The organism is Catellatospora sichuanensis, assembly GCF_007483665.1.
Classification (GTDB): Bacteria; Actinomycetota; Actinomycetes; order Mycobacteriales; family Micromonosporaceae; genus Catellatospora; species Catellatospora sichuanensis.
The window spans coordinates 115,344-172,341 of the sequence record NZ_VIQO01000013.1; the positions used below are offsets into that span (position 1 = coordinate 115,344).

General features: G+C 70.9%; 53 protein-coding genes, 1 pseudogene and 1 riboswitch (2 of these 55 only partly in view). Of the genes and pseudogenes, 14 read left to right on the forward strand and 40 right to left on the reverse strand.

The genetic code is table 11. The features are described from left to right. Positions 1-1,064, reverse strand: the 5' portion of a protein-coding gene (eccB, locus tag FLL47_RS25505) for a type VII secretion protein EccB (protein WP_186315907.1). Its footprint begins 313 nt before the window's first position; only the first 1,064 of its 1,377 coding nucleotides appear in the window; its start codon is at positions 1,062-1,064; its stop codon lies off the left edge, out of view. A 141-nt stretch (positions 1,065-1,205) separates the two neighbouring features. On the opposite strand from eccB, the gene eccE reads away from it, so the two are divergent. From eccE to FLL47_RS25530, 5 genes are all read left to right on the forward strand, one after another. Next, entirely contained in the window at positions 1,206-3,050 is a 1,845-nt protein-coding gene (gene eccE / locus FLL47_RS25510) for a type VII secretion protein EccE (RefSeq protein ID WP_186315908.1), read from the forward strand. 52 nt (positions 3,051-3,102) lie between these two features. Continuing rightward, on the forward strand, positions 3,103-3,474 hold the full coding sequence (locus tag FLL47_RS25515; RefSeq protein WP_144123108.1) for a phage holin family protein: 372 nt from the start codon (positions 3,103-3,105) through the stop codon (positions 3,472-3,474). Positions 3,475-3,546: 72 nt separating this feature from the next. Next, on the forward strand, positions 3,547-4,482 hold the full coding sequence (gene rarD / locus FLL47_RS25520) for an EamA family transporter RarD (RefSeq protein ID WP_144123109.1): 936 nt from the start codon (positions 3,547-3,549) through the stop codon (positions 4,480-4,482). 253 nt (positions 4,483-4,735) lie between these two features. After that, positions 4,736-6,871 (forward strand): PhoX family protein, encoded by a 2,136-nt coding sequence (locus tag FLL47_RS25525; protein WP_144123110.1) that lies wholly within the window; start codon positions 4,736-4,738, stop codon positions 6,869-6,871. Positions 6,872-6,938: 67 nt separating this feature from the next. After that, positions 6,939-7,322: a VOC family protein gene (locus FLL47_RS25530; protein WP_144123111.1), complete on the forward strand. Its 384-nt coding sequence runs from the start codon at positions 6,939-6,941 to the stop codon at positions 7,320-7,322. Between the two features lie 107 nt (positions 7,323-7,429). Here the strand turns inward: FLL47_RS25530 and FLL47_RS25535 are convergent, their stop codons facing one another. From FLL47_RS25535 to paaA, 26 genes and pseudogenes are all read right to left on the reverse strand, one after another. Further along, complete coding sequence (locus tag FLL47_RS25535; RefSeq protein WP_407924710.1) at positions 7,430-8,239, reverse strand: IclR family transcriptional regulator; 810 nt, start codon at positions 8,237-8,239, stop codon at positions 7,430-7,432. A 313-nt stretch (positions 8,240-8,552) separates the two neighbouring features. After that, the gene (locus tag FLL47_RS25540) at positions 8,553-9,593 is read right to left on the reverse strand and encodes a polyprenyl synthetase family protein (RefSeq protein WP_144123113.1); all 1,041 of its coding nucleotides are present in this window, start codon (positions 9,591-9,593) and stop codon (positions 8,553-8,555) included. 72 nt (positions 9,594-9,665) lie between these two features. After that, positions 9,666-11,219 (reverse strand): NADH-quinone oxidoreductase subunit NuoN, encoded by a 1,554-nt coding sequence (nuoN, locus tag FLL47_RS25545; protein WP_144123114.1) that lies wholly within the window; start codon positions 11,217-11,219, stop codon positions 9,666-9,668. 2 nt (positions 11,220-11,221) lie between these two features. After that, the gene (locus tag FLL47_RS25550; protein WP_144123115.1) at positions 11,222-12,763 is read right to left on the reverse strand and encodes an NADH-quinone oxidoreductase subunit M; all 1,542 of its coding nucleotides are present in this window, start codon (positions 12,761-12,763) and stop codon (positions 11,222-11,224) included. Positions 12,764-12,765: 2 nt separating this feature from the next. Continuing rightward, positions 12,766-14,745, reverse strand: coding sequence for an NADH-quinone oxidoreductase subunit L (gene nuoL / locus FLL47_RS25555; RefSeq protein WP_144123375.1), 1,980 nt, complete (start codon positions 14,743-14,745; stop codon positions 12,766-12,768). 22 nt (positions 14,746-14,767) lie between these two features. Then, a complete protein-coding gene (nuoK, locus tag FLL47_RS25560) occupies positions 14,768-15,067 on the reverse strand; it encodes an NADH-quinone oxidoreductase subunit NuoK (protein WP_144123116.1) in 300 nt (99 codons plus the stop codon). Between the two features lie 4 nt (positions 15,068-15,071). After that, positions 15,072-15,857, reverse strand: a complete 786-nt coding sequence (locus tag FLL47_RS25565; protein WP_144123377.1) for an NADH-quinone oxidoreductase subunit J — start codon at positions 15,855-15,857, stop codon at positions 15,072-15,074. Then, positions 15,857-16,384 carry an NADH-quinone oxidoreductase subunit NuoI gene (gene nuoI, locus FLL47_RS25570; RefSeq protein ID WP_425457770.1) on the reverse strand — a complete coding sequence of 176 codons (528 nt, stop codon included), beginning with the start codon at positions 16,382-16,384 and terminating at the stop codon, positions 15,857-15,859. Before nuoI ends, FLL47_RS25565 begins: the two co-directional genes overlap by 1 nt. A 10-nt stretch (positions 16,385-16,394) precedes the next feature. Beyond that, positions 16,395-17,774, reverse strand: coding sequence for an NADH-quinone oxidoreductase subunit NuoH (gene nuoH, locus FLL47_RS25575; protein WP_144123379.1), 1,380 nt, complete (start codon positions 17,772-17,774; stop codon positions 16,395-16,397). 41 nt (positions 17,775-17,815) lie between these two features. Further along, positions 17,816-20,245: an NADH-quinone oxidoreductase subunit G gene (locus tag FLL47_RS25580; RefSeq protein WP_144123118.1), complete on the reverse strand. Its 2,430-nt coding sequence runs from the start codon at positions 20,243-20,245 to the stop codon at positions 17,816-17,818. 2 nt (positions 20,246-20,247) lie between these two features. After that, positions 20,248-21,564 (reverse strand): NADH-quinone oxidoreductase subunit NuoF, encoded by a 1,317-nt coding sequence (nuoF, locus tag FLL47_RS25585; protein ID WP_144123119.1) that lies wholly within the window; start codon positions 21,562-21,564, stop codon positions 20,248-20,250. Positions 21,565-21,590: 26 nt separating this feature from the next. Next, a pseudogene (gene nuoE / locus FLL47_RS25590) lies at positions 21,591-22,262 on the reverse strand (NADH-quinone oxidoreductase subunit NuoE); the annotation flags it as partial. A gap of 17 nt (positions 22,263-22,279) precedes the next feature. Next, the gene (locus FLL47_RS25595; RefSeq protein ID WP_144123120.1) at positions 22,280-23,605 is read right to left on the reverse strand and encodes an NADH-quinone oxidoreductase subunit D; all 1,326 of its coding nucleotides are present in this window, start codon (positions 23,603-23,605) and stop codon (positions 22,280-22,282) included. Continuing rightward, positions 23,602-24,237 (reverse strand): NADH-quinone oxidoreductase subunit C, encoded by a 636-nt coding sequence (locus tag FLL47_RS25600; RefSeq protein WP_246158581.1) that lies wholly within the window; start codon positions 24,235-24,237, stop codon positions 23,602-23,604. Before FLL47_RS25600 ends, FLL47_RS25595 begins: the two co-directional genes overlap by 4 nt. Next, positions 24,234-24,890, reverse strand: coding sequence for a NuoB/complex I 20 kDa subunit family protein (locus tag FLL47_RS25605; RefSeq protein ID WP_144123122.1), 657 nt, complete (start codon positions 24,888-24,890; stop codon positions 24,234-24,236). The genes FLL47_RS25600 and FLL47_RS25605 overlap by 4 nt, the downstream gene beginning before the upstream one ends. A 1-nt stretch (position 24,891) precedes the next feature. Beyond that, on the reverse strand, positions 24,892-25,260 hold the full coding sequence (locus tag FLL47_RS25610; protein ID WP_144123123.1) for an NADH-quinone oxidoreductase subunit A: 369 nt from the start codon (positions 25,258-25,260) through the stop codon (positions 24,892-24,894). 78 nt (positions 25,261-25,338) lie between these two features. Beyond that, entirely contained in the window at positions 25,339-26,610 is a 1,272-nt protein-coding gene (locus FLL47_RS25615) for a geranylgeranyl reductase family protein (RefSeq protein WP_144123124.1), read from the reverse strand. A 187-nt stretch (positions 26,611-26,797) separates the two neighbouring features. Then, the gene (locus FLL47_RS25620) at positions 26,798-27,019 is read right to left on the reverse strand and encodes a hypothetical protein (protein ID WP_144123125.1); all 222 of its coding nucleotides are present in this window, start codon (positions 27,017-27,019) and stop codon (positions 26,798-26,800) included. Between the two features lie 49 nt (positions 27,020-27,068). Then, positions 27,069-27,764 carry a demethylmenaquinone methyltransferase gene (locus FLL47_RS25625; protein WP_144123126.1) on the reverse strand — a complete coding sequence of 232 codons (696 nt, stop codon included), beginning with the start codon at positions 27,762-27,764 and terminating at the stop codon, positions 27,069-27,071. 54 nt (positions 27,765-27,818) lie between these two features. Continuing rightward, positions 27,819-28,598: a hypothetical protein gene (locus tag FLL47_RS25630; RefSeq protein ID WP_144123127.1), complete on the reverse strand. Its 780-nt coding sequence runs from the start codon at positions 28,596-28,598 to the stop codon at positions 27,819-27,821. Positions 28,599-28,815: 217 nt separating this feature from the next. Beyond that, positions 28,816-30,006 (reverse strand): cyclic dehypoxanthinyl futalosine synthase, encoded by a 1,191-nt coding sequence (gene mqnC / locus FLL47_RS25635; protein ID WP_144123128.1) that lies wholly within the window; start codon positions 30,004-30,006, stop codon positions 28,816-28,818. Positions 30,007-30,067: 61 nt separating this feature from the next. Then, a complete protein-coding gene (locus FLL47_RS25640) occupies positions 30,068-31,117 on the reverse strand; it encodes a 2Fe-2S iron-sulfur cluster-binding protein (protein WP_144123129.1) in 1,050 nt (349 codons plus the stop codon). 10 nt (positions 31,118-31,127) lie between these two features. Further along, positions 31,128-31,598: a 1,2-phenylacetyl-CoA epoxidase subunit PaaD gene (gene paaD, locus FLL47_RS25645; protein ID WP_144123130.1), complete on the reverse strand. Its 471-nt coding sequence runs from the start codon at positions 31,596-31,598 to the stop codon at positions 31,128-31,130. A 145-nt stretch (positions 31,599-31,743) separates the two neighbouring features. Continuing rightward, the gene (gene paaC, locus FLL47_RS25650) at positions 31,744-32,451 is read right to left on the reverse strand and encodes a 1,2-phenylacetyl-CoA epoxidase subunit PaaC (protein WP_186315909.1); all 708 of its coding nucleotides are present in this window, start codon (positions 32,449-32,451) and stop codon (positions 31,744-31,746) included. Beyond that, entirely contained in the window at positions 32,448-32,732 is a 285-nt protein-coding gene (gene paaB, locus FLL47_RS25655) for a 1,2-phenylacetyl-CoA epoxidase subunit PaaB (protein ID WP_144123131.1), read from the reverse strand. Before paaB ends, paaC begins: the two co-directional genes overlap by 4 nt. 64 nt (positions 32,733-32,796) lie before the next feature. Continuing rightward, complete coding sequence (gene paaA / locus FLL47_RS25660; protein WP_144123132.1) at positions 32,797-33,819, reverse strand: 1,2-phenylacetyl-CoA epoxidase subunit PaaA; 1,023 nt, start codon at positions 33,817-33,819, stop codon at positions 32,797-32,799. 224 nt (positions 33,820-34,043) lie between these two features. Between paaA and FLL47_RS25665 the strand changes: the two genes are divergently transcribed. Together FLL47_RS25665 and FLL47_RS25670 are read left to right on the forward strand one after the other, a co-directional pair. After that, a complete protein-coding gene (locus FLL47_RS25665; protein WP_144123133.1) occupies positions 34,044-35,057 on the forward strand; it encodes a serine hydrolase in 1,014 nt (337 codons plus the stop codon). 71 nt (positions 35,058-35,128) lie between these two features. Further along, a complete protein-coding gene (locus tag FLL47_RS25670) occupies positions 35,129-36,070 on the forward strand; it encodes a hypothetical protein (RefSeq protein ID WP_144123134.1) in 942 nt (313 codons plus the stop codon). Positions 36,071-36,101: 31 nt separating this feature from the next. On the opposite strand, the gene FLL47_RS25675 is transcribed toward FLL47_RS25670, so the two are convergent. Both FLL47_RS25675 and FLL47_RS25680 read right to left on the reverse strand, forming a co-directional pair. Then, positions 36,102-36,950 carry a menaquinone biosynthetic enzyme MqnA/MqnD family protein gene (locus tag FLL47_RS25675; protein WP_425457760.1) on the reverse strand — a complete coding sequence of 283 codons (849 nt, stop codon included), beginning with the start codon at positions 36,948-36,950 and terminating at the stop codon, positions 36,102-36,104. Between the two features lie 76 nt (positions 36,951-37,026). Continuing rightward, positions 37,027-37,596, reverse strand: coding sequence for an ArsR/SmtB family transcription factor (locus tag FLL47_RS25680; RefSeq protein WP_246158584.1), 570 nt, complete (start codon positions 37,594-37,596; stop codon positions 37,027-37,029). Between the two features lie 134 nt (positions 37,597-37,730). Here FLL47_RS25680 and FLL47_RS25685 point away from each other — a divergent pair, with 134 nt between their 5' ends. Beyond that, the gene (locus FLL47_RS25685) at positions 37,731-39,833 is read left to right on the forward strand and encodes a HelD family protein (protein WP_144123135.1); all 2,103 of its coding nucleotides are present in this window, start codon (positions 37,731-37,733) and stop codon (positions 39,831-39,833) included. A 105-nt stretch (positions 39,834-39,938) separates the two neighbouring features. Beyond that, positions 39,939-41,258 (forward strand): aminotransferase class V-fold PLP-dependent enzyme, encoded by a 1,320-nt coding sequence (locus FLL47_RS25690; RefSeq protein ID WP_246158587.1) that lies wholly within the window; start codon positions 39,939-39,941, stop codon positions 41,256-41,258. Here FLL47_RS25690 and FLL47_RS25695 read toward each other — a convergent pair. The 6 genes from FLL47_RS25695 to mqnE all read right to left on the reverse strand — a co-directional run bounded on the left by FLL47_RS25695 (position 41,251) and on the right by mqnE (position 46,211). Further along, complete coding sequence (locus FLL47_RS25695) at positions 41,251-42,018, reverse strand: ABC transporter ATP-binding protein (protein ID WP_144123137.1); 768 nt, start codon at positions 42,016-42,018, stop codon at positions 41,251-41,253. The two genes, FLL47_RS25690 and FLL47_RS25695, sit on opposite strands and share 8 nt — an antisense overlap. After that, entirely contained in the window at positions 42,018-43,046 is a 1,029-nt protein-coding gene (locus FLL47_RS25700) for a FecCD family ABC transporter permease (protein WP_144123138.1), read from the reverse strand. The genes FLL47_RS25695 and FLL47_RS25700 overlap by 1 nt, the downstream gene beginning before the upstream one ends. An 8-nt stretch (positions 43,047-43,054) precedes the next feature. Beyond that, entirely contained in the window at positions 43,055-43,969 is a 915-nt protein-coding gene (locus FLL47_RS25705) for an ABC transporter substrate-binding protein (RefSeq protein ID WP_144123390.1), read from the reverse strand. A 103-nt stretch (positions 43,970-44,072) separates the two neighbouring features. Beyond that, a riboswitch (cobalamin riboswitch) is annotated at positions 44,073-44,208 on the reverse strand. A gap of 39 nt (positions 44,209-44,247) precedes the next feature. Further along, complete coding sequence (locus FLL47_RS25710; RefSeq protein WP_144123139.1) at positions 44,248-44,550, reverse strand: DUF4229 domain-containing protein; 303 nt, start codon at positions 44,548-44,550, stop codon at positions 44,248-44,250. Positions 44,551-44,607: 57 nt separating this feature from the next. Next, positions 44,608-45,039, reverse strand: coding sequence for a hypothetical protein (locus FLL47_RS25715; protein WP_144123140.1), 432 nt, complete (start codon positions 45,037-45,039; stop codon positions 44,608-44,610). 2 nt (positions 45,040-45,041) lie between these two features. Beyond that, positions 45,042-46,211, reverse strand: a complete 1,170-nt coding sequence (gene mqnE / locus FLL47_RS25720; protein ID WP_144123141.1) for an aminofutalosine synthase MqnE — start codon at positions 46,209-46,211, stop codon at positions 45,042-45,044. Between the two features lie 149 nt (positions 46,212-46,360). Here mqnE and FLL47_RS25725 point away from each other — a divergent pair, with 149 nt between their 5' ends. Then, positions 46,361-47,764 (forward strand): C40 family peptidase, encoded by a 1,404-nt coding sequence (locus FLL47_RS25725; RefSeq protein WP_144123142.1) that lies wholly within the window; start codon positions 46,361-46,363, stop codon positions 47,762-47,764. A 207-nt stretch (positions 47,765-47,971) separates the two neighbouring features. After that, positions 47,972-49,885: a DEAD/DEAH box helicase gene (locus FLL47_RS25730; RefSeq protein WP_425457761.1), complete on the forward strand. Its 1,914-nt coding sequence runs from the start codon at positions 47,972-47,974 to the stop codon at positions 49,883-49,885. Positions 49,886-50,102: 217 nt separating this feature from the next. Here the strand turns inward: FLL47_RS25730 and cds1 are convergent, their stop codons facing one another. Both cds1 and FLL47_RS25740 read right to left on the reverse strand, forming a co-directional pair. After that, the gene (gene cds1, locus FLL47_RS25735) at positions 50,103-51,194 is read right to left on the reverse strand and encodes an L-cysteine desulfhydrase Cds1 (RefSeq protein ID WP_144123143.1); all 1,092 of its coding nucleotides are present in this window, start codon (positions 51,192-51,194) and stop codon (positions 50,103-50,105) included. A gap of 30 nt (positions 51,195-51,224) precedes the next feature. Beyond that, positions 51,225-51,674 carry an Lrp/AsnC family transcriptional regulator gene (locus FLL47_RS25740; RefSeq protein WP_144123144.1) on the reverse strand — a complete coding sequence of 150 codons (450 nt, stop codon included), beginning with the start codon at positions 51,672-51,674 and terminating at the stop codon, positions 51,225-51,227. A gap of 224 nt (positions 51,675-51,898) precedes the next feature. Between FLL47_RS25740 and FLL47_RS45020 the strand changes: the two genes are divergently transcribed. Both FLL47_RS45020 and FLL47_RS25750 read left to right on the forward strand, forming a co-directional pair. Beyond that, entirely contained in the window at positions 51,899-52,174 is a 276-nt protein-coding gene (locus FLL47_RS45020) for a BldC family transcriptional regulator (RefSeq protein ID WP_342780353.1), read from the forward strand. Between the two features lie 204 nt (positions 52,175-52,378). Then, positions 52,379-53,695 (forward strand): hypothetical protein, encoded by a 1,317-nt coding sequence (locus FLL47_RS25750; protein ID WP_144123145.1) that lies wholly within the window; start codon positions 52,379-52,381, stop codon positions 53,693-53,695. A gap of 119 nt (positions 53,696-53,814) precedes the next feature. Here the strand turns inward: FLL47_RS25750 and FLL47_RS25755 are convergent, their stop codons facing one another. Continuing rightward, positions 53,815-54,276 carry an SRPBCC family protein gene (locus FLL47_RS25755; RefSeq protein WP_144123146.1) on the reverse strand — a complete coding sequence of 154 codons (462 nt, stop codon included), beginning with the start codon at positions 54,274-54,276 and terminating at the stop codon, positions 53,815-53,817. A 58-nt stretch (positions 54,277-54,334) separates the two neighbouring features. On the opposite strand from FLL47_RS25755, the gene FLL47_RS25760 reads away from it, so the two are divergent. Beyond that, entirely contained in the window at positions 54,335-54,976 is a 642-nt protein-coding gene (locus FLL47_RS25760; RefSeq protein WP_144123147.1) for a UbiX family flavin prenyltransferase, read from the forward strand. A 130-nt stretch (positions 54,977-55,106) separates the two neighbouring features. On the opposite strand, the gene mqnP is transcribed toward FLL47_RS25760, so the two are convergent. Together mqnP and FLL47_RS25770 are read right to left on the reverse strand one after the other, a co-directional pair. Continuing rightward, positions 55,107-56,036, reverse strand: a complete 930-nt coding sequence (mqnP, locus tag FLL47_RS25765) for a menaquinone biosynthesis prenyltransferase MqnP (protein ID WP_144123148.1) — start codon at positions 56,034-56,036, stop codon at positions 55,107-55,109. Next, positions 56,033-56,998: the 3' portion of a menaquinone biosynthesis decarboxylase gene (locus FLL47_RS25770; RefSeq protein WP_144123149.1), read on the reverse strand. It continues 525 nt past the right edge of the window; only the last 966 of its 1,491 coding nucleotides appear in the window; the start codon falls outside the window, past its right edge — the gene reads right to left on this strand; it ends in the stop codon at positions 56,033-56,035. The genes mqnP and FLL47_RS25770 overlap by 4 nt, the downstream gene beginning before the upstream one ends.

Genomic DNA, 56,998 nt, shown 5'->3' on the forward strand with positions numbered 1-56,998 from the left:
GTGGTGCCGGCGTCGTCGCGGACCACCGCGCACAGCGCGCCCTGGCCGTAGGCGGCGATGGTCGGCATGTTCGCCGGTGGCTGCCGCGGGTCGCCGGCGTCGGGGACCAGGCTGGCGGGCGAGTTGTCGTACTCGGCGAGCTCGGTCTGGTCGATCTCGATCTCCCGGCCGATGGCGTGCTTCTGGCGGTACCGGCCGAGCAGCAGCGCGGCCTGCACCGGCGTGATCATCGCCAGGCCGTCCGCGCGGACCACCGCGTACTGGTGGGACTTGCCGTCCAAGCCCTTGATCTTGATGACCTGGCCGTTCTTGAGGTCCTTGACGTCCGAGGTCTCACCCGGCTCGCTGATCCGCGGCTCGTCCAGCGGCTGCCCCTGCGGCATCCCGTTGACGAACGCGGCCGGCACGGCCACCGGCTGCGCCCCGCCGGCCAGGTCGGCGAACTCGTCGGCGTCGGCGTTGTAGAGCCGGCCGTGCCAGAGCAGGTAGATCATCTCGCCGGCGCGTACGAACAGCGCGTCGTCGCCGCCCATCACCCGGCCCTTGCCGGCGAGCCCGGTGTCGCCCACCACCAGCACGGAGGCCGGTTTGCCCGACGCGGTGGCCGAGCAGATCGACCAGGGCAGCCCGAGCAGGGCGTTCGGGTCGGGCAGCGAGTCCGGCAGATCCACCACGCCGACCGTGAGCCCGCGCGGCACGTCCACAAGCGACTTGCGGGCCACCGTCGCGACCTTCGGCTGGGCCTGGCCGGAGGCCAGCATCGCCGAGGTCAGGTTCAGCGCCGGGTGCAGTTTTCCGTCGCGGTAGACGAAGTGCGCGCCCGAATCCTCCTCGATGATGACGGTGCCGTCGGCCTTCCAGCCGTTGTCACCGCGGTTGCTGAACACGCCGTACACCCCGTATCCGGCCGCGATGACGACGGCCAGCAGGATGCTGGCGAGGGTGGCGCCGGCGGCGCGGCGAAACGGCGCCTGCGCCGGATCGGTGTCGCGCATCACCAGCGCCGAGACCACTCGCTGCACCGTGAACTGGTACGAGTGCAGTTGGTCCTGTCTCGACGGCATGGGCCCTCCCCACGGGTCAGCCAGCGGCTCTACCATGAGCCGGGCGAAGTGCGGCGGCACAGCTGTTGGATGTCCTCGGCGATCCGCCGCCGGGCGGACCACAAGGCCGCCACTAGCTGGAGCCTAGGGGAGGCTATCGCGATGACGGTCGACACGGTGACCGGGCCGACGGCGCGCACCGCCGGCGAGGAGGCCGCACCGGCGGCGCGCCCGCGCCCGGCCCGGCGCTTCCTGGGCCTCGGCAGCGGCCAGATCGTCGCCGCGCAGTTGGCATTGGTGCTGCTGGTGGCCGCCACGCAGGCGGGCGTCGGCTTCCTGCTGCCCGCCGTGCCGGTGGCCGTGGCCCTCGTCGTGCTCGCCTGGGGCCGCTGGCGTGGCCGCTGGCTGTCCGAGTGGGCCGCCGTCTATCTGCGCTACCGCAGCCGCCGCCGGCGGATCGAGCCGACCGGCGACGCGGCGGAACTGCTGGCCGCGGCCGCGCCCGGCAGTCGCCTGTCCACGCTGGACATCGAGGGTGTGTCATGCGCCGCGCTCGCCGACGCCGAGGGCATGTGCGTGCTGCTGGAACTCGGTGACCAGGCGGTCATGCCGGCCCGCGCCTGGCACCCGCTGCCCTCGCCGGCCGCGCTGCTGCCCGCGCCCGGCGCGGACACCCCGCCGGTCCGGTTGCAGCTGCTGCTGCACGCCAACGCGGCCAACGGCTCGTCGCCCGCGGCGTCGTCCTACCGCCAGCTGTCCGGCGGGCGGCTGCTGGCCAACGAGCGCGCCGTGCTCGCGGTGCGGGTGCACCGGGCCGAGGGCTGGCACGAGGCCGACCTGGAGCGCGCGCTGACCGGCGCGGTGCGCAAGGTCCGCGCGAAGCTGGGCGACGTCCCGCACCGGCTGCTCGGCGACGTCGCGGCGCTGCGGGCGGTGGCCGAGGCCGCCGGGCACGACGGCACGTCCCCCGCCCAGGAGGGCTGGTCCGCGCTGCACATCGGCGGCCTGTACGCGAGCTCGTACGCGGTGGAGCGCTGGCCGACGCCGCACCCCGACCCCGCCCACGCGCTGCTGCCGCGGCTGCTCCGGCTGCCGGCCACCACGGTGTCGGTGTCGCTGACCGCAGGCCCGTGGGCCGACGGCGGCGCCACCGTGCAGGCCGAGCTCACGGTGCGGCTCACCGCCCCCGACCACACCTCGCTCGGCAACGCCGGCACGGCACTGCGCCAGCTGCTGGCCACCGAGCACGCCCACGCCCGCCGCCTGGACGGGCAGCAGTTCGACGGCCTGACCGCGACCCTGCCGTTGGCCGGGCCCGGCCCCGCCGAACTCGGCGCGGGCGGGCGCGGCGGCGTCGCCCGGCGACCGGCCGCGGTCGCCGCGCTGGCCACGCCGTACGGCGGCAGCGGGCTCATGATCGGGGTCAACCGCCACAGCGAGCCGGTCTCCTTCCGGCTGTTCCGCCCGGAGGCCACCCGGGTGGTCCTGATCGGCGGCGTCACCGTGGCCCAGATCGTCGCCGTGCGCGCCATGGCCCTCGGGGCGTACGTGCTGGTCCAGACGACCCGCCCGTGGGCGTGGGAGCCGTTCAGCCGCGGTCTGGGCTCCGGCGCGCCACTGGCCGTGATGGCGCCCGGCCCGGTCAACGTGCCGCCCGGCACGCCGCTGCGCCCGCTGCTCAGCATCGTCGACGCGGGCCCGGTGGCCGCCGACCGCACACCGGGCACGCCCTGGCACAGCACCCTGGTGGTACGCGACGACCTGTCGCCGGTGGACGTCGACGTGCTCGGCCGCGCCGATCTGGCGCTGCTCCAGCCGCTGCAGCCGGCCGAGGCCGCGGTCGCGGTGTCCGTGCTGGGCCTGAGCCGGGACCAGGAGGCGTGGCTGTCCCGCGCCCAGCCCGGCATGATCGGCGTGGTGCATCGCCGTTCGGTGCGCTGGGCGGCGCTCGGCACGACCGGTTACGAGCAGCAACTGATCAACGCTACCCAGCAGAACGGACGCTGACCGGCCCGGCCGGGGGTGCGCACCGGGGCGAATCATGGCACGATGCCGCACCATGGGCATCCTCCTCCGTCTGGCCGCCAGCGCCGCCGCCGTCTGGGTGGCGACCATGCTCGTCCCAGGCATCCGCGTGACCGCCGATTCCGTCCTGGGGACGATCGGCACGTTCGTCGCGATCGCCGTCATCTTCGGACTCTGCAACGCGTTCATCCGCCCCATCGTCAAGATGGTCGGCTGCGGGCTGTACGTCTTCACCCTCGGCCTGATCGCGCTGGTCGTGAACGGTGCGCTGTTCATGCTGACCAGCTTCATCGCCGGCTTGCTGGACGTGCCGTTCCACGTCGACAACTTCTGGCCCGCCGCCATCCTCGGCGCGCTGGTCGTCGGTCTCACCAGCTGGGCATTGAACTGGTTCATCGAGGACTGATTCTTCCCATCAGCTGAGCGAGCTGGCTCACATGTCAGGAGTCGAGGCGGAGCTCCCCCTTACCATTGATCGGTGAGTCAGCTTCGCCTCGGCTACCTGTACGGGTTCGGCGCCTACGCTCTGTGGGGCTTCTTCCCGGCGTACTTCAAGCTGCTCAAACCCTCCGGCCCGATCGAGGTGCTGGCGCACCGGATCGCGTGGTCGGCGCTGTTCATGGTCCTCGTGCTCACCGCGGTGCGGCGCTGGCGGCAGATCGCGGCACTGCTGCGCCGCCCCGCCACCGTCGGCGGCATCGCACTGGCCGCCGTCTTCATCGGCGTCAACTGGGGCACCTACATCTACGGCGTGAACGTGGACCGGGTGGTGGAGACGTCGCTCGGCTACTTCATCAACCCGCTCGTCGTCATCGTGCTCGGCGTTTTCGTGCTGGGCGAGCGGCTGCGCCCCGCGCAGTGGGCCGCGGTGGGCGTCGGCACGTTCGCCGTGCTGGTGCTGGCCGTCGACTACGGCCACCCGCCGTGGATCGCCCTGATCCTGGCCTGCTCCTTCGCGCTGTACGGGCTGACCAAGAAGCGCCTGGCCCTGCCGCCCGCGGACGGCCTGTTCGTCGAGTCCGCGGTGCTGACGCTGCCCGCACTGGCGGCGCTCGGCTGGCTCGCCTTCTCCGGCGACCTGACCTTCGGCCAGGTGAGCACCGGCCACACGCTGCTGCTGGCCGCCGCGGGCGTGATCACGGCGATCCCGCTGCTGATGTTCGCCGGAGCCGCCAACCGCATCCCGTTCACCGGCCTCGGCATGCTGCAGTACGTCGCCCCGACCCTGCAGCTGGCGCTGGGCGTGTTCGCCTTCCACGAGCCCATGCCCCCCGCCCGCCTGTTCGGCTTCGGCCTGGTCTGGCTCGCCCTGGCCGTCTTCACCTGGGACGGCCTGCGCAACGCCCGCCGCAACCGCCTCGCCCTCGCCACCGGCGACGCCACCCCCCTCACCCCGGCCACCACCCGCGCCTGACCCCGTCCGGCCGCCCCCGCCGTGCGGCCCGGCCGAGCCCGGTCCAAGGTCATTCGACTTGCCGGGCAAGTGGGCGAAAGCGTGCCCAAGATACGCACATGTGCCCGGCAAGTCGGGCGATCTTGACCGCGCGCGGCGGCTGCCTGGTGGTGTTCATGTGGTGTTCATCCATGGGATGAACGCGGCTCACTCGGCCTCCCTACGTTCCGGACGACGGCACTACCTGTCGACCCGACGTATGGAGGCAACTCCCATGAACGAATCCCGCCGCCGGCTCCCCCTGCTCGGCGGGGACGGCCACAGCGGAGGCAGCAGGTCGTCCATGACCTGTCTGTACCGCTGCGGCAACGCCTGTGACCACCCGGCCCCGAACACGTCGCCCAACGAGTACTTCGGTGACGTCGTGCAGGCCGAGGTGTCCCGGCGCGGCATGCTCAAGGCCGGTTCGGCCGGTGCCATCGCGCTCGGCTTCGCCGGTGCGGTGGCCGGTGCCACCGCCGCCACGCCGGCGTTCGCCGAGGGCGGCGAGGCGGGGGCGGCCGAGGAGTTCTCCGTGGACGCGCTGACCCGCACCGGGAAGCCGACCGCGCTGACCTTCTCGCCGATTCCCCCGAACACCCTGGACAACCTGGTGGTGCCCAACGGGTACGACCACAACGTGATCATCCGCTGGGGCGACGAGGTCGTGCCGGGCGCGGCCGGCTTCGACCCGGCGAAGCAGACCGCGGCCACCCAGTCCAAGCAGTTCGGCTACAACAACGACTTCGTCGCGGTGCTGCCGCTGGGCCGTGGCGGCGACCGCGCCCTGCTGGTCTGCAACCACGAGTACACCAACGAGGAGCTGATGTTCCCCGGCTTCGCCGGGCTCGACGCGCTCACCACCGACCAGATCCAGGCCACCATCGCCGCCCACGGCATGTCGGTCGTCGAGCTGGAGCGGGTCGGGCGCACCGGGCAGTGGGTCGTGGTCGGCAAGGGCAGGCGGCCGTACAACCGGCGCATCACCGGCCTGTCGACCGTTTTCGCGATGACCGGCCCGGCAGCGGGCTCGGCGCTGCTGAAGACCGCGACCGACCCGACCGGCAAGAAGGTCATCGGCACGTTCAACAACTGCGCGGGCGGCGTCACCCCCTGGGGCACCGTGCTGTCCGGCGAGGAGAACTGGAACCAGTACTTCGTCGGCGGCGAGGGCGCGCCCGCGGAGAACAAGGCGTCGCTGGCCCGCTACGGCGTCTCCACCTCGGCCCGCTACCCCAGCGGCTCGCGCAAGTGGGACCGGGTCGACGCCCGGTTCGACCTGACCGCCAACCCGAACGAGATCCACCGGCACGGCTGGATCGTCGAGGTCGACCCGTTCGACCCGGGCTCGACCCCGCGCAAGCACACCGCGCTGGGCCGGTTCAAGCACGAGGGCGCCAACGTCATCGTGGCCGACAGCGGGCACGTCGTGGCATACATGGGCGACGACGAGCGGCACGACTACATCTACAAGTTCGTGTCGCACAAGAAGTTCGCCCGCGGCAACTCGTGGTGGGCCCGCAAGCAGAACATGTCCCTGCTGGAGTCCGGCGACCTGTACGTGGCGCAGCTCGGCTACACCAGCGCCGCCGAGATCGACGGCACCGGCAAGCTGCCCGCCGACGGCGCGTTCAACGGCACCGGTGTCTGGATCCCGCTGGTGAAGGACAACAAGCCGATGGTGCCGGGCTGGACCGTCGAGCAGATCCTGGTGCACACCCGGCTCGCGGCCGACCTGGTCAACCCGACCAAGATGGACCGCCCCGAGGATGTCGAGCCGAATCCGGTCACCGGCAAGATCTACGCCGCGCTGACCAACAACACGGCTCGCGGCACCACCGGCGGGCGCAACGCGCCGGCCGACGAGGCCAACCCGCGCAACGGCAACAAGCACGGGCACGTCTTCGAGATCACCGAGGACGGCGGGAACCACACGGGTACCACGTTCACCTGGGCGGTTCCGATCGTCTGCGGCGACCCGGCGGACCCGTCGACCTACTTCATGGGGTACGACAAGACGAAGGTCTCGCCGATCTCCTGCCCGGACAACCTGGCGTTCGACGGCGCGGGCAACCTGTGGATCTCCACAGACGGCAACGCGCTGCTCTCCAACGACGGCCTCTTCGCGACCGCGCTGAGCGGCCCCGAGGCCGGGCACCTCAAGCAGTTCCTCACCGTGCCCCGCGGGGCCGAGGCCTGCGGCCCGTTCATCAGCGTGGACAACAAGACGGTGTTCGTCGCCCCGCAGCACCCGGGCGAGATCAGCGGCGCGTCCATCGAGAAGCCGGCCAGCACCTGGCCCGACGGCGACTACGCCAAGCCGGGCATCGTCGGCGTGTGGCGGCTCGACGGCCGCCCCGTCGGCAGCTGACCCACCTGCACCAGCGGCGCCTGCGGCCTTCGGGCCGCAGGCGCCGTTCCTGTCTACGCTGGCCGGTATGACCGAGAACACGCCCCGGCTGGAGCTGTCCGGCATCGTGCTGGACTCACCCGATGCGCAGGCCCTGGCCGCCTTCTACGAGCGGCTGCTCGGCTGGTCCCGGGAGCAGGACGAACCCGACTGGGTCAAGCTGCGCGGGCCCGGCGGCGGGCCCGGCCTGTCGTTCCAGACCGAGTCGGCGTACGTCCGCCCGGTGTGGCCCGCCGGCCCCGGCGAGCCGCAGATGATGGTCCACCTCGACATCGCCGTCGACGACCTGGCGACCTCCGGGGCGCACGCGGTGGCCGCGGGCGCCACGCTCGCCGACTTCCAGCCGCAGGACGACGTCCGGGTCTACCTCGACCCGGACGGGCACCCGTTCTGCCTCTTCCTGGCCGATTGAGGAGGGCTGCCGACCGGCACGGCCCCGGCTGCCGCCTGCCACGCGGACGGCCGGGGAACCGGCGCCTCCCGCCGGTCGCGTGAACGAGCGGACGGCCGCCGGGTGGGTCAGGCCGCGGCGGCGCCCGGAGCGGCCGCCAGCGGAGCGTTGAGGGCCGATTGGAGCGCTCGGGCCGTGGCGTGCAGCCGTTCCCGGATCACCGGCGCCTGCTTCACGAGGTCCACCGCCGGCAACGCGCAGGCGACCACGTAGCGCTGGCCAAGGTCGCCGGCGGTCTGCACGGAGACCGAGGCGCAGGCCACGCCCTGCCGGAACTGCCCGATCTCGACCTGCATGCCGCGGCGCATCCCCGCCGCGATGTCGGCGTCGAGCGCGGTGTGCGAGCGCAGCGTGGCCTGGGTGAACGCCCGCATGCCGTGCTCCTTGAGGTAGCGCTCGCGCTGCACCTGGTCGAGCGTGGCCAGCAGGTTCTTACCGAGGGCGGTCGCGTGCGCGCCCTCGTCGAACCCGGGCACCAGGTCCTCGACGTGCGGGGAGCGGAAGCCCTCGGCCACCGCGGTGATCGCGATCCGGCCGTCGACGAAGCTGCCCAGGTAGTGGCTGTAACCGATCTCGGCGCTGGCCCGGCGCAGCACCGAACCGACCTCGGCCGGCCCGCGCATCGCGCTGACCAGTTCACGGAAGCGGTCGGCCACCGCCAGCCCCAGCGTGTACGCCCCGTCGGCGCGGCGCATCACGTACCCCTGGTGGGCCAGCGTGCGCAACATCCGGTACGCGGCGGCGATGGTGATGTCGCACCGGCGGGCGATCTGCTTGGGGGACAGCCCCGCGGGCGATTCGCCCACGACCTCCAGCACCCGCAGCGCGCGCGCCACGCTGCTGACCATGTCCGATGGCGGAACCGCTGAATCTCGCACCGTCACCTCCATGCAGTCGCACCTACGATATGCAAATGCACGCCCGGCGTGAAGAGTCCCGACGTAACGAAATCCCTCGATCCATTCCGGACGGTCCCGACCACCGCCCGCCAGCACCTCCACTCACCCCGCACCCCCCCCACCAACCACCGGGCGACCCGCGCGCAACCCCCGCTCTGCATAGACGCTGGCCTATGACATCGATTATCCGTAGATCGAAGTCGATGTCATAGGCCAGCGTCTATGAAAAAGCGCGGCGGGCAGACCCGGTCGCGGTGTGCGGCCGGGTCGCGGTGTGCAAGGCGGTGGCGGGTCAGGCGATGCGGTCGGCGATGACGTCGCAGAGGGACTCGAGCGCGTCCCGGGCCGCGTTGCGGGGCAGGCCCTGCAGCTGGGCACGGGCCTGCTCGGCGTACCCGCGCACGGTCTCCCGGGCGCGCTTGAGCGCCACGCTGTCCCGCAGCAGCTCCAGCGCCTCGGCGTGCAGCGCGTCGTCGGTGACGGGGCCGTCGGCCAGGATCCGGCGCAGCCGGACCGCGGCCGGGTCACTGTCCTCGGAGGCCAGCGCGTACAGCACGGGCAGGGTGGGCACGCCCTCGCGCAGGTCGGTGCCGGGGGTCTTGCCGGAGTCGGTGGAGTCGCTGGAGATGTCGAGCAGGTCGTCGGAGAGCTGGAAGGCCAGCCCCAGCGTCTCGCAGTACGTGGTGAGGGCCGCGGTGGTCGCCGGGGACGCACCCGAGAACATGCCGCCGAAGGTGCCGCAGGTCGCCATCAGCGACGCGGTCTTGCCGTCGAGCACCTTGAGGTAGTGCTCGACCGGGTCGGCGTCGCGCGGGCCCACGGTCTCCGCGATCTGGCCGTGCACCAGCTGGGCGAACGTCTGCGCCTGGATGCGCACCGCGTCGGGGCCGAGGCCCGCGGCGAGCTCGGCGGCCCGGGAGAAGAGGAAGTCACCGACGAGGATGGCCAGCGAGTTGCCCCAGCGGGCGTTGGCGCTGGGGGTGCCCCGGCGTACGAGCGCCTCGTCCATGACGTCGTCGTGGTACAGCGTGGCGACGTGGGTCAGTTCCAGCACCGCCGCGGCGTCGATCAGCTCGGGCGCGTCGGGGTCGCCGAAGTGCGCGCAGACCGCGACCAGCATCGGCCGGAACCGCTTGCCACCGGCCTCCAGCAGGTGCTTGGCGGCCTCGGTCACGAAGGGGTCGGCGGACTCGACGCACTCGCGCAGGCGGTCCTCCACCAACGCCAGGTTCGCCATCACCGAGGCCTCCAGGGCCGGGTCATCGAACCGGGCTCCGGTGCTCCGGGCAGTACGACCGTTCACGCTGCTCACCACGTCCTCACGATGCCACATGGCCGTCACATGATCGAAGCTCCCCCCATGCCCAGCGGACCGGTCGTGGGGGGAGCTTCGAATTTACGACTACTACCGGATGAAGTTGGACACGTTGGCCGTCAGGTCGAGCAGCGGGCTCGGCCAGACCCCCAGCACCAGCGTGACCAGCACACCGATCATGAGGGCGGTCGAGGTCAGCGCACCGGGGATCGAGACGCTCGGCGTCGTCTCACCGGGCTCGTTCAGCCACATCAGCACCACGACCCGGATGTACGGGAAGGCCAGGATGATGCTGCTGAGCACGCCGAAGAGCACCAGCCAGGTCTGGTCACCGGCGATACCGGCCCCGAACACCGCGAACTTCGCCACGAAACCGCTGGTGAGCGGGATGCCCGCGAAGGCCAGCAGCAGGAAGCTGAAGACGCCGGCGAACAGCGGCGACCGCTTGCCCAGGCCCGCCCAGCGGGACAGGTGGGTGGCCTCCCCGTCGGCGTCGCGGACCAGCGTGAGCATGCCGAAGGCCGCGATCACGAGGAAGCCGTACGCCACGAGGTAGAACAACATGCTGCTCAGGCCCTCCTTGCCGCCGCCGAGCACACCGATCAGCAGGTAGCCGGCGTTGGCGATCGACGAGTAGGCCAGCAGCCGCTTGAGGTCGGTCTGGGTGACCGCGAGGATCGCGCCGATCAGCATGGTCAGTACCGCGATGACACCCAGCACCGGCGTGAACTCCCAGCCGAGCCCGTCGAACCCGACGTAGAGCACCCGGGCCAGCGCGCCGAACGCGGCGACCTTGGTGCAGGCCGCCATGAACGCGGTGATCGGGGTCGGCGCGCCCTGGTAGACGTCGGGCGTCCAGACGTGGAACGGTGCCGCGGCGGCCTTGAACAGCAGACCGATGGACAGCATCGCGAGGCCGATGAACAGCAGGATCGGGCTGTTCGCCGAGCCGGTCACCGACTCGTGGATCGTCCGGAAGTCGACCGCGCCGGCGAAGCCGTAGACCATCGCCAGGCCGAACAGGAAGAACGCCGAAGCGTACGCGCCGAGCAGGAAGTACTTGAGCGCGGCTTCCTGCGACAGCAGCCGCTTGCGCCGGGCGAGCGCGCAGAGCAGGTACAGCGGGAGCGAGAAGACCTCCAGCGCCACGAACATGACCAGCAGGTTGTTCGCGGTCACGAAGAGCATCATGCCGCCGACGGCGAACAGCGCCAGCGGGTAGATCTCGGTCGCGCCGGATTCCTTGGCCGCCTGCTTGCGGTCGAGCTCCGAGCCGACGGTGATCGCGGCCTGCGCCACGAACGGGCCGCCGTTCTCCAGCGTGCGCTCGCCGAACAGCAGCAGCGAGACGATGGCGAGCACCAGGATCGCGCCCTGCAGGAACAGGCCCGCCTGGTCGATCGAGATCGCCTGCTCCGCGGTCTGCGCGTTGGCGTCGGTCACGTGCGGTGCGCGCAGCACCACGGCGACCAGCGACGCGACCAGGGCCACCAGGCCCAGCACCAGCTGCACGGCGTTGCGTGCCGCGCGCGGCACGAACGCCTCGACGAGCACCCCGAGGCACGCCGCGCCGAACAGGATCAGCATCGGCGCCAGGGCGGCGTAGTTCAGGTCCGGCAGGTTGACGGCAAAATCTTCGCCCATGGTCACTTTCCTGCTTCCACAGTGGAGGTTGCGGGCGCTGGGTCGGCCCGCTCCGGGGTGACCACGTCGGTCAGTGTGGCCTGCACCGCCGGGTTGATCACGTCGAGCACCGGCTTGGGGTAGAAGCCCAGCACGATCAGCAGCACGATCAGCGGTGCCACCACGATGCCCTCACGCAGCGACAGGTCGCGCTTCATGGGCGCGAGGTCGTGCAGCACCGGGTTGGTGTTGCCCTGTGTGGTGCGCTGGATCATCCACAGCACGTACGCCGCGGCGAGGATGATGCCGACCGTCGCGATGACCGCCACCGGCTTGTTGACCGTGAACGTCCCGATGAGCACCAGGAACTCGCTGACGAACGGGGCCAGGCCCGGCAGCGCCAGCGACGCCATGCCCGCGATGAAGAAGACGCCCGCCAGCAGCGGCAGCAGCTTGCCCGCGCCGCCGAAGTCGGTCACCAGGGTGCTGCCGCGGCGCGCCACGAACATGCCCACGACCAGGAACAGCAGGCCGGTGGCGAGACCGTGGTTGACCATGTACAGCACCGCGCCGGAGCCGGCCTGGTAGGTGAAGGCGAAGATGCCGATGCCGATGAAGCCGAAGTGCGCGATCGAGGTGTAGCTGACCAGGCGCTTGAGGTCCTTCTGGCCGATCGCCACGAGCGCCGCGTAGATGATGCCGATCAGCGACAGGCCGATCGCCCACGGCGCGAACCAGCGCGAGGCCTCCGGGAACAGCGGGAGGCAGTAGCGCAGGATGCCGAAGGTGCCGACCTTGTCCATCACGCCGACCAGCAGCGCGGCGGCGCCGGCCGGAGCCGCCCCGCCGGCGTCGGGCAGCCAGGTGTGGAACGGGAAGAACGGCGCCTTGATGGCGAACGCGATGAAGAAGCCGAGGAACAGCCAGCGCTGCACGTTGGTGGTGAACTCGACGTTCGTCAGCGTCTGCCAGTCGAAGGTGTGGCCGCCGTACACCCACATGCCGATGACCGCGGCCAGCATCAGCAGACCGCCGACCAGCGAGTAGAGGAAGAACTTCACCGCGGCGTACTGGCGCTGCTTGGCCGGCACGTCGGTGCCGAACGAGCCGATGATGAAGTACATCGGCACCAGCATGACCTCGAAGAAGAGGTAGAACAGCAGCACGTCGGCGGAGGTGAAGGTGCCGATCATGGTGCCTTCGAGCGCCAGCAGCAGGGCGAAGTACGCCGGGACGCTGCGCTTGCTCTTCTCCGCGTCGTGCCAGCTGGCCAGGATCACCAGCGGCACCAGCAGCACGATCAGCGCGATCATCACCATCGCGATGCCGTCGACGGCGAAGCTGAACTTCGCCCCCCACGCCGGAATCCAGGTGTAGGACTCCTGCAACTGCATCCGGGGGCCGTTGGGCTGGTACGCGATCCAGGCCGCGACACCCACCGCCAGCGCCACGATCGACCAGATCAGCGCCAGCCGCTTGGCCAGCTCCGGCTTGGCGCGCGGGACGAACGCGACCGTCAGCGCACCGACCAGCGGTGCGAGGGTCAGGAGTGACAGGTATTTCATCGTTATCCCATCCAGCCGAGCTGCACCGCGGCGAAGGCGCCGAGCACCAGCACCCCGCCGAGAAGCATCGAGAGCGCGTAGGACCGCACGAAGCCGGTCTGGAGCCGCCGCAGCCTGCCCGAACCCCCGCCGACCAGCGCCGCGAGCCCGTTGACGAGTCCGTCGACGCCCTTGTTGTCGACGAAGACCAGCGCGCGGGTGAGCCACTTGCCCGGCTTCTCGAACACGGCCTCGTTGAAGGCGTCGGTGTAGAGGTTGTTGCGGGCGGCCGTGACCACCGGTCCGGCGGGCTGCGGCACCAGCGCCGTGCCCTTCTGGAACAGCGCGTAGGCCAGACCCGCACCGGCCACCGTCAGCACCAGGCTGAGCACGGTGATGGTGAGGTGGCCCATCTTCGGGTGCGGGTCGGTCGGCGGGCCCAGCACGGGGGTGAGCCAATTCGCGACCGGGGTCGCCATGAGCATGCCGCCGAAGATCGAGCCGAGCGCCAGGAAGATGAGCGGGATCGTCATCACCGGCGGGGACTCGTGCGGGTGCTGATCGACTGAGCCCTCCTTGGCGGTGGTCCACCGCTTCGGCCCGTGGAAGGTGAGGATGAACAGGCGGGTCATGTAGAAGGCGGTGAGGCCCGCACCGATCAGGGCCGCCATGCCGTACAGCCAGCCGGTCCAGCCGGGCCGCGCGAAGGCGGCCACGATGATCGGCTCCTTGGTGAAGAAGCCGCTCAGCGGCGGGATGCCGATGATCGCCAGCCAGCCCATCATGAAGGTGAGCCAGGTGATCTTCATGTACTTCCACAGCGAGCCGAACCGGCGGATGTCCACCTGGTCGTTCATGCCGTGCATGACCGAGCCGGCGCCGAGGAACATGTTCGCCTTGAAGAAGCCGTGCGCCAGCAGGTGGATGATGGCCAGCGCGTACGCGCCGCCGCCCAGGCCGACGCCGAGGAACATGTAGCCGATCTGCGACACGGTCGACCAGGCGAGCACGCGCTTGATGTCGTCCTTGGCCGAGCCGATGATGCAGCCCAGCAGCAGGGTGAGCGCGCCGACGCTGACCACGACCGTCTGCAGCGTCAGGTTCGCCGAGAAGATCGGGTTGGAGCGGGCGATCAGGTAGACACCGGCGGTCACCATCGTCGCGGCGTGGATCAGGGCCGAGACCGGGGTCGGGCCCTCCATCGCGTCGGGCAACCACGCCTGCAGCGGGAACTGGCCGGACTTGCCGCACGCACCGAGCAGCAGCAGCAGGCCGAGCACCAGAATCGTGGTGGTCGGCATCAGACCGGCGTTGCTGAACACGACGTCGTAGTTGACCGAGCCGAGCTGGGTGAACATCACGAAGATGCCGAGCACCAGACCCGCGTCACCGACGCGGTTCATGATGAACGCCTTCTTGCCGGCGGTGGCCGCGGACGGCCGGCCGTACCAGAAGGAGATCAGCAGGTACGACGCGAGACCCACGCCTTCCCAGCCGAAGTACAGCATCACGTAGTTGTTGCCGAGCACCAGCAGCAGCATCGCCGCGATGAACAGGTTGAAGTACCCGAAGAAGCGGCGACGGCCCTCGTCGTCGGCCATGTAGCCGGTCGCGTACACGTGGATCAGGAAACCCACGCCCGTGATCAGCATGACGAAGACGGCGGTCAGCGGGTCGAACAGGAGACCGAAGTCGACCTGCAGCGTCCCGACCGGGATGAAGCTGTAGAGCTCCTGCTGCACCGCCCGGTTGGGCAGGTCGCGCAGTTCGAAGAACATGCCGAGGCCGAGCACGAACGAGACGAACACCGACGCGCAGCCGAGCCAGTGGCCCCACTTGTCGGCCCATCGCCCGGTCGTCAGCAGGATCAGCGCGCTGACCGCCGGAATGGCGATGAGCAACCACATGTAGGACAGCAGGCCCGTCGCGGGCGCGTAAGCGACCGCTTGCTGCAGGACAGCGGGGGCGTCGACAGCGCTAGCCTGTGCTGCCTCGGCGAGCATTAGAGTTGGTTCCATCTCCGCCTCAGTACTTCAGCAGGTTCGCGTCGTCGACGCTCGCCGAGCGTCGCGTGCGGAAGATCGACATGATGATGGCCAGACCGACGACGACCTCCGCGGCCGCGACCACCATCGAGAAGAACGCCATGACCTGACCGTCCAGCGTCCCGTTCATCCGGGCGAAGGTGATCAGGGCCAGGTTCGCCGCGTTGAGCATCAGCTCGATGCACATGAACAGCACGATGGCGTTGCGGCGGATCAGCACGCCGACGGCGCCGATGCTGAACAGCACAGCCGACAGCACGATGTAGTACATGGGGGTCATCGGGTCACTTCCCCTCGGTGTGCTTGTTGGCGATCTCCGCCGAGGTGAGCTCGCGCGTCGGCAGGATCGGCGAGATGCTCCGCTCGGCGGGGGTGCCGTCCGGCAGCTTCGCCGGGGTGGCCACCGAGGTGGAGTTCGCGAAGACACCCGGGCCCGGCTTGGGGCCGGGGTAGTTGCCCGGCTCGAAGCGCGCCTTCATCTGCGCGGCCTGGCCGACCCGCTCGCCCTTGGCGCGCTCGCGGTGGGCCAGCAGCATCGCGCCGACCGCCGCGGTGATGAGCAGCGCGGAGGTGACCTCGAAGACCCAGACGTACGGGCCGAACAGCAGCTGGGCGATACCCTGCACGTTGCCGTGCACGTTGGCCTTGTCCAGGCCGACCACGGGCATGTCCCGGGTGGCCTGGTAGGCGCCGGTGCCGAGCAGGCCGGCCAGGCCCAGGCCCAGCAGGATCGCGACGACCTTCTGGCCGCGCAGCGTCTCGATCACCGAGTCGGACGCGTCGCGGCCGACCAGCATCAGCACGAACAGGAAGAGCATCATGATCGCGCCGGTGTAGACGATGATCTGCACCATGCCGATGAACGGACCGGCCTGCACGATGTAGAAGACGCCCAGGCTGAGCATGGTCAGCACCAGCCACAGCGCGGAGTGCACCGCGTTGCGCGCGATCACCATGCCCAGCGCGCCGATGACCGCGAGCGGGGCCAGCAGGAAGAAGGTCCACTTCTCCCCGCCGGACACCTGGCCCGCCGTCTCGGCCGCCGCCGCGAGCACCTGAGTCGAAAGCATCATCGGGTCTCAGCTCCCGCCGACGTGCCCGGGTTCGCCGGAGCGCCCAGGTAGTAGTCCTTCTCGTTGTCGCCCAGGCGCATCGGGTGCGGCGGCTGCTCCATGCCGGGCAGCAGCGGCGCGAGCAGCTGCTCCTTCGTGAAGATCAGGTCCTGCCGGTTGTCGCGGGCCAGCTCGTACTCGTTGCTCATGGTGAGCGAGCGGGTCGGGCAGGCCTCGATGCACAGACCGCAGAAGATGCACCGGGCGTAGTTGATCTGGTAGTTGGCCGCGTACCGCTCACCGGGCGAGAAGCGCTCGGCGTCGGTGTTGTCGCCGCCCTCGACGAAGATCGCGTCCGCCGGGCAGGCCCACGCGCACAGCTCGCAGCCGATGCACTTCTCCAGGCCGTCCGGGTAGCGGTTGAGGATGTGCCGGCCGTGGTAACGCGGGGCCGTCGGGTCCGGCTTCTCGGGGTACTGCGTGGTGACGGTCTTCTTGAACATGTGAGAGAACGTCACGCCGAAGCCCTTGACGGCATCCGTCATCGAACCCACGTCACACCTCCTCTTCGGTAGTCGCGGGCACGGTCTCGCGCTCGGCGGTGAGTCGCTTGGCACGCGGGCTGACCGGCACCTGCAGGTCCATCGGCGGCAGCGGGAAGCTGCCCTCGGGACGCTTGGCCACCTGCTCCTCGAGCGGCGGCGGCGTCTCCTGCTGCTTCTGCGGCCACAGCAGCGCCAGCAGCACGACGACCGCCAGCGGCACGCCGACCAGCAGGATCCGGTCCATCACGTCGAGGTTCTGCTGCTTGCGCATGGTCAGCCAGCCGGCCACGACGAGGATCCAGATCAGGTTGACCGGGATGAGGACCTTCCAGCCGAAGCGCATGAACTGGTCGTAGCGCAGCCGGGGCAGGGTGCCCCGCAGCCAGATGAAGACGAACAGCAGCAGCAGCACCTTGATGGTGAACCACAGCAGCGGCCACCAGCCGGAGTTGATGCCCGGCCAGAAGCTCTCGAACGACGTCGGCGCGCGCCAGCCGCCCAGGAAGAGCGTGGCGCACAGCGCCGAGACGGTCACCATGTTGATGTACTCGGCCAGGAAGAACAGCGCGAACTTCAGCGACGAGTACTCGGTGTGGAAGCCGCCGACCAGCTCCGACTCGGCCTCGGGGAGGTCGAACGGGGCCCGGTTGGTCTCGCCGACCGCCGAGATCGAGTAGATGACGAAGCTCGGCAGCAGCAGCAGGAAGAACCAGCCGCCGATCGGGATGTTGATGTTCCCGAACGGCAGCGCCAGCGTGTGGCCGATGGCCTGCGCGTTGACGATCTCCGACGTGCTCATCGTGCCGGCGACCATGAAGACCGCGACGAACGACAGGCCCATCGCGACCTCGTACGAGATCAGCTGGGCGCTGGAGCGCAGGCCGCCGAGCAGCGGATAGGTCGAGCCCGACGCCCAGCCGCCCAGCACGATGCCGTAGATGCCCATGCCGGAGCAGGCCAGCACCAGCAGCACCGCCACCGAGATGTCGGTCAGCTGCAGCGGCGTGCGCACGCCGAACATCGACACGAACGGGCCGAACGGCATGATCGAGAACGCGGTGAAGGCGCACACGGTCGAGACCACCGGCGCCAGGAAGAAGACCACCTTGTCCGCCTTGAGCGGCATGATGTCTTCCTTGAACGCCAGCTTCAGACCGTCGGCCAGCGACTGCAGCAGGCCGAAGGGCCCGTGCCGGTTGGGGCCGGGACGCACCTGCATCCGGGCCACCACGCGGCGCTCGTACCAGATGGTGAACAGGGTCATCACCACGAGGAAGACGAAGACGCCGACCACCTTGATGAGGACGATCCACCACGGGTCATGCCCGAAGTCGACCAGCGTCGGATCACCGGTTGCCGGGTCCTCGGCCACGAAGTGGGCCGGGGACATCGGCGTCAGAGCCTCCGCCAGGAAACCGATAGGGGCGAGGATCATTTGCTTCCTCCGCTCACGGTCACGACCGCGCCCGGGTTCGCGCCAAGCGTGCGGCGCAGCGTGGAACCCGGGGAGTTGGTCGGCACCCAGACGACGTCATCGGAGATCTCGGTGATCGCGGCCGGCAGGGTGATCGCACCCCGCGCGGTGCCGACGGTCACCGGGTCGCCGTCGGCGACACCCAGCGCGGTGGCGCGGGCCTTCGACAGGCGCACCACCGGCGGGCGGGCGGTGCCGGCCAGCACCTCGTCGCCGTCGGTGAGGCTGCCCAGGTCGATCAGCTGCGCCCAGCTGGCCAGGATCGCCTCGTTCTGCTTCAGCGTGGGCGCGGCCGCGCCCACCTCGGCCGGTGCGGCCGGGCGCTGCGCGCCGGTCGCGGGCAGGCTGCCCAGCTCACGGCGCACCGCGAGCACGTCACCGGTGCCCAGCGTGACGCCCAGGCGGGCGGCCAGCGCGTCGAGCACCCGGGCGTCGGTCAGCTTCGCGCCCGTGTTCGGGGTGTCCAGCGCCTGCTCGTAGGTGCGCAGGCGGCCCTCCCAGTTCACGTACGAGCCGGCCTTCTCGGCCGGCGCGGCGACCGGGAACACCACGTTCGCGCGCCGGGACACGGCGCTCATCCGCAGCTCCAGCGAGATCAGGAAGCCGACCTTGTCCAGCGCCTCCTCGGCGGCCTTCGGGTCGCTCAGGTCGGCCGGGTCGACGCCCGCCACGACCAGCGCGCCCAGCTTGCCCGAGGCGGCCGCGGCCAGGATCGCGTCGGTGTCCCGGCCGGTCTGGCTCGGGATCACGCCCGCCGCGACGCCCCAGGCCGCCGACAGCTCGGCCCGCGCCGCCGCGTCGGCGACCGAGCGGCCCCCCGGCAGCAGCGTGGGCAGGCAGCCCGCGTCGACCGCGCCGCGGTCACCCGCGCGCCGCGGCACCCAGGCCAGCTTCGCGCCGGTACGCGCGGCCAGGCTCGCGGCCGCGGAGAAGCCGCCGCGGACCGTGGCCAGGCGCTCGCCGACCAGCACGACCGTGCCCGGCTCGACGCCCTCGAGGTTGGACAGCACCGCCGGCTCCTGGCCGGGCACGCACGCGGCCAGCGTCGCGCCGGCCTTCTCCGCGCCGCGGGTCAGGAACGGGGCCACCGAGGTGACCTTGAGCTTGCCCTTGGCCGCCGTCTTGCGCAGGCGGAGCAGGACGATCGGGCTCTCCTCCTCCGGCTCGAAGCCGACCAGCACCACGTGCTTGGCCTGCTCCAGGTCGGCGTAGGTGACCGACTGCTCGCCGACGACCGAGGAAGCCAGGAACTCGGCCTCTTCGCTCGACAGCGGGCGGGCCCGGAAGTCGATGTCGTTGCTGCCCAGCACGATGCGGCTGAACTTCGCGTACGCGTACGCGTCCTCGACGGTCAACCGGCCGCCGGTCAGCACGCCGACGCCGTACGCCCCGTCCCGGGCGGCCCGCAGGCCCTCGGCCGCGACGGTCATCGCCTCGGTCCAGGACGCCTCGCGCAGCTCGCCGCTCTCGGCGTCGCGCACCAGCGGGGTGGTGAGCCGGTCGAAGGCGGTGGCGTAGCGGAAGCCCCACCGGCCCTTGTCGCAGTTCCACTCCTCGTTGACCTGCGGGTCGTTACCGGCCAGCCGGCGCAGCACCTTGCCGCGGCGGTGGTCGGTGCGCATGTCGCAGCCCGACGCGCAGTGCTCGCACTTGCTCGGCGAGGAGACCAGGTCGAACGGCCGGGCGCGGAAGCGGTACTGCTCGCTGGTGAGCGCGCCGACCGGGCAGATCTGGATCGTGTTGCCCGAGAAGTACGAGTTGAACGGCACTTCTTTCGCGTCGTCGGCGTCCACGCCGAAGAAGGTGTCGCTGTAGACGTTGATCTGCTCGACCGACGAGCGCTCCATCAGGTCGATGAACTTGTCGCCCGCGATCTCCTCGGAGAACCGGGTGCAGCGCTGGCAGAGCACGCAGCGCTCGCGGTCCAGCAGCACCTGCGCGGAGATGTTGATCGGCTTCTCGTACTCGCGCTTGTGCTCGTGGAAGCGCGTCTCCGGCCGGCCGACCTGCATGGCCTGGTTCTGCAGCGGGCACTCGCCGCCCTTGTCGCACATGGGGCAGTCCAGCGGGTGGTTGATGAGCAGCAGCTCCATCACACCCTCCTGGGCCTTGCGGGCGACCTCGGAGGTGAGCTGCGTACGCACCACCATGCCGTCGGCCACCGTCTGGGTGCACGAGGCGACCGGCTTGCGCTGGCCCTCCACGTCCACCAGGCACTGGCGGCAGGCACCGGCCGGGGCCAGCAGCGGGTGGTCGCAGAACCGCGGGATGTCGATGCCCAGCCGCTCGGCGGTGCGGATGACCAGCTCGCCCTTGGGCGCGGTCACCTCGATGCCGTCGATGGTGAGCGTGACGGTGTCGGTGTGCTTCTGTACTTCCTGGCTCATTGTCAGTGCGCTCCTGCCAGGGCGTGGGCGCTGAGCTTCGGCGCCTTGCGACCCTCGATGTAGTCCAGGTAGTCCTGCTTGAAGTACTGCAGGGAGGAGGTCACCGGGCTGGTCGCGCCGTCCCCGAGACCGCAGAAGGAGCGGCCCAGGATGTTGCTCGCGGTGTCCAGCAGGGTGTCCAGGTCCTCGAGCGTGCCCTCGCCGGAGAGGATGCGCCGGTAGACCCGCACCATCCAGTAGTTGCCCTCACGGCACGGGGTGCACTTGCCGCACGACTCGTGGTGGTAGAACTCCAGCCACCGGTAGGTCGCGTAGACCGGGCAGTCCTGGTCGCTGAAGAGCTGGACGGCGGTGGTGCCGAGGATGGAACCGGCCGCGGCCACGGACTCGAAGTCCATCGCGGTGTCGATGTGGTCGCCGGTCAGCAGCGGCGTCGACGAGCCGCCCGGGGTCCAGAACCGCAGCTGGTGGCCGTCCTGCATGCCGCCGGCCAGCTCGATCAGCTCGCGCAGCGTGATGCCCATCGAGCACTCGTACTGGCCGGGGTTCTTGACCCGCCCGGACAGCGAGTAGATCATCGGGCCGGACGACTTCTCGGTGCCCATCGTCTTCCACCAGGCGGCCCCGCCCAGCACGATGTACGGCACGCTGGCGATGGTGCCCACGTTGTTGACGACGGTGGGGCTGGCGTAGAGGCCGTGCGTCGCCGGGAACGGCGGGCGCAGCCGCGGCTGGCCGCGGAAGCCCTCCAGCGAGTCCAGCAGCGCCGTCTCCTCGCCGCAGATGTACGCGCCCGCGCCGGAGTGCACCACCAGGTCGAGGTCGTACCCGCTGCCGAGGATGTTCTTGCCGAGGTAGCCGGCCTTGTACGCCTCCTGCACCGCGTGGCGCAGCCGCCGCGCGGCGTGCACCGCCTCGCCGCGGATGTAGATGTAGGCACGGTTGGCGCGGATCGCGTACGACGCGATGATGACGCCTTCGACCAGCGAGTGCGGGTCGTGCGCCATCAGCGGCAGGTCCTTGCAGGTGCCCGGCTCGCCCTCGTCGGCGTTGACGACCAGGTAGTGCGGCTTGCCGTCGTTCTGCGGGATGAAACCCCACTTGAGCCCGGTCGGGAAGCCCGCGCCGCCGCGGCCGCGCAGGCCGGAGTCCTTGATCAGGGCGATCAGGTCGTCCGGGTGCACGGCCAGCGCCTTGCGCAGGGCGGCATAGCCGTCGAGGCGCTCGTAGACGTCGAGCCGCCAGGCGTCCGGCGACAGCCAGCGCTTGGTGAGGACGGGCGTGAGCTTGGCCAGGGTGGCTGCACTGGGCGTGGTCACTTCGCCGCCTCCTTCGAGGGAGTCGGGATGGGCGTGTTGATGTCGAAACCGGCCGGGCTGATCCCGTGCTGCTGCGCCAGGCGCACGCCGCGCAGCGTGGAGTCACCCGCCGGGCCGTCGGCGACCGCGCCATCGCGCTCGTCGGCGAAGCCCGCCAGCTGCAACGCCGTCTCCTTCAACGAGCACAGCCGGGCGCCGCGGGTCGGCATCGGCCGCTGCCCGGACTTGAGCTTGCCGACCACGTCGAGCGCGCTCTCCGGGGTCACGTTGTCGAAGAAGTCGTAGTTGACGGTGAGCACCGGGCCGTAGTCGCACGCGGCGAGGCACTCGGCGTGCTCCAGCGTGATCTTGCCGTCCTCGGTGGTCTCGTCGTGGCCGACGCCCAGGGTCTCCGACAGCGTGTCGTAGACCTCCTGCCCGCCGAGCACGTTGCACAGGGTGTTGGTGCAGACGCTGACCAGGTACTCGCCGGTCGGGCGGCGCTTGTACATGGTGTAGAAGGTGGCGACCGCGCCGACCTGGGCCTTGGTCAGGTTGAGCTGCTCGGCGCAGAACGCGACACCGGCCGGGGATACGTACCCCTCGACCGACTGGACCAGGTGCAGCATCGGCAGCAGCGCCGAGCGCTCCTTGCCCTCCGGGAAGCGCGCGACGATCTCGCGCGCCAGCTCCCGGGTCTTCTCGTCGAACACGTCCACCGACTTCTGCGGCGCTGTCATCGGTCACACCCACCCATCACCGGGTCGAGGCTGGCTCCACCCGCGATCACATCTGCCAGCAGGCCGCCCTCGGCCATGGCCGGGATTGCCTGCAGGTTCACGAAGCTCGGCTCCCGCATGTGCACCCGGAACGGCCGGGTGCCCCCATCCGAGATCACGTGCGCGCCCAGCTCGCCGCGAGGACCCTCGATCGGCACGTACACCTGGCCGGCCGGGACCCGGAAGCCCTCGGTGACCAGCTTGAAGTGGTGGATCAGGGACTCCATGGACTGGCCCATGATGTGCGCGACGTGCTCGAGCGAGTTGCCCAGGCCGTCGTTGCCGAGCGCGAGCTGCGCGGGCCAGGCGATCTTCCGGTCCTCGACCATGACCGGGCCGGGCTTGAGCCGGTCCAGCGCCTGCTCGACGATCTTCAGCGACTCCCGCATCTCGGCCAGCCGGACCAGGTAGCGCGCGAACACGTCACCCTCGGGCTGGGTCGGCACGTCGAAGTCGTAGGTCTCGTAGCCGCAGTACGGCATGGTCTTGCGCAGGTCCCAGGCCAGACCGGAGCTGCGCAGCACCGGGCCGGTGACGCCGAGCGCGACGCAGCCGGTGACGTCCAGCACCGCGACACCCTTGGTGCGCGCGGTCCAGATCGGCTGGCCGGAGAGCAGGTCCTCGTACTCCTTGATGCGCTTGGGCATGAAGTCGAGGAACTCGCGGATCTTCACGATCGCGGTGTCCGGCACGTCCTGCGCGACGCCGCCCGGGCGCACGTAGGCCATGTTCATGCGCAGACCGGTGATCATCTCGAAGATGTCGAGGATGAACTCACGCTCGCGGAAGCCGTAGATCATCATCGACAGCGCGCCGAGTTCCATACCGGTCGTGGCCAGCCACACCAGGTGCGAGGAGATCCGGTTGAGCTCCATCATCAGCACGCGGATGGTGTTGGTGCGCTCGGTGATCTGGTCCTCGATGCCCAGCAGCTTCTCCACCGCGAGGCTGTACGCCGTCTCGTTGAAGATCGGGGCGAGGTAGTCCATCCGGGTCACGAACGTGGAGCCCTGCGTCCAGGTGCGGTACTCCATGTTCTTCTCGATGCCGGTGTGCAGGTAGCCGACGACGAGGCGGGCCTCGGTGATGGTCTCGCCCTCCATCTCCAGCACCAGGCGCAGCACGCCGTGCGTGGACGGGTGCTGGGGGCCCATGTTGACGACGATGCGCTCGTCGTGCATCGGGTCGACGCCCGAGACGATGGAGTCCCAGTCGCCGCCGGTGACCGTGAAGACCTTGCCCTCGGTCGTCTCGCGCTCCTGCGCGTATCCAGCGTTGCTCATCGGTAGGCCCTCCGTGCATCGGGCGGCGGGATCTCGGCGCCCTTGTACTCGACCGGCACGCCGCCCAGCGGGTAGTCCTTGCGCTGCGGGAAACCGTCCCAGTCGTCCGGCATGAGGATGCGGGTCAGGTTCGGGTGGCCGTCGAAGACGATGCCGAACATGTCGTACGTCTCCCGCTCCTGCCAGTCCGCGGTCGGGTAGACCATGGTCACGCTGGGCAGGTGCGGGTCGGCCGCGGTGACCGCGCACTCGAGCCGGATGCGGCGGCGGTAGGTCATCGAGGTGAGGTGGTACACCACGTGCAGGCGGCGCTCCTCGGCGATGTAGTCCACGCCCGACACCGACGAGCACAGCTCGTAGCGCAGCGACATGTCGTCGCGCAGGATCCGGCACACCTCGGCGATCTTCGCCGGGACGATGTGCAGGGTCAGCTCACCGCGGTCGATGACGACGCGCTCGATCGCGTCGGCGAAGCCCGGGTAGGCCTCCTCCAGCGCGTCCACGACCTCGTCGTACCAGCCGCCGAGCGGCCGCTGCGCGTCCAGCTGCACCGGCCGCTTGCGGACCAGGCCGCCCATGCCGGAGGTGTCACCGGTGCCGGTGACCCCGAACAGTCCTTCAGGCTGAGTCACCGGTGGGTCCCCCGCTCCATCCACTTCGTGATCCGCAGCTGCTCCTCGCGGCCCTCGGCGACGGCCTGCTCCCACTCGGCGCGCAGCGCCTTGTTGTAGCGGTAGCTCGACGGCATCGCGCCGGGCGCGACCACGGGCTTGCCCTCGCGGGCCTCCCTGGCGGCCAGCATCTTGCGGCCGCCGGCGCCCAGCGGTTCGGCGAGGATCTTGTCGTGCAGCTTGAGGATCGCGTCGAGCAGCATCTCCGGCCGCGGCGGGCAGCCCGGCAGGTACATGTCGACGGGCACGATGTGATCCACGCCCTGCACGATCGCGTAGTTGTTGAACATGCCGCCCGACGAGGCGCAGACACCCATGGACAGCACCCACTTGGGGTCGGGCATCTGGTCGTAGATCTGGCGCAGCACCGGGGCCATCTTCTGGCTCACCCGGCCGGCCACGATCATCAGGTCGGCCTGGCGGGGCGATGCCCGGAAGACCTCCATGCCGAAGCGGCCCGAGTCGAATCGGGCCGCGCCGGTGGCCATCATCTCGATCGCGCAGCAGGCCAGGCCGAAGGTGGCCGGCCAGAAGCTGGCCTTACGGGTCCAGTTGACGAGCCCCTGGACGGTGGTGAGCAGCACCCCGGAGGGGAGCTTCTCTTCGAGTCCCATGTCAGTCCCAATCCAGGCCACCGCGACGCCACACGTAGGCGTACGCGATGAACACCGTGCCGATGAACAGAAGCATCTCGACGAAGACGAACGCCCCCTGGAAGCTGTCGAACGTGACAGCCCACGGGTAGAGGAAGATGATCTCGATGTCGAAGACGATGAAGAGCATCGCGGTCAAGTAGAACTTGATCGGGAAGCGTCCGCCGCCGACCGGCTGAGGGGTCGGCTCGATGCCGCACTCGTAGGCGTCCAGTTTCGCCTTGTTGAAGCGGCGGGGTCCGATGAAGGGCGCAGCCGTGACCGAGAAAAGCCCGAAGGCCGCGGCCAGCGCGAAGAGCCCAACGATGGGCACGTACGCGGAGAGCGACACCTGCCTACGTCCTTTCTTCCCGGTTAACTAGTGTTTCGCCTGCTTGCAGCTCGGATATGATCCTCGCCCCGCGGCCCGCTACACCGCGGGTGCCACGCGGGACATGGCATTGATGATCCGGTCCATGGAGTCGCCACCCCGCGGATCGGTGAGGTTCGCCAGCAGCTTGAGCACGAACCGCATGAGCGTGGGATGCGGCATGCCGTGCTTGGTAGCCACCTTCATGATCTGCGGATTGCCGATCAGCTTCACGAAGATCCCGCCGATTCGGTAGTAACCGCCGAGCCGCCGCTTGAGTTCGTTCGCGTAGCCCTGCAGCGCCAGCTCCCGGGCCGGGCCCGCCGGTCGGGCGAGAGCCTGGACCAGGATCTCCGCCGCCAGCTGGCCTGACTCCATCGCGTACGCGATGCCCTCGCCGTTGAAGGGGTTGACCATGCCGCCGGAGTCGCCCACCAGCATCATGCCCCGCGTGTAGTGGGGCGTGCGGTTGAACCCCATCGGCAGGGCCGCGCTGAGAATCTTGCCGTCGGCGTTGGCCTCGTCGTTCAGGCCCCACTCCTCCGGCGTGCTGCCCAGCCAGTCGGTGAGCATGGTGCGGTAGTTCGTCGCCTGGTACGCCTTGGAGGAGTTCAGCACGCCGAGGCCCACGTTCACCCGGCCGTCGCCGAGCCCGAAGATCCAGCCATAGCCGGGCAGCTGGGCGGCGCCCGCCTCACGGCTGCGCAGCTCGAGCCAGGACTCCAGGTAGTCGTCGTCCGCCTTGACCGGGCAGTGGTAGTAGCGGCGCACCGCGACGCCCATCGGGCGGTCGTCCCGCTTGGCGATGCCCATCGCCAGCGCGAACCGGCCGGACACGCCGTCCGCGGCCACCACCACGTGCGAGCGCAGCGTCTTGTCGCCCTCGGGCGTGCGCACCTCGACGCCGACCACGCGGCCGTCGGCGTCCAGCACCGGCCCGGTCACGTTGTGGCCGGTCCGCAGCACCGCGCCCGCGGCGACCGCCCGCTGGGCGAGCATGTCGTCGAAGTCCATGCGCGTGCGTACGAGGCCGAAGTCGGGGAAGCTGGCCAGGTCGGGCCAGTCCAGTTCCAGCCGGACGCCGCCGCCGATGACGCGCAGGCCCTTGTTGTGCAGCCAGCCGGCTTCGGGGCTCACGTCCACGCCCATGTCGATCAGCTGCTTGACCGCGCGCGGGGTCAGTCCGTCGCCGCAGACCTTCTCCCGCGGGAACTCGGTCTTCTCCAGCAGCAGCACCTTCGCACCATGCCTGGCAAGGTGATAGGCAGCGGCGGAGCCACCCGGACCGGCTCCAACGACGATCACATCCGCATCGACATCGGTCGGTGTCATGCTCACCTCCACCTCGGCCTTAACGCTCGTTCGGGGCTCGTGAAAGTCTTCACAAGCCAGTCCGGCGAGCAGTCTAGAACTGCGCCGAGGACCCGTAGTGGTTAGGTGAACCTAACTGCACATTCGGTCCCGGTCGCGCTCCGGAGCGCGAGCAGGACCGAGGCGGGCCGGACCGACCGGAGCGGCGTCAGGGCGGGCCGGGCTGGGGATCGGGGGTCGGCTCAGGGACCCGGTCGGGATCCGGGTCTGTAGGCACGCCGGGATCCGGCGGGGGTGGTGGCACGGGATGCGTCGCACGTCGGGCGGCCGACCGGCGGCGGGCCGCCTCCTCCAGATCGGCGACGCGGACCGGCGGCTCGCCGTATCCGCCGCCGAGTACGCCGACCACCGCGCTCTCGTCGTACCGCATGTCTCGATCCTGCGGCGGCGGAGCGCGCCCTGTCCGGCGAACGCGCGGATCAGGCGGGCTTGACCGCCTTGTGCAGCGCCACGATGCCGCCGGTCAGGTTGCGGTACTTCACCTGCGCCCAGGAGTTCTCGCCAATGATCTTGGCGAACTCGTTCTGGTTCGGCCAGGCCCGGATGGACTCGGCGAGGTAGACGTACGCCTCGGGGTTGCTGGACACCTTGCGGGCCACCGCGGGCAGCGAGCGCATCAGGTACTGCAGGTACACGGTGCGGAACGCGCCGTTGACGGGGTGCGAGAACTCGCAGATCACCAGACGGCCGCCCGGCTTGGTGACCCGGGCCAGCTCGCGCAGCGCGGCCGGGGTGTTCGCCACGTTGCGGATGACGAACGACGTGGTCACCGCGTCGAAGCTGTGGTCGGGGAAGGGCAGCGCGAGCGCGTCACCGGCGACCAGCGGCACGTGCGGCCGGTCTCGGCGGCCCACCGCGAGCATGCCCAGGGACAGGTCGACGCCGACCACGTACGCGCCGGAGCGGGCCAGTTCCTCGGTCGAGACACCGGTGCCCGCGCCCAGGTCGAGCACCTTCTCGCCGCGCTTGAGGCCCAGCGCGGACCGGGTGGCGCGACGCCAGCCCTTGTCCTGGCCGAACGACAGCACTGAGTTGGTCTTGTCGTACTTCTCCGCGACGCCGTCGAACATGGCGGCGATCTCGTACGGCTCTTTATCCAGGTCTGCGCGGCTCACAGCGTCACTCTGCCAAACGCCGTCCGGACGCGCTGCGGCGGCCGCCACACTGCACTACCGGATCACCTGTGTGGCGTCCATGTCGCCGTCGCCGCCATCCTCGTCACGACCTGCGCGCACGCGCCACAGATAAACGGCCCCGCCCAGCCCGACCAGGCCGAGCAGCACGACGCCGAAACCGATCAGCATCATCCCGCTGAGCGTGGCATCCCCGGACGACTCCGGCTCCGTCGGCTCGGCCACGACCGGGTCCGCCGACTCCGTGGCGACCGGCTCGTCCGTGGTCGCGGGCGTCTCGCTCGGGGTCGCCGACGGGCTGGCCGACGGCGACGCGGAGGCCGACGGCTTCGAAGACGGCTTGGGCGAGGCGCTCGGCACCGGCTTGGTTACCCCGTTGACCACGATGTTCGTGGCGTTGTTCGCCTTCTTCGTGTCGCACCCGCAGGTCACTTCGAAAGCGCCGGGCCCGGTCACCTTGGTCACGATGCGCAACCGGAGGTCCCGATAGCTACCCTTCGGCTGCAGGCCGATCCCCGCCCGCCATTCCGTATTGAGCTGGCATTGTGCGGAGGTCCGGTCGCCGTTGAACCGGCAGTTGGTGGCCCCGCCGGGCACGAGCGCGATCACGGTGCCAGCAGGTGCACGGTAGCTGAGGGTCACCGGGCCGACGTCTTTGATCGCGGCTGGACCGTGATTGGCGATGCCGAGAGGCACGCTGACCGTCGTGCCGATCGCGCCTTGGCGGCCGTCACGAGACAATGCGGCGAGATCGGCGTCGGCCGCCCACGCGGGCGAGGCGACGAGGCCGAGCCCGGCGAGCAGTGCCGCCAGCACCGCCGCAAGCCTGATCACGTGCCGCTTCATCGCCGTCCTCCCGGGTTGCCGACCCACGACGGTAATCCCGGGTCCCCACCCCGCCCATAGGTCGATCAGCCACCGCCCCGCGACCTCGACGTGTTGATCACGAGTTCGTGCCAAAAGGCGAGGTCCCACCGCACCTTTTGGCACGAAACGGCGATCTTGGAGCCCGGCGCGGGCGCGCCGGGGGCGGTCAGCGGGCGTCGACGAGGGGGAGCTGCTTGCCCATGCCGCCGCCCTCGATGGCGATGGAGGAGAAGTGGGAGGTCACGCGCTCGTCGGTGGGGTCGTCGGCAGGGGTCCAGTGGACCTTCATGTGCCGGTACAGGGTGTCGCGCTGGGCGGGGATGCGGCCGGCGGTGCGGATCAGCTGCACCAGGTCGTGCAGGTTGGACCGGTGCTTGGCGCCCGCGGAGGAGATGACGTTCTCCTCCAGCATGATCGAACCCAGGTCGTCGACGCCCATGTGCAGCGCGACCTGGCCCACGTCCTTGCCGGTGGTCAGCCAGGACGCCTGCAGGTGCGCCACGTTGTCGAAGAAGAGCCGGGCCACCGCGATCAGGCGCAGGTATTCCAGCGACGTCGCCTGCGTACGCCCCTTGAGGTGGTTGTTCTCGGGCTGGTAGGTCCACGGGATGAAGGCGCGGAACCCGCCGGTGCGGTCCTGTACGTCGCGGATCATGGTGAGGTGCTCGATGCGCTCGGCGTTGGTCTCGCCGGTGCCCATCATCATGGTCGCGGTGGACTCGACACCGTGCCGGTGCGCGACCTCCATCACCTCGAGCCAGCGCGCGCCGGACTCCTTGAGCGGGGCGATCGCCTTGCGCGGGCGGTCGGGCAGCATCTCCGCACCGGCGCCGGCGATCGAGTCGAGCCCGGCCGCCTTGATGCGGACCACGGCCTCCTCGATGGAGACGCCGGAGACCTTGGCCATGTGCAGGATCTCACTGGGCCCGATCGAGTGGATCATGAGCTGCGGGTATGCCTGCTTCACCGAGGCGAACAGGGTCTCGTAGTAGTCCACGCCGTACTCGGGGTGGTGGCCGCCCTGCAGCATCACCTGCGTCGCGCCCAGCTCGACCGCCTCGCCGCAGCGGCGCAGGATCTCGGCGGTGTCGTGGGTCCAGCCCTCGCTGTGCTTGGGGGCCCGGTAGAAGGCGCAGAACTTGCACGCCGTCACGCACACGTTGGTGTAGTTGATGTTGCGGTCGATCAGGTACGTGACGACGCCGTCCGGGTAGCGGCGACGACGCACCGCGTCCGCTGCCTCACCGAGCGCGTGGAACGGCGCGTCGGTGTACAGCAGCAGCGCCTCCTCGGAGCTGATGCGGCCGCCGTCCGCGGCCCGCTGCACGATGCTGTCGATCTCCCGGTTCACACTCACGCTCCGAGACTATCGGGTCGGCGCAGTACCGGGTCTGGCTGGTCCGTCACACCGGGCCTGCTCAGGCGTCGAAGTCGAGCACCAGTTCCTCGCTCGTGGGACTGGACTGGCACGTCAGCACGTACCCCGCGGCCACCTCGTCCGGCTCCAGCGCCCAGTTCGCGGCCATCTGCACCCCGCCCGAGACCACCTTCGCGCGGCAGGTCGAGCACACCCCGCCCTTGCACGCGTACGGCAGCTCGCCGCGATGGCGCAGCGCCGCGTCCAGCACCCGCTCGGACCGGTCCATGGTGAAAGCGGTCGACCGTCCGTCCAGGACGATGGATACCTCGACGTCCCCGCCCGCCACGTCGACGACCGGCGGCGGCGCCTCCTCGGCGTGGAACAGCTCGACGTGCACCTTGCCCTTCGCGTCGACCGCAGCCAGCGCCTCGCGCGCCGCGCGCACCACGCCCAGCGGCCCGCACAGGAACCACTCCTGCACCCCGGCCAGGTCGAACTCCTTGAGCAGCGCGGTCACCCGGTCCGTGTCCAGCCGGCCGGAGAGCAGCTCGCTCGGCTGCACCTCCCGGGAGAGCACGTGCACCAGCTGCAGCCGCCCGGGGAAGCGGTCCTTCAGGTCGGCCAGCGCGTCGGCGAACATCACCTCGGCGGCGCTGCGGTTGCCGCAGAGCACCGTGAACGTGCTGCCCGGCTCGGTCTCCAGCGCGGCCGACACCAGCGACAGCACCGGTGTGATCCCCGACCCCGCCACGATCGCGCCGTAGCGGCGGTCACGCGCCGGGTCCAGCTCGGTGGTGAAGCGGCCCAGCGGCGGCAGCACCGGCAGTGTCTCGCCCGTCGCGAGCGCCTGGGCCCGGGTGGAGAACACGCCTCCCGGCACCCGCTTCACGCCGATCGTCAGCGTGCCCCGCTCACGGAGCTGCGCGGGCGTCGAGCAGATCGAGTACGAGCGGCGCAGCTCGTCGTCCAGGCGCACGGTGACGTGCTGTCCCGGCCGGAAGGCGAAGGCCTGCCGCAGCTCGGCGGGGACCGCGAAGGTCAGCGCCACCGCGGACGGGGTCAGCTGCTCGACCGCGGTGACGGTCAGCTCGTGGAAGGTCGTGCTCACAGCGGCGTGCTCACAGTTTCTTGATCGCGTTGAAGGGTTCCAGGCAGGAGCGGCAGCTCCACAGGCTCTGGCAGGGCGTCGAGGCGTACCGGCTGATCTGCAGCACCGGCGTCGGCTGCCCGCGGTGCGCGCAGCGCGGGCAGGCCGGCGTGCCGGATGCCCCCGGCGCGGCGATGCCGGTGCGCTCCAGCGCCGCCCAGCCGGACTCGGTGATCATGTCGGTGGACCAGGCCGGGCTGAGCACGGTCCTGACCTCGACGTCGGTATGCCCGGCCGCGGCCAGCGCGGCCCGGATGTCGTCGCGGATGGCGTCCATCGCCGGGCAGCCGGAGTAGGTCGGCGTGATCGTGACAACGACCCGGCCGTCCTCGGCCTTCTCGGCCCCGCGCACGATGCCCAGCTCGCCGATGGTCACCACGCGCAGCTCCGGATCGGGCACCGCGCCGGCGATCTCGGCGATCTCCGTCCGTACCGTCGTCATCACGCTCTCCTCCCCGGCCCGGCGGGTCGCGCCGCGGGACCGTTCCGGGAATCGTCTGCTCGTTTTCGGACGCAAACGCGTCCCGAAACGAGCACGCCGTGACGGCGATGGGCCGCCGCGGTCCCGCCGCGCGAGCCGCAGGTGATCACCACTGCGCTCCGGGGTGCGCCCGGTGCAGCGACTGCATCTCGGCCAGCAGGAAGCTCAGGTGCTCGGTGTGCCGCCCGGCACGGCCGCCGTCGGGCCGCCAGCGGTCGGCGGGACGGGTCAGCCCCGCCTCGGCCAGCACCGGCTCGACGAGCGCCAGCCAGCGGTCGCGGATGCCCTCGGCCAGCTCGTGGCCGTAGGGCCAGAGCCCGTCCAGGGCCTCCTGCACCCGTCGGTGCGACTGCTCGGTGCCGCCGCCCAGCCGCAGCATCCACTGCGTGGCGTGGTCGAGGTGATAGGTCGACTCCTTGACCGCCTTCGCCCCGATGCCCGCCGCGTGCTCGTCGGCGCCCGCCGCGAGGTCGGTGTAGCGCAGCAGCTGCGCCGCCGACAGCATGAGCAGCCAGGTCATCGTCCAGCCGAAGTCGAGGTCGCCGCGGCCCGGCCCGAGCGGCAGCTCGGCCAGCAGGCAGTTGCGGAACCCGCGGTCGTCACGCCGGTAGGCCAGCTCGTCCTCGTCGCCCGCGGTGGCCAGCAGCATGCGGGCCGCGCCGAGCTGGTCGAGGGCGATGTTGGCCAGCGCCACGTCCTCCTCCAGCGTGGGCGCGCGGGACACCCACTCGGCCAGCCGCTGGGCCGCGATCAGGGCGTCGTCCCCGAGGGCCAGCAGGTCGACGGTGGTGGCACGCTCGGCAAGCCCGCTCACAGGTGGGCCACCCCCTCGGGCAGCTCGTAGAACGTCGGGTGCCGGTAGATCTTGTCGGCCGCCGGGTCGAAGAAGGAGTCCTTCTCGTCCGGGCTCGACGCGGTGATCTCCGTGGCGGGCACCACCCAGATGGAGACGCCCTCCTGGCGGCGGGTGTAGAGGTCACGCGCGTGGCGCAGGGCCATGTCCGCGTCCGGCGCGTGCAGGCTGCCGGCGTGGGTGTGGGCGAGCCCGCGCCGGGCCCGGACGAACACCTCCCACAGAGGAACGTCGCTGGTCACGCCCGCTCCTCGCTTCGCTCGTCGCCGGCGGTCGCCGCGCTCATGGTTCGCTCGCTGCGCTCGTTCACGCCACTGCCTTCCTGTTCTTCTCCGCGTACGCCGCGGCCGCCTCGCGCACCCAGGCGCCCTCTTCGTGTGCCCGGTTCCGGTGCGCCATGCGCTGGCGGTTGCAGGGCCCGTCGCCCTTCACCACCCGCATCAGCTCCTCGAAGTCGGGAGCCGTGTAGTCGTAGTGCCCGCGCTGCTCGTTCCACGTGAGGTCGGGGTCGGGCAGGGTCAGGCCGAGGATCTCCGCCTGCGGCACGCACATGTCGACGAACCGCTGGCGCAGCTCGTCGTTGGAGAAGCGTTTGACCTTCCACGCCATGGACTGCGCCGAGTGCGTGGAATCCGCGTCCGGCGGGCCGAACATCGCCAGCGACGGGTACCACCAGCGGTCGACCGCGTCCTGCGCCATCGCCCGCTGTGCCGGGGTGCCCTGCGCGAGCACGTACAGCGACTGGTAGCCCTGGCGCTGGTGGAAGGACTCCTCCTTGCACACGCGGATCATGGCGCGCGCGTATGGCCCGTACGAGCAGCGGCACAGCGGCACCTGGTTCACGATCGCCGCGCCGTCCACCAGCCAGCCGATCGCGCCCATGTCGGCCCAGCTGAGCGTGGGGTAGTTGAAGATCGAGCTGTACTTCTGCTTGCCGGTCAGCAGCGCGGTGTCCAGCTCCTGGCGGCTGACGCCGAGCGTCTCCGCGGCCGCGTAGAGGTAGAGCCCGTGGCCGGCCTCGTCCTGCACCTTGGCCAGCAGGATGGCCTTGCGCCGCAGTGAGGGCGCCCGGCTGATCCAGTTGCCCTCCGGCTGCATGCCGATGATCTCGGAGTGCGCGTGCTGGGCGATCTGGCGGATCAGCCCGGCCCGGTACGCGTCGGGCATGGCGTCGCGCGGTTCGATCTTCTGATCGGCGGCGATCACGGCATCGAACGACGCCTCGCCGTCCAGCTCCCGCTCCGCGGCCTCGCGCAGCGCGGCCTCGGCCTCCTCGACCTCGCCGAGCAGCCGCTCCGCGCCCGCGACCCCGGGCATACCCGTCTCCATGCGGCCAGTGTTACAGCTTTACGCGCATCGGCGCAACAACTGTCACAACCAGCGTCGGCGTGCCCGCTCAGCCGTGACCTGCGTCACCGGTGGCAGCCGGAATGAGCGCGAGCAAGACTCGGAAATGGCAGCTCCTGGCGGTACGACCTACCGTTGCTGCCAATCCGGGACCACCCCATACCCGGGCGACCCACGACAATGCCGTCAACGGGAGCAACCCCCATATGCGCCGCCGCACACCTCTCACCGCCGCGACGACCGCGCTCGGCGTACTGGTCCTCGCGCTGGTGGCCCCTACCGCCACCACGGCTCTCACCGGCTCGCAGAATGTCCAGGTGAGCGCAGAAGCCGCCGACGCCCGGCCCGCCCCGGCCGCGACCCCCGCGCCCGGCGCCACCCCGACCACCGCCGCCACGCCCGCCCCGACCGCGAGCGCCGCGGACCCGACCGCCGCCGCGAAGCAGCGCGCCTCGTCCCGTGTCGCCGACCGGCCGAGCCGGTCGTTGACCGCGGGCCGGGTCAACCTGGCCTTCACCGGTGACTTCATCGGGTACGCCATGCTCGACCGGAAGACCGGCGAGATCATCGCGTCCCGCAACGCCGCGCAGACCAGCAGCACCGAGTCGATGATCAAGGTGTGGCTGGTCGCCGACCGTCTGCGCCGCGCCGCCGAGTCCGGGCAGACCGTGACCCCACCGGAGCTGGCCCAGGCGAGCGCCGCGATCAGGCACTCCGACGACCGCGCCGCGCAGGCCCTCTACCGGGCCGGCGGCGGCAACGAGGTCGTGCAGCGGATGATCGACATCTGCGGGCTGACCGACACCACGCTGTTCGACCAGTGGTGGAGCCGCACCCAGATGTCGCCGCGGGACGCGGTCCGGCTGGCGCGGTGCATCGCCGACGGCACCGCGGCGGGTCCCTCGTGGACCGGCTGGGTGCTCTCCGAGATGCGCCAGGTGACCGGTTCCACCGCCCCCGAGGAACAGTTCGCCACGACGGGCGGCGGCCGGTGGGGCATCATCGACGGCGTACCCGACACCCTCGCCCGCACCCTCGCCATCAAGAACGGCTGGACGGCCATCGGCGCCGACGGCAACTGGCACCTGAACTGCCTCGCCATCAGCGACGACTGGATCATGAATGTGATGACCCGCTACCCCGTCGAGAACGGCCTGCAGTACGGGGCCGACGTCTGCGCCGACGTGGCGCGACAGCTGGTGACGCCACCGGCGACCTGACCCCGGCGGACCACCCCTCCGCGCCCCTTCCCCGCCCTCCGCCACCGCCCTCCTCCCCCGGAGCTCCCCTCATGACAGAGCTGCTCACCCGTCGGCGCGCGCTGCTCGCCGGCACCGCCGGACTGACCGCGCTGGCCGGCGGCGGTTTCTGGCTGGCCGGCCGCGGCAGCGGCGACCCCGCCGCCGCCAACTGGCAGGATCCCGTCGCATCACCCAGCGCCGCGGCGAGCCCGGAGTCCGCGGTCGCGCGCAGCGTGCCCGTTCAGCCCGGCCCGCCCGGGCTGGAGCAGGGGGCCGTGGACGTGCTCAGCGCCCCCAACCCGGGGGCGCTGGTCACTGTGAAGACCAGCGCCTGGTGGAGCTGGGCGCTGATGGACCGGAAGACCGGCAAGATCGTCGGGTCGGCGAACCTCAATCAGACCAACATGACCGCCTCGATGATCAAGGCGTGGCTGGCCGCGGACTACCTGCGCCGCGCCGCCGAGGCCGGGCAGACGCCCAGCGCGACGCGGATGAACGAGATCCGCACGATGATCCGCGACAGCGCCAACCCGCCCGCCTCCACGCTGTACGCGGAGCTGGGCCGCTCGGCGACGATCGCGCGCCTGATCGACGTCTGCGGGCTGACCGACTCCAAGGCCGGCGACGGCTGGAGCACCACCCGGCTGTCCGCCCGCGACACCTGCCGCATCGCGCATGCCATCGGCAACGGCAAGGCGGCCGGGCCCACCTGGACCAGTTACCTCGTCGGCGAGATGCGGGCGGTGCGCGGCACCGGCAACTTCGGCATCCGCAAGGCCTTCCCGGCCGCGGAGCAGTCCCGCATCGCCATCAAGAACGGCTGGGTCGACCGGCAGGCCACCAAGGAGTGGAACGTCAACTGCCTGGCCCTGGGCGACGACTGGACCATGGCCGTGCTGACCCGGTTCCCGCTGAGCACGGCCTGGTCGCACGGCGGAGAGATCGCCAAGTCCGTCGCCACCCAGCTGCGCGCCAAGACCGACCTGGTCTGAGCACGAGCACCGCCCGCCGGACCGGTCGGCGCTACAGCTCCATGAACTCCGGGCCGCCCTCGGGCAGGGCCGGCGCCTGGCCGGCCAGCGCCGCCCGGCGGGCGAACTCGCGCAGGCCGTTGATCTGACGGCTGCCCAGCGAGAAGTCCAGCACGCGGAAGTACGAGGCGAGCGTGGCGGCGTCGAAGGGCTCCCAGCGGGCCGCCGACGCGGCGACCTCGTCGAGGTTGTCCACGCACAGGTCACGCGAGCGCAGGAATGCCTGGTGCACGTCCTTGACCAGGCCGGGGTGCGCGGCGGCGAAGTCGCGCCGGACCGCCCACACCGCGAACACCATCGGCAGGCCGGTCCACTCGCGCCAGGCCTGGCCCAGGTCGGTGACGGCCAGCCCGCGCTTGGGCGCCTCGAACAGCGCGCGCAGCGCCGTGTCGCCGATGAGCACGGCCGCGTCGGCCTCCAGCAGCATCTGGGTCAGATCCGGCGGGCAGGTGAAGTATTCGGGGCTCGCGCCGTAGCGCTCCAGCAGCAGCATCTGCGCCAGCAGCACGCTGGTGCGCGAGGTGCTGCCCAGCGCGACCTTCGTGCCGTCGAGCTCCTGCAGCGGCCTGGTGGAGACCACGTTGACCGACAGCACCGGGCCGTCCGAGCCGACCGCGAGGTCCGGCAGCAGCAGCAGTTCGTCCGCATGGCGCAGGTACTCCACCAGGGAGATCGGGCCGATGTCCAGGTCGCCGGCGACCAGCGCCTCGCTGAGCCGGTCGGGGGTGTCCTTGTGCAACTCGACGTCGATCAGGGCGCCCGAGCGCATCAGTCCCCAGTAGATCGGGAGACAGTTCAGGAACTGGATGTGCCCTACCCGGGGACGCTGCACCGCGTTCATGATCAGGGAGCCTACCTTCCGCGGGCGACCGCACGGGCGGAGCCCGCGGAAGGTGTGACCTGGGCGGCGTGCCCGGTCAGTCGACCGGCACCGCACGTATCTGGCAGGTGACACGCCGTGCGTCAGCGGGCACGTCGTTGCGCTGGCTCACCTTGTACGGCTCCAGCAGCTCGGCCATCTTGTCGGTGAGCGCGGTCAGCTCGTCGGCGGTGATGACGATGCCGAACTCGCTCATCAGGGCGGCGTCGAACCACTGCGTCGTCTCCTCGTGCGACCGGGACAGCCACCGGCGCACCCGCTCGTCGCCCTGGGCCAGGAACACCCCGGCCACGGCGCTCTCGGCCGCGCGGGCGTCGGAGCCCCCGTCCGGCCCGATCTCCAGCGACCAGCCGCGGGTGCGGGCCCGCCACACCCGTTCCCGGCCGTCGCCCCGGCTCGGCGCGTCCTCGATCAGCCCCGCCTTGGCCAGCGCCCGAAGGTGGTAGCTGGTCGCGCTGGGGGACAGGCCGACCATCTCCGCGCACTCGGTGGCCGTCGCGTCCTCACCGGTGGCGGAGAGATGATCCATGATCGCAATACGGGCGGGGTGCGCCAGCGCCCGCATCACCGACGGGTCGGTGATCTTCAGCAGTCCCTCGGAGCTCACCGGTAAAGAAAAGCACGTGACTGCCGGTCGATGACAGCTACCATGGTCGGTCGATTGCCAAAGGGCACTGCCGACAGCGCTCATCCAGGAGCGCAGCGCCGGGCGGCCGATCTTTCTCACCCGAGAGGACGGCCATGACCGCCCAAATTCCGACCGCCCAGGGGACACCCGCCGCATCCCCGCCCGCCGACGAGCTGGCCGCCGAGCGGGCCCACCTGACCACCTCCCGCGCCGCGTTGAAGGCGATGCGCGAGCGAGCCGAGCAGCTGTTCACCGTCGGCGACCAGGTCGCCGGCGACGCGTACACCGCCGAGCAGCTCGGCCGGCAGATGGCCCAGCGCATCAAGGAACTGTCCGACGATCCCGCAGTGCCGCTGTTCTTCGGCAAGCTGACCATGGCTGCCGCTGGTGAGGAGTCGTCGGCGGTCCGCCGTCCGGGCGGATTGCCGGAACGAGCCGCCAGCGGTGCCGAGCGCTGGCACATCGGACGCCGCCACGTCTCCGACGCGGTCGGCGAACCGCTGGTGCTCGACTGGCGCGCGCCCATGTCGCGCCGGTTCTACCAGGCCAGCGCCCGGGACCGGCAGGACGTTGCGGTGCGCCGCCGGTTCGGCTGGTCGCCCGCACCGGCCGGTGGCAGCACGGTGCTGACCAGCTTCGAGGACGAGCACCTCGACCACGGCCAGGAGCTGGGCACCGACAGCGCCATCCTGACCGCCGAGATCGAGCGGCCCCGCGTCGGCCCGATGCGCGACATCGTCGCGACCATCCAGCCCGAGCAGGACGAGCTGGTCCGCGCCGAGCTCGAGGACACCATCTGCGTGCAGGGCGCGCCCGGCACCGGCAAGACCGCGGTCGGCCTGCACCGCGCCGCATACCTGGTCTACCTGCACCGCGAGCGGCTGCGCCGGTCCGGCGTGATGATCATCGGCCCGAACCGGGCGTTCCTGCACTACATCTCGGCGGTCCTGCCCGCCCTCGGCGAGCTGGAGGTCTCCCAGGCGACCGTGGCCGAACTGCTCGACCACCTGCCGGTACGCGCCGAGGACGGCACCGCGGCCGGCACGCTCAAGCACGACCAGCGCATGGCGAAGGTGCTGCACCGCGCCCTGTGGGCCCGGATCGCCCAGCCCGCCGGCCCGATCACCGTGTCGGACGGCTCGTACCGCTGGCGCATCGACGAGGGCGTGCTGCGCCGCGTCGTCGACGAGGTACGCCGCGAGCAGCCGCCGTACGCCCTGGGGCGGGAGCGGGTGCGTGCCCGGGTGGTGGGGCTGCTGCAACGGCAGGCGGAAGCGCGCCGGGCCGAGTCGCCATCGGACTCCTGGCTGCGCAAGATGGGCAAGATCAAATCAGTGGCCGAGATGCTGGACCACTGCTGGCCCGCGGTCACCCCGCAGCAGTTGCTGGCCGACCTCTACACCGACGCGGAGGCCCTGAGCCGGGCCGCCGACGGGCTGCTCACCTCCGCCGAGCAGGACCTGCTGCACTGGGTCAAGCCGCCGCGCAGCCTGCGCAGCGCGCCGTGGACCGCGGCCGACGCGGTGCTCGCCGACGAGGTCACCGGCCTGCTCGACCGGCAGCCGGGCTTCGGCCACATCGTCATCGACGAGGCGCAGGACCTGTCCCCGATGCAGGCACGGGCACTGGCCCGGCGCACCGGCCACGGCTCGCTCACCGTGCTCGGCGACCTCGCCCAGGGCACCACGCCGTGGGCAGCCCGGGACTGGCGCGACCTGCTCGGCCACCTGGGCCGCCCGGACGGCCGCATCGTGCCGCTGAGCACCGGCTTCCGGGTCCCCGCCGTGGTCGTCGCGCTGGCCAACCGGCTGCTGCCCGCCCTGGACGTCGCGGTGCCACCGGCCCGCTCCCTACGCCGCGACGGCACGCTGGAGATCACCGAGTCCGCCGACGTCGTCGCGGCGGCCCGGTCCGCACTGACCCGCGAAGGCTCGGTCGGCGTCATCGCGGCCGACGCGGCCGTGCCCGCGGTGCTCGACGCCCTGCGGGCGGCCGGCCTCGAACCGTCCGACCTGGACGGCGACGGCCGCCTCACCGTCGTGCCCGCCAGCATGGTCAAGGGCCTGGAGTACGACCACGTGATCGTGCTCGAACCCGCCGCCATCGTCGCCGCCGAACCGCGCGGCCTGCACCGCCTCTACGTCGCCCTCACCCGCGCCGTCACCAGCCTCATCGTCCTGCACACCGAACCCCTCCCGGAGCCGCTGCGCGACTGACCCACATACGAGAGCCCCGCACGACCGATCCGCGCGGGGCTCTCGTGATCGACTTCGCCCCTGTCACGGATAGCGGATTGAGCGCAGTCGTGGTCCGATATGCCGATGGGTGAGCTATCTGTCAGCCGTCGGGGGCTGCTGGGCGGACTGACCGCCACAGCCGCGCTGGGCGCGCTGTCCGCATGCGACGCGGATCCCGTCGTCGAGAACCCGCCGCCGGTGTACGCCCCGCTGGACCCGAACAGCTGGGACAGCGTGCGGCAGCAGTTCCTGCTGGACACTGCCAGGGCGCAGTTCGCCGCGTTCGTGTTCGCCAGCCCGCCGTCCGACGTGCGGGCGGCGATCGCCGCGCACCGCGAAGGCTTGGACCGGGACACGGTCGGCTACCTGCACTCCCGCGAGGAGAACGCCCGGCAGCGGCTGCACCTCGCGGCGGCCAAGTACCTGGGCGGCTCCGCCGACCACATCTACTTCACCGACTCCACGACCATGGGGCTCGGCCTGCTCTACGGCGGAATCGCGCTGCGGCCCGGCGACGAGGTGCTGACGACCGAGCACGACTTCTACTCCACGCACGAGTCGCTGCGGCTGCGCGCGGCCCGCGACGGGGTGACGGTCCGCAAGGTGCGACTGTTCGCCGAGCCCGCCACGGCCAGCGTCGACCAGATCGTGCACACGCTGGCGAAGTCGCTCACCCCGGCCACCCGCGTCGTCGCGGTGACCTGGGTGCATTCCAGCACCGGGCTGCGGATGCCGATCCGGGCCGTCGCCGACGCGATCGCCGAGCACAACCGGGACCTGCCCCCGGACCGGCGGGCGCTGCTGTGCGTGGACGGGGTGCACGGGTTCGGCGCGGTCGACGCCGGGCCGGTCGAGATGGGCTGCGACTTCCTCGTCTCGGGCTGCCACAAGTGGCTGTTCGGGCCGCGCGGCACCGGGCTGGTGTGGGGCAGGCCCGAGGCCTGGGCCCGGTTCCGGCCCGCCGTCCCGACCTTCGAGCAGGCGGGCTTCGCGCACTGGCTGGGCATCGACCCGGCGCTGCCCGCGCCGTCGGCGTCACCGGGCGGCTACCACAACTTCGAGCACCTGTGGGCGCTGGAGCAGGCGTTCGAGTTCCACGCCGCGCTGACCCGGCGGCGCGTCGCCGAGCGCACCACCGCCCTGGCCGGCCGCCTCAAGGAGGGCCTGGCCGCGATCGACGGCGTCCGCGTGATCACCCCGCGATCGCCCGAGCTTTCCGCGGGGCTGGTCTGCTGCGAGCTGAAGTCGATGACCCCGGCATCGGCGGTCTCGGCACTGCTGGCCAAGGGCATCGTCACCAGCACGACCCCGTACGACCCGTCCTACCTGCGGTTCGGGACGAGCATCGTGACGAACGAGGCCGATGTGGACCGGGCGATCGCGGCGGTACGCGAGATCAGCTGAGCCGCACCGGGACCACGATCGGGCCGAACTCGCCCGCGATGACGCGGACCCGGGCGCGATAGTGCAGCGCGAGCAGCTCCTCGGTCAGCACCTCGGCGGGCGGGCCGTCGGCGGCCACCCGGCCCTCGGCCAGCAGTACGAGCCGGTCGGCGTACTCACCCGCCACGGACAGGTCGTGCATCGTCGCCAGCACGGTGAGCGCGCGTTCCCGGCGCAGCCGGTCGACCAGCTCCAGCACCTCCTGCTGGTGGCCGATGTCCAGGGCCGAGGTGGGCTCGTCGAGCAGCAGCAGCGGCGCGCCCTGGGCCAGCGCGCGGGCCAGGAACACCCGCTGGCGCTCGCCGCCGGACAGCGTCTCCAGCTCACGACCGATGAACCGGCGCAGTTCGAGGGAGTCGAGCACCTGCTCCACGATGGACAGATCGTCCGCCGATTCGCGACCCAGCGGGGCGATGTAGGGGGTGCGCCCGAGCAGCACGTAGTCGAGCACCCGCATGCCGGGCGGCACCACGGGCTGCTGGGCCACGGTGGCGACCAGCTGCGCGCGGCGACGGCGCGGCAGCGCGCTGGTCGGCGTACCGTCGATGATGATCTTTCCGTGGCTCGGCACCGCGCCGCCCACGGCCCGCAGCAGGGTCGACTTGCCGGCGCCGTTGGGACCGATCACGGTGACCCACTCGCCGGAGGCCACGGTCAGGTCCACGCCGTGCAGGATCTCGGCGTCGCCCAGGGTCACCCGGATGCCCTCGACGGCCAGCATCAGACGCTCACCCGCCTGGTCGAGCGCAGCACCAGGATGAAGAACGGCGCCCCGAAGAACGCGGTGACCACGCCGATCGGCAGCTCGCCCGGGGCGATCAGGGTGCGCGCGAACAGATCCGCCAGGGCCAGGAAGGCCGCGCCGAACAGCAGCGACAGCGGCAGGATCGACCGGTACGAGCCGCCGGCCAGCAGCCGCACCACGTGCGGCACGATGATGCCGACGAAGCCGATCAGGCCGGACACGGCGACCGCGGCGGCGGTGCCCAGCGAGGCCGCGGCCAGCAGGATCATCCGGGAACGCTGCGGATGCAGGCCGAGGCTCGCCGCCTCGGTGTCGCCGACGCTGAGCACGTCCAGCTCCCGGCGCAGGGCCAGCACCACGACCGTGGTGACCACCGCGTACGGCAGCAGCAGCGTCACCTCGTGCCAGCCGTTGGTGGCCAGCCGCCCGAGCAGCCAGGAGTACACCTCGCGGATGGTGTCGACGTTGCGCTGCAGCAGGTAGGTCTGGATCGCGGCGAGGAAACTCGACACGGCCACCCCGGCCAGGATCAGGGTCGCCGACGAGCGGTCCCGCCCACCGGCCACGCCCAGCAGGTAGGTGACCACGACCGCGATTCCCGCCCCCGCGAACGCAGCCAGCGGCAGGAGCGGCCCGGCCCGGAACGCGATCGCCATGGTCGCGCCGAGACCCGCGCCCGCGGCGACGCCGAGCAGATAGGGATCGGCCAGCGGGTTGCGGAAGACACCCTGGTAGCAGCCGCCGGCCAGGGACAGCATCGCGCCCACCAGCAGGCCCAGCACCACCCGCGGCAGCCGCAGCTCGGTGATGATGGCGATCTCGCGCTCGTTCAGCCCCGACGTCAGGTTCACGCCGGGCAGCAGGTTGAGCAGTTCCGCCGCGACCGAGCCGGGCGGCAGCGTCACCGGGCCCAGGGCGACCCCGGCGATGAGCGCGACCAGCACGGCCCCGATCCCGGCGGTGAGCCATCCGGGATTGAGCCGTGCCGGTCGCAGCGTCGTCATCGCCGGTGTCAGGCCGGGACCTTGTTGACCGCGTCGACGATCGCGCGGACCAGGTCGACGACGCGCGGGCCCCAGCGCGAGGCGATGTCGTCGTCCAGCGCCACGACCTGGCCCTTGCTGACGGCGGTCAGGCCGGCCCAGCCGGCCCGCGTCTTCACGGTGTCCAGGCTCTGCTTGCAGCACTTGGTGTCGGCCAGGAAGATCAGGTCAGGGTTCGACTTGATCAGTGACTCGGCGCTGAGCTGCGGGTATCCGCTGCCCTTGGTGTCGGCGGCGTCGGCCACGTTCTTCAGGCCGGCCAGCTCGAAAAGCGAGCCGATGAAGGTCTTCGAGGTCACCGAGTACAGCGTCGGGTCCAGCTCGTAGTAGTAGGACAGCGGCGTGGCCCGCTTCGGCAGGTCCTTGACCAGCTTGGCGATGTCGTCCTTCAGCCGCCCGGTGAGCGCGGTGGCCTCGGCCGTGTGCCCGGTCAGCGTGCCGAGCTCGGTGAGCTGCCGGTAGGTGTCGTCCAGGGTGACCGCGGCCGGGGCCACGTACACCGGGATCTTCAGGGTGGTCAGCTGGGCCACCACGTTGTTGGCGTCGGTGTCGAGCACGACCAGGTCGGGGCTCTTGGCCGCGACGGCCTCGGCGTTGGGCTGGAAGCCGGACAGCTCCGTCTTCGGCGCGTTCGCCGGGAAGTTCGAGTTGTCGTCGACGGCACTCACCTGGCCACCGGCGCCGATGGCGTAGAGCATCTCGGTCAGCGTCGGCGACAGCGACACGATCTTCACCGGCTGGGCGGGCAGCGTCACCGAGCCGACCGTCACCGGGTACACGGCGGCGCTCGAGGGCGCGGGTGCGGCGGGGTCGTTCGTCGCGCAGGCCGCGAGCGCGGCCACGAGGCCGCCGGCGGCGAGCGCGGCGAGCGCGCGGCGGGACAGGAAACGGGTACGCACTGATCCTCCTATCGGTCGAGGCAGGTCCTTCGCCGACAGGGCCCGATCAGGTGGGGCAGCCCGGTCCGCGAGACGCCCTTCCTCGAGAGCGTGGTTCGCGACTGCCGCAGGCGACCTGGCTCGCCCACCCGAGCACGGGTGGGATCACAGTTGCGGGACAGCGCCGGGTTCGCACCGGCTTCGCTGCGGGACAGTCAGGCGACACGGTAATACACACCCGTGCCGATGCTCACGACGCGGAGTGGAGGATGTGCGCAGGCTCATCACGCCTGGGTCTTGTGGACCTCTTCGACGTCGGCGGGCACGTCTTCGGTGGGCACGGTCTCCCCGGCCAGGGCGGCGCGCAGCCGGTCCTTCTCCGCCTTGCGGCGGTCGACCGCGCTCTCGACCTGGGCGGTCACGTCGTCCCTGAGGTTCTTCAGCAGGAACCAGCTGGCTGCGGCCGAGACCAGAATGGCGATCATCAGCTTCAGCAGCAGGCTCAGGTCCGGGACGAACCAGAGCGCGGCGAAGACGGCCAGGAACAGAACAAGCCTGGCGAGCGTGTACTTGACAGCAGGACTCACCGGTCCAGGGTAGCCGCCGGACGGGCCCGGCCACGGTCAGCCCCGCACGGTCTGGGCTCAGCCCCGCTCGGCGACCACCAGGCCGAGGTGCCAGAGCACCGCGTACACCACGGTGGTCACCAGCGCGCCCAGCCCGCCGGACACCAGCGGCGGGAAACCGGACGCCACGCCCACGGCGAGCACGCCCAGCACCACCGCGAGCAGGGCGGCGGCCGGGGCCACGGCGAGCCGCCCGCGGTGGCCCGCCGCCGCCTTGAACTGCTCCACGAAGATGATCGCCGGGAAGATCACCGCGAGCCAGCCGGTGAGGTCGCCGAACTCGCCCATGCCCAGCAGCGCGAACAGGCCGTCGAAGGCGACCATGCCGAGCACGCTGATGACGTACCCGGCCAGCGCGTACGCGACCAGGTCGGTGAGCGAGACGATGCGCCCGGACGCGTCACGCCGCGGACCCTTGCGCTCCTCGGCCGGGCTCTGCGGGTCGGCCACCGTCAGGCCCAGACCTGCTGCGGCTCGCTGCGCCGCTCGGCCATGCTGACCGGCGCGCCGTACTCCTTGACGACCTGGTAGCGGGTGTCCCGCTCGACCGGGGTGAACCCGGCGTCCCAGATCAGGTGGAGCAGGTCGTCGCGGTGCATGGTGTTCGGCGTGCCGTACGAGTCGGCGTCGTGCGTGATCTTGTACTCGACGACCGAGCCGTCCAGGTCGTCGACGCCGAAGTTCAGCGACAGCTGCGCCAGGGACAGGCCGTGCATGACCCAGAAGCACTTGATGTGGTCGAAGTTGTCCAGCATCAGCCGGGACACCGCGAACGTCTTGAGCGACTCGGCCGGCGAGGCCATCGTGGTCTGCGCCTGGATCCGGTTGCGGATCTTGCCGTCCGCGCTGTCGTGGAAGTCGTGCTGGTAGCGCAGCGGGATGAACACGGTGAAGCCGCCGGTCTCGTCCTGCAGCTCACGCAGGCGCAGCACGTGGTCGACGCGGTGCCGCGGCTCCTCGATGTGGCCGTAGAGCATCGTCGAGGGGGTGCGCAGGCCCTTGCTGTGCGCGAGGCGGTGGATGCGCGACCAGTCCTCCCAGTGGCAGGCGTGGTCGACGATGTGCTGGCGGACCTCCCAGTCGAAGATCTCGGCGCCACCGCCGGTCAGCGACTCCAGGCCGGCCTCCATCAGCTCGTCGAGGATCGCGTCGGCGGTCAGGCCGGAGATCTTCTCGAACCACTGCACCTCGGTCGCGGTGAACGCCTTCAGCTTGACGTTCGGCAGCGCCTGCTTGAGTTCCTTGAGCACGCGCGGGTAGTAGCGCCACGGCAGCGTCGGGTGCAGTCCGTTGACGATGTGCAGCTCGGTGAGCTGCTCGTCCTTCATCTCCAGCGCCTTGGCGACCGCCTGCTCCACCCGCATGGTGTAGGCGTCCTTCTCACCCGGCTTGCGCTGGAACGAGCAGTACGCACAGCTGGCCGAGCACACGTTCGTCAGGTTCAGGTGCCGGTTGACGTTGAACATCACCCGGTTGCCGTTCTTCTCCGTCCTCACGTGGTGCGCGAGCCGCCCCAGCCAGGCCAGATCGTCACTCGCGTAGAGCGCCTCGCCGTCCTCGCGGCTGAGCCGCTCCCCGGCATAGACCTTCTGCTCCAGCTCCCGCTTCAAACCCACGTCCATGGCAGTGAGCCTACGACGTGCCGCCAGAGTGCCTGTTGCTGCCCTTGACAGCGGTTGTTCAGCTAGACGCCACTGGGACAGAAGGGTCGACATCGCACCTGATTTCCGGTAGGAACTCTGTGGGACCAACGGGGAGGGCGGGGCCACTGATGTCCAAGCGTCGAAGCGGGCAAGCTCGACGGCAGAGCCAGGTTGCGGTGGGCTCGGCCGTCCTCAGCGCGCTCATCGCCGGTGGCATCGCCGTGCCCGCATCCGCGGACCCGCCCGTCGGCTCGAAGATCACCGCAATCCCGGACGCCGGCCTGCGCCCCCAGCCCGACGGCATGCCGAGCCTTCCGTTCGGCTCGCTCAGCCAGCCGCGCACCCAGCCGCTGACGGCACAGGCCGCGCTGCTGGCGCAGTACAGCGCCGCCGAGCTGGAGCTGTCCGTGCTCGGCGCCCGCCGCAGCGAGCTCTACCAGGCGTACACCAACGCGGTCGTGGCCAAGGCCATGGCCGACTACGCGTGGCGCGCCACCGCCGACACCCTGCGCACGGCCAAGGAGGCCGCCGAGGCCGCCGCCGTGGCCGAATACCAGGCCGCGGTGAAGGCGCCGCCGCGGCTGGGCGACTCGCTCGGCGAGCTGGGGCAGCTGATCCCGCGCACCGAGTCGACGCCGGAGACCGAGGCCGTGCTCAACGACCTCGCCACCGCGCAGCAGGCGGAGCGGCAGTCCTACACGGTGCTCACCGCGGCCATCAACGCCGAGCAGCAGGCGTCCACGGCGTATTCGGCCGTGGAGAAGGAGTTCAAGCGCAAGGAGATCGCGTTCCTGGAGCTGAAGCGGCGGCTCGCCGAGCTTCAGTCCGAAGCGGACCGGCTGCGCGAAGTCCAGGAACAGAACCTCGGCTCCGGCTACAGCCCCGGCAAGAGCAACGCCGGCCTGGTCGCGGCAGCCAAGGCACAGCGGGCCGTCCTGTTCGCACTCAGCCAGCGCAACAAGCCCTACCGTTGGGGCGATGAGGGGCCGAACACCTACGACTGCTCCGGCCTGATGCTGGCGTCGTACAAGTCGGTCGGGATCACCCTCAACCGGGTCGCCAAGGACCAGTACTACGGCACCCGCCACAAGACCGTGAGCAAGTACGCCCTGCTCCCCGGCGATCTGGTGTTCTTCGCCACCGACCCGAGCGACTGGCGCACCATCCACCACGTCGGCATGTATCTCGGCGACGGCAAGATGGTCCACGCGCCGCGCACCGGCGATGTGGTGCGCCCCGCGACGGTCAGCCTGAGCAGCATCGACTTCGCGACCCGCGTGGTGGACGCGCTGCCGGCCCCGAACCAGCCCAACCCGACGCAGACCACGAGCCCCTCGCCCACGAGGACGACCTCGCCGCGCCCGACGGCCAGCACCTCGCCGTCGAGCAGCAGCTCCCCGAGTGCCCCTCCGGCCAGCTCGTCGCCTTCGCCAAGGCCGGCCGAGTCGCCGTCCCCGGAGGCGCCCGCAGCCGAGAGCCCGAAGGCCAGCCCGTCGCCGTCGCCGAGCCCCACTCCGGCACCCGCGGGGTGACCCGGGTCACCCCGCCGAAACAGGCCGCGGGGTGACCCCCACTACACCGCCGTGTTAATCGCGGGGCGGTGGCGGCGAAGACCGGTACACTCAACGGGTTGTTCTTTGTTCTGGGCGCGCTCAGCGCGCCCTTGAGCGTTCCTGCGGGTGACTTGCAGCGGCACGAGGCCGCGCGGCGCGGGGATGCGCCACCCGAGAGGTTTCGCTTTGACTCAGCACGACCCTGCCCTGTTCCCGTCCGTCTTCGAGATCAACATCGATGTCGAAGGCAAGGCCGCGGCCGCGAAGGCCGCCGCCGAGACGGACGCCGCAGCGGCGACCGCCACCCCCGACGTCGTGGAGGCCCCGGCCGTCACGCACGTCACGAAGGCGACTGCCCCCGCAGCCGTCGTGGAGGCCGCGGACACCGCCGCCGAGGACACCACCGAGCACGTCCCGAGCTTCGCCGAGCTCGGTGTGCCGCGCGCCCTGGTGCGCGAGCTCACCCGCGCCGGCATCACCCAGCCCTTCGAGATCCAGGCCGCCACCCTGCCGGACGCACTCGCCGGACGCGACGTGCTCGGCCGCGGCCAGACCGGCTCCGGCAAGACCCTCGCTTTCGGACTGCCGCTGCTGGCGCGCATCGCCGAGGGCAAGCCGGCCCGCCCGCACCACCCCAAGGCCCTGATCCTGGTGCCCACGCGCGAGCTGGCCATGCAGGTCGCGGACGCGCTGCGCCCGCTGGCCAAGGCGATGGACCTCTACACCGGCACCGCCGTCGGCGGCGTGCCGTACGACCGGCAGATCCTGGGCCTGCAGCGCGGTCTCGACCTGATGATCGCCACCCCGGGCCGCCTCGGCGACCTGATCCAGCGCGGCGCCTGCGCGCTGGACGACATCGAGGTCACCGTCCTGGACGAGGCCGACCAGATGGCCGACATGGGCTTCCTGCCCGACGTCACCGAGCTGATGGCCAAGACCCCGGCCGGCGGGCAGCGCCTGCTGTTCTCCGCCACCCTCGACGGTGACGTGGACACGCTGGTCAAGCGGTTCCTGAACAACCCGGTGACGCACTCGACCAACCCGGCCGAGGCTTCGGTGTCCACCATGGACCACATGATGCTGCTGATCCCGCCGCAGGAGAAGTTCAAGGTCACCGCGGCGATCGCGAACCGTCCGGGTCGGACGATCATGTTCGCGCGCACCCAGATGGGCGTGGACCGCCTGGTGGACCAGCTGCGCGAGGTCGGTGTGCGGGCCGGTGGCCTGCACGGCGGCAAGACCCAGAGCGTCCGTACGCGGACCCTGGCGCAGTTCAAGGAGGGCCGGATGAGCGTCCTCGTCGCGACCGACGTCGCCGCCCGCGGCATCCACGTCGACGGCGTCTCGCTCGTCGTGCACATCGACCCGCCGAAGGACCCCAAGGACTACCTGCACCGGGCGGGCCGCACCGCGCGGGCCGGCGAGTCCGGCGCGGTGGCCACCCTCGTGCTGCCCAAGCAGCGCCGCTCCACCATCTCGATGATGGAGAAGGCCGGCGTGGCCAAGCCCGCCGAGCACCGGCTGCGCGTCGACGACCCGAAGCTGGTCGAGCTGACCGGCGCCGTGGAGCCGTCGGGCCAGCCCGTGGTGGAGGAGCCGGAGCCGCGGTTCCAGCGCGGCGGGCGCCGCGACTCGGGCCGAGGCGGCTACGGCGACCGGGGTGGCTACGGCGACCGCGCCCCGCGCCAGTACGGCGACCGGCCGTTCCGCAGCGACCGCCCGTCCGGCGGCGAGCGTTCGTTCAACGGCGACCGCCCGTTCCGCAGCGAGCGTCCCCAGGGCGACCGGCCCTTCCGGGGCGACCGCCCGCAGGGTGACCGCCCGTTCCGCACCGAGCGCCCGCAGGGCGACCGGCCGTTCCGCAGCGACCGCCCGCAGGGCGAGCGCTCGTTCAACGGCGACCGGCCGCAGGGTGACCGCCCGCAGGGTGACCGCCCGTTCCGCACCGAGCGTCCCCAGGGCGACCGGCCGTTCCGCAGCGACCGCCCGCAGGGCGAGCGCTCGTTCAACGGCGACCGGCCCTTCCGTGGTGACCGCCCCCAGGGCGACCGCCCGGCCCGCAGCGACCGCCCCTACGGCGACCGCCGCGCCGCCAACTGATCCCTGTTTCACCGAAAGGTCCCGCATTCGCCGCTGCTGCGGCGGGCGGGACCTTTTGCCGTCCACGCCCAGACATGTCACTGCGGGCGTCGCTCGTTTCGGGACGCTTGAGCGTCCCGAAACGGGCACCGCGTACCACGAACCACTTCGCGGATCGCGCCGCGCCGCAGCTCCGATCCGGCAGGACGGCCAGTCCCGTTCCGGGCGGTCCGGCGGCTCAGTCCTGCCAGGCGCCGGTGGCCAGGAAGTGGCGGACGGTGGTCAGCGGGTCCGCCAGGTCGAGACCCTGCGCGGCCAGCCAGCCGTCGTCGTAGTAGGTGTGCGCATAGCGCTCGCCGCCGTCGCACAGCAGCGTGATCACCGAGCCGGTCTCACCTCGCGACAGCATCCCGGCGATCAGACCGAACGCGCCCCACAGGTTGGTGCCGGTGGAGCCGCCCACCCGGCGGCCCAGCACCTCGGAGGCGACCCGCATCGCGGCCAGCGAACCCGCGTCGGGCACCCGCACCATCCGGTCGACGACGTGGGGCTGGAAGGACGCCTCCACCCGCTGCCGGCCGATGCCCTCGATCCGGGAGCCCTTGCCGGTCGTCAGCGTCGGATCGCCTGACTCGTAGGACGGGTAGAAGGCGGAGTTCTCCGGATCGACCACCAGAATCTTCGTGCAGTGCCGCTGGTAGCGGACGTACCGGCCGATGGTGGCCGAGGTGCCGCCGGTGCCCGCGCCCATCACGATCCAGGACGGCACCGGGTGCCGCTCCAACTCCATCTGCTGGAAGATCGACTCGGCGATGTTGTTGTTGCCGCGCCAGTCGGTCGCCCGCTCGGCGTACGTGAACTGGTCCATGAAGTGGCCGCGGCGGTCCTCGGCCAGCCACCGCGCCTCGACGACGACCTGCGCCGGATCGTTCACCAGGTGGCACTCGCCGCCCTGGAACTCGATCAGCTCGATCTTCTCCTTGCTGGTGGAGGCGGGCATGACCGCGATGAACGGCAGCCCCAGCATGCGCGCGAAATATGCCTCCGAGACCGCGGTCGAGCCCGACGACGCCTCGACGACCGTCGTGCCGGCCCGGATCCAGCCGTTGCACAGCGCGTAGAGGAACAGCGAGCGCGCCAGCCGGTGCTTGAGCGAGCCGGTGGGGTGCACCGACTCGTCCTTGAGGTAGAGGTCGACGCCCCAGGACGGCGGCAGCGGGAACGGCAGCAGGTGGGTGTCGGCGCTGCGGTTGGCGTCCGCCGCGACCTTCCCGATCGCCTCCGTCACCCAGGCCCGGTCGTCGTCACAACACCTGTCCAGCTGTTCCATGTCCGGACCGTAGCATTTCGCGAATGAGTTTCAGCTGAGCAGCGGCCTCGGGCGGCCCTCGAAGGTGGTGGACAGCGCGATGGCGGTGCGGGTGCGGGCGATCCCTCGGGTGCGCGAGAGCTGCACGATGAGCTGCTCCAGCTCCGCGATGGTGCCGACCCTGGCCTTGACCAGGTATGACTCCTCGCCCGCCATGAAGTAGCAGGACTCGATCTCGGACAGCCCCTGCAGCGCCGCGGAGACGTCCTCCATGTCGACGGCCGGGTCGGCGACGATGCCGATGAGCGCCGTGACGCCGAGGTCGATGGAGCTGGGCTCCACGTCCGCGTGGTAGCCGCGGATCACGCCCGACGACTCGAGTTTGCCGACCCGGTCGTGCACCGCCGGCGCGGAAAGGCCGACCTGCCGCGCGAGCTCCGCGTACGACAGGCGGGCGTTGTTGCGCAGCAGGTCAAGCAGGTTGCGGTCGATCGCGTCCACACAGAGCACCTTAGAGGCAGTTTCTTCCAGAATGGGCACGGAGGGGCGCATCTTCGGGCAATATACGAATGAGGTTCGCAACATATGGATGCGAACCCCCCAAAAGGTGCATACGACCATTTTAGGGACATCAGCTAGTGATGGTGCTCTAATTGGGCGTACGTCCCAGCGGAGGCGGCTACCGGGTGCGCCCGAACCAACTCCGTCGACGCAAGGAGGTGGGCGTGGACACAGGAGATCGCCTGTTGACACCTGGCGAGGTGGCCGCGCTGTTCCGGGTCGACCCAAAGACGGTGACCAGGTGGGCAGCGGCCGGACGCATCGGCAGCATTCGCACGCCGGGCGGCCACCGCCGGTTCCGCGAGTCGGAGGTGCGGGCACTGCTCGAGGGCGAGGGCGAGTTCGACGAGGACAACCCTCCGGGCAGCCCCACGGCGCAACCCGGCCCCGGCCAAGGCGCGACACCGCGGGCGGCGGGCAGCCGGCCGGGCGGATACTGACCGCAACGGTCCAACCAGGACCTCTACCGAGCGGTACGACACGGCGGTCGTTATGGTCGTACCCTCATCAGCGGCGCTGACCCGGCGCCAGGAACACGGCACGTCCCGACGCTCGCCTCAGTCCGCGGCCAGGGACTCACCACGTTCCTTGAACGGGCCACCGAACCGTGTGGCCCGTGCCGGACCCGAGGATCGAGTCGCCGCATGCCAACCAACCGGCGCGCCGCCCAGCTGCTGGCCGCGACGTGCTCGGCGCTGACCGAGACCATCCGGCGGCACATGCCGGCCGGCCCCTACCGCGACTTCACCGCGTGGGCGTACTCGGCGGACAACCCCCGGCGGCACGAATACCTCCAGAGCACCGGTGTCATCCAGCTCGTCACCATGAACACCAGGATGCTCAGCGGCCTGGTCGAGGAGGACGACTGGCCCGTCATGCTGCGGCACGCCGGTCTGATGAACGCGTACCAGGTGTTCGAGGTCGTCTCCGACGACCTGGCCATCGGCCTGGGCCACCCCGTGCTCGACGACGCCCAGACCCGCCGGCTCGAACTGATCGGGGCGCTCAACCGGGCCATGCTGCAGGCGCTGGCCCCCGGCCGGAACACCCCCGCCATGCTGCTGCTGTCCGGACCGGCCCGCGACGCCGCCCGGCACGCCTCCGGCTTCGAGCAGAGCCTCGTCAAGGGCAAACGCGCCGGTATGGCCGAAGACTACGCGCGGCACGTCGGCGCCGACGCGCCGCTGCTGCAGGACGTCGAGTACGGCCTGTGGGCCGCGCTCGTCGCCAACGTGGAGAGCTGCCGCGACCTGGTGGACGGCATCGACGGCGCGCCCACCGCGTCCCTGGTGCGCCAGGGCCTCGCCGACCGCTACCGCGCCGTCGAGCGCACCCTGCGCGCCGAGCACCTGTCCCGGCTCGACCTGGCCGCGCTCGGCGGGCAGAGCATCCTCGTGCTGCCGACGCTGGGCTACTTCGTCTGCGTGCTGAACGACGTGCTGGCGCCGGTGCCCGGGCAGCGGGCGGTGCTCGCCGACGGCACGCTCAGCGACCTGCTGTCCGACGCCGCCCTACTGGTGCGGCTGCAGAACGACCTGGGCACCCGGCTGCTGCGCATGCCCCCGGTGCAGCAGCACGCGCTGATCAACCGCATCGTCCGGGCCTGCGACGCCGACGGCCGGGACACCGCCGAGGGGGCCCTCGACCTGCTCGCCGTCGACCCGGACACCGCCTTCAACCGGCTGCAGAAGGACATCGTCACCGGCGAGGCCAACGTCGCACTCTGGCACGCCCGCCGCGCCGTGGACGCCACCGGTGCCCTCACCGCCCTGGCCGACAGCCTCGCCTACCACTCCGGCCTCTACGCCCTGCACAGCGCCCGCCTCGCAGCCGGCCTCTCCGCCCTCGACACCCGCCTCGACGACCGCCGCGCCACCACCCTCATCGACCGCTTCGTCCGCTTCCACGAACGCATGTACTCCCACGCCCACACCGACCCCCTAGGCGAATACGCCATCTAACCGCCCCCACCCCAAGGGGACGATCTTGCGTGAACTGTGGGGACGACACGCATAAAGCGGCCAAATGGGCAACAGTTCGCGCAAGATCGTCGCGATCATGGGCGAGGGCGGGGGCGGGGTCAGCCGGGGGTGGCGGCTTCGATGATGGCGGGGACGCGGCGGAAGTAGCGGCGGGCGAGGAGGGAGAGCAGGGGGCTGAGCAGGGGGCCGAACCAGGCCCAGGGGCGGGCTGCGACGATCTCGGCGACCAGGGCGAAGCGGGTGCGCTGGGGCGTGAGCGCTGACCACTCGTAGTGCGCGGTGTAGGGCAGCGGTCCGCTGCGCACCATGATCGTCTGTTGGCGCGGGGGCTCCTGCGCCGTCACTTCGATCCGGGTCTGGTGACGCACTCGCAGCAGCGTCGCGTCCAACTCGTACAGCGTGCCGACCCCGCCGTCGCCGCTGATCCGGCGGGACGAGTGGATGCCTCCCCACCACTGCGGGTCGTGCCGCAGGTCGGACAGGTAGGCGAACACCTGGGCGACGGGGCGGTCCACCACGATCTCGACCGCGATCCGGACACTGGCTGGCTGGGCTGGCATGCGCTGAGGCTAGGCAGCCGCGTCCAGTCGGTCAATCAGCCCGGCTAGTGTCAACGCTGTGCCTGCCGACGATTCGCCGCGTACACCCTGGATCCTCGGGGTGTCGGGGGCTTCCGGGACACCGTACGCGGCGGCGGTGCTGCGGGCGCTGTGCGCGGCGGGCGAGGCGGTCGACCTCGTCGTGTCCCGCGCGGCGCGGCTGACCATCCTCGACGAGACCGGGCACGCGTTCCGGGACGCGCACTGGCGCGAGGACCTCGCCACCTGGCTCGGCGCCTCACTCGACGACGCCGACCTGCGCTACTGGCCCGCCGGTGACCTCGCGGCGGGACCGAGCAGCGGCTCGTACCGGGCCAAGGGCATGATCGTCGTCCCGGCCTCGACGGCGGCGTGTGCCGGCATCGCGCTGGGCCTGTCCAAGGACCTGCTGCAGCGGGCGGCCGAGGTGAACCTCAAGGAGCGCCGCCCGGTCGTGATCGTGCCGCGGGAGACCCCGGTGACCCGCAGCCACCTGTTGCACCTGGTCGAGCTGATCGACTCCGGCGCGGTGGTACTGCCCGCCAGCCCCGGCTTCTACGGCAGCGGCGCAAACGCCCAGGCCCAACAGCTCGTCGACTTCGTAGCCGGCAAAATCCTCGACGCCGCCACCATCCCCCACACCCTCCTCACCCGCTGGACCGGCCACCTCGGCCACCGCTGACCCGGCCCCGCCCCGCGGCGCCAACACCCCGCCTCCGGCGAACCCCCTGTCGCAACTCTCAGAGAGTCACGCCTTCCCGTGCACCCCGAAGCCGCGACTCTTTAAGAGTTGCGGCAGGTGGGGGCCGAGGTCAGACCAGGAGGGCGAGGACGGCGAAGATGAAGAGGGCGATGCCGACGAAGCCGTTGGCGGTGAAGAAGGCGCGGTTGACCTTGGACAGGTCGGTCGGGGTCACGATGACGTGCTGGTAGCCGAATGCGGCCGCGGTCAGCGCCAGGCCGATCCACCAGGGCCAGCCCAGGCCGACCCACACCCCGAACACCACGAACAGCACGAACGTCACCACATGGGTGAGCGTGGAGATCAGCAGCGCGTTGCGTACGCCGTAGCGCGCGGGCACGCTGCGCACGCCGATCTGCCGGTCGACGTCCGCGTCCTGGCAGGCGTAGATCAGGTCGAAGCCGCCGATCCACAGCCCGACCGCGAGGCCGAGCAGCCAGGCCGGGCCGGACCCGGCGAAGGTGCCGGTGACCGCGAGCCAGGCCCCGATCGGGCCGACCGCCTGGGCCAGCGCGAGGATCGCGTGCGGCCAGTCGGTGAAGCGCTTGCCGTACGGGTACAGCACCAGCGGCACCACGGCCAGCGGCGCCAGCAGCGCGCACAGCGGGTTGAGCGCGAGCGCCGCGCCCATGAACACGATCAGTGCCACGGCCGCGCCGAGCCAGGCCGTGCGCACGCTCACCGCCCCGGTGACCAGCTCACGCTGGGCGGTACGCGGGTTGCGGGCGTCGATGTGCCGGTCGATGATCCGGTTCGCGGCCATGGCGAAGGTGCGCGCCCCCACCATCGCGATCGTGATCAGCAGCAGCGTGAGCCAGTCCACGCGGCCGAGCGTGCGATCCATCGCGACCAGCGCCGACAGGTACGCGAACGGCAGCGCGAACACCGAGTGCTCGATCGCCACCAGCTTCAGGAACGAGCGCACCCGGCCCGTCTCCGCCAGCGGCGCACCGCCGGCCGGCACGGCCTCGTGCGAGTCCTGCGAGGACGCGGTGCTCACTTGCCCCACCCCTTCCGCGAGCTCTCCGGGAACCCGTACTCCTTCCACCGCTTGTCGACCTTCGCGACGATCTCGGGGGCCATCCGCATCTCCTCCGGCCAGCCGCGCGTGTAGCCCTCGGTGGGCAACTTGCGGGTGGCGTCGACACCGGCCTTGCCGCCCCAGAACTGCTGGTACGACGCGTGGTCCAGGTGATCGACCGGCCCCTGGGTCAGCACCAGGTCATGCGCGTAGTCGACGTTGCCGAAGGCGCGGAAAGCGACCTCCGAAAGGTCCCGCGGGTCGCAGTCGTCGTCCACCACCACGATCAGCTTGGTGAGGCTGAGCAGGTGCGCACCCCAGACCGCGCTCATCACCTTCTGCGCGTGCTTCGGATAACGCTTGTTGATCGCGACGACCAGGCAGTTGTGGAAAACTCCGGCCTCGGGCATGTGGTAGTCCACGATGTCCGGGACCAGGATCTTGATCAGCGGCAGGAAGATGCGCTCGGTGGCGAGGCCGATCGGCCCGTCCTCCTGCGGCGGCTTGCTGGTGATGATCGAGTGGTAGATCGGGTCGCGGCGCATCGTCATGCACTCGACGTGCAGCACCGGGAACGGCTCGACCGGCGTGTAGAAGCCGGTGTGGTCGCCGAACGGCCCCTCGGGCAGCCGCTCGCCCGGCTCGACCCAGCCCTCCAGGATCACGTTCGCGCTCGCGGGCACCTGCAGCGGCACGGTCAGGCAGTCGACCAGCTCGACCCGCTCCCCGCGCAGGAACCCGGCGAACAGGTACTCGTCGATGTCACCGGGCAGCGGTGCGCTGGCCGAATACGACACCACCGGGTCCGCGCCGAACGCGATCGCGACCGGCAGCCGCTCGCCGCGGCGCTCCGCGACGGCGTGGTGCGCGGTCGAGTCCTTGTGGATCTGCCAGTGCATGCCGACGGTGTTGTGCGAGTGCTGCTGCAGCCGGTAGAGGCC

Bases quoted from the DNA above. Each gene is read 5' to 3' on its own strand.
- nuoH (WP_144123379.1), bottom strand. From the start codon at position 17,774: ATGTCCCCGGCCCACTTCGTGGCCGAGGACCCGGCAACCGGTGATCCG.
- paaA (WP_144123132.1), bottom strand. From the start codon at position 33,819: ATGGAGACGGGTATGCCCGGGGTCGCGGGCGCGGAGCGGCTGCTCGGC.
- FLL47_RS25605 (WP_144123122.1), bottom strand. From the start codon at position 24,890: ATGGGACTCGAAGAGAAGCTCCCCTCCGGGGTGCTGCTCACCACCGTC.
- nuoL (WP_144123375.1), bottom strand. From the start codon at position 14,745: ATGCTCGCCGAGGCAGCACAGGCTAGCGCTGTCGACGCCCCCGCTGTC.
- FLL47_RS25525 (WP_144123110.1), top strand. From the start codon at position 4,736: ATGAACGAATCCCGCCGCCGGCTCCCCCTGCTCGGCGGGGACGGCCAC.
- FLL47_RS25700 (WP_144123138.1), bottom strand. From the start codon at position 43,046: ATGACGACGCTGCGACCGGCACGGCTCAATCCCGGATGGCTCACCGCC.
- FLL47_RS25755 (WP_144123146.1), bottom strand. From the start codon at position 54,276: ATGCCAGCCCAGCCAGCCAGTGTCCGGATCGCGGTCGAGATCGTGGTG.
- cds1 (WP_144123143.1), bottom strand. From the start codon at position 51,194: ATGGAACAGCTGGACAGGTGTTGTGACGACGACCGGGCCTGGGTGACG.
- nuoN (WP_144123114.1), bottom strand. From the start codon at position 11,219: ATGGGCGAAGATTTTGCCGTCAACCTGCCGGACCTGAACTACGCCGCC.
- FLL47_RS25695 (WP_144123137.1), bottom strand. From the start codon at position 42,018: ATGCTGGCCGTCGAGGGCATCCGGGTGACCCTGGGCGACGCCGAGATC.
- FLL47_RS25690 (WP_246158587.1), top strand. From the start codon at position 39,939: ATGGGTGAGCTATCTGTCAGCCGTCGGGGGCTGCTGGGCGGACTGACC.
- nuoK (WP_144123116.1), bottom strand. From the start codon at position 15,067: ATGACCCCCATGTACTACATCGTGCTGTCGGCTGTGCTGTTCAGCATC.
- eccE (WP_186315908.1), top strand. From the start codon at position 1,206: ATGACGGTCGACACGGTGACCGGGCCGACGGCGCGCACCGCCGGCGAG.
- FLL47_RS25675 (WP_425457760.1), bottom strand. From the start codon at position 36,950: ATGAACGCGGTGCAGCGTCCCCGGGTAGGGCACATCCAGTTCCTGAAC.
- FLL47_RS25540 (WP_144123113.1), bottom strand. From the start codon at position 9,593: ATGTGGCATCGTGAGGACGTGGTGAGCAGCGTGAACGGTCGTACTGCC.
- paaD (WP_144123130.1), bottom strand. From the start codon at position 31,598: ATGACGACGGTACGGACGGAGATCGCCGAGATCGCCGGCGCGGTGCCC.
- FLL47_RS25670 (WP_144123134.1), top strand. From the start codon at position 35,129: ATGACAGAGCTGCTCACCCGTCGGCGCGCGCTGCTCGCCGGCACCGCC.
- FLL47_RS25580 (WP_144123118.1), bottom strand. From the start codon at position 20,245: ATGAGCCAGGAAGTACAGAAGCACACCGACACCGTCACGCTCACCATC.
- mqnE (WP_144123141.1), bottom strand. From the start codon at position 46,211: ATGGACGTGGGTTTGAAGCGGGAGCTGGAGCAGAAGGTCTATGCCGGG.
- FLL47_RS25620 (WP_144123125.1), bottom strand. From the start codon at position 27,019: ATGCGGTACGACGAGAGCGCGGTGGTCGGCGTACTCGGCGGCGGATAC.
- FLL47_RS25595 (WP_144123120.1), bottom strand. From the start codon at position 23,605: ATGAGCAACGCTGGATACGCGCAGGAGCGCGAGACGACCGAGGGCAAG.
- FLL47_RS25725 (WP_144123142.1), top strand. From the start codon at position 46,361: ATGTCCAAGCGTCGAAGCGGGCAAGCTCGACGGCAGAGCCAGGTTGCG.
- FLL47_RS25530 (WP_144123111.1), top strand. From the start codon at position 6,939: ATGACCGAGAACACGCCCCGGCTGGAGCTGTCCGGCATCGTGCTGGAC.
- FLL47_RS25550 (WP_144123115.1), bottom strand. From the start codon at position 12,763: ATGAAATACCTGTCACTCCTGACCCTCGCACCGCTGGTCGGTGCGCTG.
- nuoI (WP_425457770.1), bottom strand. From the start codon at position 16,384: ATGACGGATGCCGTCAAGGGCTTCGGCGTGACGTTCTCTCACATGTTC.
- FLL47_RS25565 (WP_144123377.1), bottom strand. From the start codon at position 15,857: ATGCTTTCGACTCAGGTGCTCGCGGCGGCGGCCGAGACGGCGGGCCAG.
- FLL47_RS25615 (WP_144123124.1), bottom strand. From the start codon at position 26,610: ATGACACCGACCGATGTCGATGCGGATGTGATCGTCGTTGGAGCCGGT.
- FLL47_RS25685 (WP_144123135.1), top strand. From the start codon at position 37,731: ATGACCGCCCAAATTCCGACCGCCCAGGGGACACCCGCCGCATCCCCG.
- FLL47_RS25665 (WP_144123133.1), top strand. From the start codon at position 34,044: ATGCGCCGCCGCACACCTCTCACCGCCGCGACGACCGCGCTCGGCGTA.
- FLL47_RS25515 (WP_144123108.1), top strand. From the start codon at position 3,103: ATGGGCATCCTCCTCCGTCTGGCCGCCAGCGCCGCCGCCGTCTGGGTG.
- FLL47_RS25750 (WP_144123145.1), top strand. From the start codon at position 52,379: ATGCCAACCAACCGGCGCGCCGCCCAGCTGCTGGCCGCGACGTGCTCG.